Source organism: Halanaerobacter jeridensis (genome assembly GCF_016908315.1).
Taxonomy (GTDB): domain Bacteria; phylum Bacillota; class Halanaerobiia; order Halobacteroidales; family Halobacteroidaceae; genus Halanaerobacter; species Halanaerobacter jeridensis.
The window spans coordinates 1-47,367 of record NZ_JAFBDQ010000019.1 but is presented as its reverse complement, the minus strand read 5'-3'; the positions used below and the strand labels follow the sequence as shown (position 1 = coordinate 47,367).

The window sequence follows — 47,367 nt, the reverse complement described above, 5'->3', positions numbered from 1 at the left end:
ATATTTATATCTTTTATTTTATTTAAAGCTAAGCTTAATTTATTTAATTTTTTTAAATTTACTATAGGATTTATATTTGTTATTTCATTCCCATTAATTAATAATTTTTTTAAATTATTTAATTTTTTTACCTTATTCCCTCCAATATCTAAATAAATTAAAGTTACTAAAGATTCTAAAGAATCTATTTCATTTAATCTATTACTAGATAGTTCTAATCTTTTTAAATTATTTAAACCTGATAAAGAAGTTATATCTCTTATTTCATTTTGATTAAGATTAAGTCTTTCTAACTTTTTTAATTCTGATAACACAGTTATATCCTTGATTTCATTTCCTTCCAATTCTAAACTCCTCAAATCTTTCAAATATTGAATCCCATTCAAGAACTCTATATCTCCTATTTCTTCTTTTTCCTTTAATTCCTCAATTCCTCTTAAATCACTTTTCATAAGTGATCCAGATTCTTTACCTATCTTATTCCGAATTAATTTCTCTAAAACTATATCTTTAAAGACGATTTCTTTATCTACTGCTGGATCTTTTTCTTTAAATACAGCTCTGAGCTTTTTACTGCTGCCTTCTTTTATTTGTAACTTAACCGGATTGCCTTTTTTAGATTTTGTTCCTTCCCAATGGTCAAAATACCAACCCTTCCGGGGCTCTGCTTTACACTTAATAGTCTGATCCCCTTGATAGCTTATATCTATATCTCCTTGACCTTCATCAATAACTAACTCAAACTTTTTATCTATCCAATAATCTTCATAATCTACTTCTACTCCTCTACTCTGTAATTGATTGATTACTAAGCTTAATTTGAATTGATTTCCTTTCTCAAGATTATTACGATACATTTTTACTGAATTTAAATTCTTCAAATTAGCTAAAGGAGTTATATCTTTTATTTGATTATCTTTCATACTTAGACCATATAGATTCTTTAATTCACCTAAAGAATCTATATTTTTAATTTGATTTTTATTAATATTTAAATATTTTAATGAAGATAATTTAGATAATGGGCTTATATCTTTTATTTCATTATCTAAAATAGATAAAAACGTTAAATTAACTAAGTTTGATAATGGATTTGTATTTTTTATATTATTCCCCCCTAAATATAACTCTTCTAAATTATTTAACTTAGCTAAAGGGGTTATATCTTTTATTTCATTATTTCCCAATATCAACTCTTCTAAACTAGTAATCTGAGGTAAAGATTCTAAATCCTCAATCTCATTTCCCGTAAGAGCTAAATCTTTTAAATTAGGTAAATTTTTTAAAGAACTTATATCTTTTATTTCATTACTCATCAAAATTATTTCCTTCAATTTTTTTAATCCATGTAGCCCACTTATATTCTCTACATCTGATCTAACAATATATAAAATCTCTAAATTCTTGAAATGCTCAATCCCATCTAAACTTTTAATCTTACCTATCCGCTTCCATCTCGCTCCTGTATCTACTGCATCACCTTGAACATGAATTTCTTTTATTTGAGCTACATCACTTTTGCTTATTGAACCAAATGGTTTATCTATAATCGTTCTGACTGCCTTTTCAAAACTATCATCTTTTATTTCTACTGTTTCTCCATTAAGTGGATTAAAACTCATTCCAACAGCAATTATAATGACTCCTAATAGCAATAATGAAATTAATAATTTCCTATATCTTTTCATTGGCTTCAGCTCCTACTTTTTAATAATTATTATTCTCTCCTAAAACCGATAACTAATTCCTATTTTAGCAGCAAGCGGGTTTAACACATATTCTCGATCATAGTCTAATCTAACTAGCTTATCTTTGTTATGATCATAACCTTGGTCAATCATAATATTTAACAGACTATAGTTGACTTCTCCGGTTAATGATAAATTATCTGTTACAGGTAATTTCATTCCTGCTCCTACATTAAGCCCTACACCAGATCCTTCTTCTACTACTTCCGAAAAATTTTCTGCTGCTATTTTATCTTCTTCGCTAAATGAACAATATGTAAGCCCTGCATTAAATCTAAAATATTGATTGGCTTGATAATTATACTTTCCATAAATTTCTATGAATTCATTTGTCTTTTCAGTTGCTTTACCGTCGATAGTTCCTGAAAATGAACTTCCCAAAGAACTTACTCCTATCTCAATTCCTTTATTGTTAGTCACCCAATAAATACCACCTAAATAAACTCCTGTCGGCTTACTTAAATTATCTATAACTGCTTCACTTTGCTTAGACCAATCTACTTCGTTACCATTAATTTTGAGTGCATAATCTAATTTTGCCACTTTAGCCCCTCCAACAATTTCAATACTTCCACCTTTTCCTTTAGCTTCTACCACTACTGAACTGACTACAATCATCATTAATACTAATAAAATCATTTTCTTCATTTTCATTCCCCCTATTTATAGAGCTATGCAAAAAATAAAAAAACTGTAATCTTTGTTAAGACTACAGGTGGGTTTGCCATTCACTCCATATAACTGAGGCAACCACATATAAGTTATATTTCACAGCTCTATTTAAAAATAATTTATTTACATAATAAGTTTAATATAGTATAATTATGTAAATAAATTTATGGATTATAACCTCACAAAAAATAAAAAAATCAGCTGCAAGTTTTTAACTCACAGCTGAAAATCTATAAATACATTCCTATCTGTTTCAACCCTGGTGTCTCATCCCAACCAGCCATTAAATTCAAATTTTGAATTGCTTGACCAGCGGAACCTTTAATCAAATTGTCAATTGCTGAAATAATAATAACTTGATTTCGCTCTTGATCTACTTTTACTCCAATATCACAATAATTAGAACCTACTACATACTTTAACTGTGGTAATTTATTATCTAAAATTCGCACAAAATTAGCTCCATCATAAAATTCATGATAATAATGAATTAATTCTTCGGTAGACTTATCACAAGCCAAGTCTGCATAAATAGTAGCTAAAATACCTCTTTTAGCCGGCAACAAATGAGGAGTAAAAGTAAGCTGCACATCATCAGTTTGGGCCAAAGATAATTTTTCTTCTATTTCTGATCTATGACGATGATTGGCTACTTTATAAGCTTTAAAATTACCTTCGGTCTCCGAAAAATGCGTTCCCCGGGATAATTTTCTTCCTGCACCAGTAGTACCTGATTTAGCATCAACTATAATCCCTTCTTTTTCAACTAAAGAATTTTCTACTAAAGGCATTAAAGCCAATAAAGATGCAGTAGGATAACAACCTGGATTAGCTACTAAACTACTATCTTTAATTTTTAAGCTATTATATTCTGCTAAACCATAAGTCCCCTTTGCTAATAGCTCAGGACTACTGTGTTCTTTATACCACGCTTGATAAGTATCTAAATCTTGATAGCGATAATCACCACTTAAATCAATCACTTTTAAACCTCGCTCTACTAATTGCGGTACAATATCCATTGACACGCCATGGGGTAAAGCCGTAAAGGCAACTTCAGTTTTTTCAGCAATCTCTTCTACATTTAATTCTTTACACTTCATATCTATAATTCCTGTTAAATTGGGATAAATATCTGAAATTTTTTTCCCTACAAAACTATTAGAAGTAATAATTTCTACCTCAACTTGAGGATGTTGAGTTAATAAGCGAATTAATTCAGCTCCAGTATAACCTGTTGCTCCTATAATACTTACTTTCATTGAAAATCCCTCCTGATAAAAATAATCAAGTTGTTAATAATTATACATAACAAAGTATAAAAATACAAGAGTTTTCTTTTTAAATAATGCATAATTAAATTAAATCATAGTCAAACTAAAGTTGCAACAATTATTAACTATATTCTAAACTGGGGGTTTTATGTTTTAATGAATAATAAAGCTGAACTAAAAAAAGAAATTGAAAAATTAAGAGACAAATTAAATCAAGCCAGTCAAAATAATGAAGCTCTGAGCAAGGAAGAAATGATTAAAATTAGCCGTAAATTAGATGAATTAATTAACAAATTTTATGATTAAATAATAATTTATAAAAGCAGAGCCTAATTAGGCCCTGCTTTTTTGTGCTCAAAATATTAATGAAGATATTTTTCCCTTAATTGCCCTAAATCAGCTCGATAATCAATATCAGTTAATTGATTGGAACAGCTTAATAGCTCATCATTTTCTAATTGCTTTTCATTTAGCAATAACTGCAGTTGATCCCCCGTTACCGTCTCAAACAAGTCTACTTTTTCAAATAATAAAGCTAATATTCTTTCTTCTATAGTTTCAGTAGTAATCAAATTATAAACTACAACATCATTAGTTTGTCCTAAGCGATCTACTCTACCAATCCGCTGTTCCAATTTCATAGGATTCCAAGGTAAATCATAATTAATAATTGTATTACAAAATTGCAAATTAATCCCTTGCCCCCCTGCTTCAGTACTAATTAAAATATCTCCCTCATTTTCAAATCTAGCTTTAGCCCATTCCTTTTGACTATCTGATAAATCACCACTAAAAAATATGGGATTATATCCCTGATGGTATAAATTATATCCTAAATATTGTTGGGTAGCTTTATATTCTGTAAAGATAATCACTTTTGTATCAGTTTTAGCCATAATTTTTTTTACTACTGTTAACTTTTGATTATTAGTAATTTCAGTAGCTAACTTTAATATATCTTTAAGCTCAGTCCAAATTGATTGGTATTGAGATTTTTCTAGCATCCTCTGCAAAGACTTAGCTACAGCAAAAGAACTACTACACACTTCACGTTGTAGGGTTAATAATTGAAATGAGCTATTACTACTCTGACTTTTATATTTTTGCTGTACTAATTTAGTTATCATCTCATATAATTTTCTTTCCTCCGTTGTTAATTCTACCGGAAGTAATTCTAACTCTCTATTATTATCAGTTGCTAATTTAAAATCTTCTCGTTTATTTCTAATCATAACCTGTGATAATTGTTCTTGTAGCATTGATAAATTTTGTATTTGTCTTTTGCCATCAACATGCCTTGCTTTAAAATCATTATAATCTTGATATAATTCAGGCCGCAGTAAATTAATTAAATTATATAACTCTTTCAAATCATTTTGCAAAGGCGTTGCAGTCAATAATAATAAATATTTTTTAGGAATGTTATTTACAAATTTCCAGTTCATTGTTGCTTCATTTTTAAGCCTGTGTGCTTCATCTACTATAACCAAATCAAAACCTCTTTTGTAAATTGCACTCCGATGTGGTTCACGCTTAGCTCTATCTAAAGAAGAAATTATTACATTGAAATAATGCCACCCCTTGCCCTTGCGATTATTATATAGATTTATTTTAAATTTATCATTTAATTCACGCCACCATTGAAAACCTAAAGAAACAGGAGTTAAAATCAAACATGTCTCTACTAACCCTCTTAGTAAATATTCTTTTAAAATCATTCCTGCTTCAATTGTCTTCCCTAATCCTACTTCATCAGCTAATAAAGCGCGCCCATCTAATTGCTTAATAACTTTAGTAACTGTTCGGTATTGATGGGGTAATAATTTAAAGTCTTGTTGCTGCCAATATTCATTTAATTCTTGCATAGCTAATAAATCATCTTTTTGATTTACTGTCATTAGATTCACCCCATAGATGGTTGATTTAGATTTTATGAAGAATAAACAATATTTTTTTCTGTATTCAAATATAGATAAGCAGCTAATATACTATGAATTATAAAAGCTAAAATAAAAGTTAAATAGACATTCCAATTAATATATTGTCTATAATCTAATATGACAAAACTATATTCAACTATTGTAGTACCTAAAGAAAAAATAATAATATAAATTAACTGTTTCAATTTCGAATCTGCTTCTTGCCAAAAATAAGCAAAAATCATTACTGCAGGTACCCAACTCAATGACACTCCTACTGGAGCATTTAAAACATCTACTAAAGCATAGTTGAATTTCCACCATCTGAAAATATTAACAGCAAAGTACTGTAAAATAAAGGCTAATCCAAACCCTGCTATAAAGCCAAAAGGCAATAATTTCATGACTTGTTTTCTAGGAACTATTAAGAATAGTAATATTGTTAATCCAGCAAATAAATAAATCCAAATTAGACTAATACTCACAAATTGACCCTCCTCGGAATTAATTCAACTTACTTATAGTATATCCTCAGCTATAAATTACATACAAAAAAAGCACCTAGTTAGGTGCTAAATATTTAAAACTTTCTTTTAAATTTTCCATTCTCCCCTAAAATAAACTTTACTTTCTGTTCTTCTTCCTTAGAAATCCCTTTAATAATGTCATCTAAATTTTTTAAAACTCGATGTAGGGTCTGTAAATCATTATGCTCTACTTCTACAATAAATTGAACTCCTTCATAATTAAAGTTTAGTTTCATATTAGGTTTAGGGCGACAAATATTACTTTCACTGACTACTTTTTTTAAATTAGACCATATTTCTTCTCCAATCTGTTTTAAAAAACCTGTTGTAATTGTTCCTAAAATAAAAGTAATTGTAGGAATCACAAAAAACTCATCAATTAATTCTGCTTTAGTCTTCTCTTTTAGCGAAGACTGCCACCGAATAAAAGCTTTTGCTACTAACTCAGATATTCTCTCCCAAGAATCTTCATCATCAAATTTTATTTCGATCTTCTTTTTTTCAATCATGACCACCCACTTTCTAATTTGGAGCCAAACTATTAATAATTAATTTATTAAAAAAGAATCATAAACTAATAACGACTAAACCATATTAATTCCAATAATCCCTCCTAAAGCAGAAATCAAACACACAGTTAGTATTTTTAATAATAAACTACCTGAAAAAACTAAAGTAGTCATAAAACTACCCAAAATAATTAGAATTACTATATAAATTAAACCTACTAATCCTCCATTAAGCCAACCTTTATTTTTAGAAGTATATGCAGCTATTAATCCACCTATAAAAACTACACTATAATTAATTATAGACATAATTTTATCAGTAGTTAAACTACTAATATTAACAAAATTAATTATAAAAGAAACTATAACTAATCCTAGCAATAACAATAAAATACTAATACTTAAACCTAATAGAACTCCAGTTAATTTCATACTAGCTTTATCTTTCTGAATATCAAACATAAAAAATCTCCTCCATGATAGTTTATTATAAATTATTTCATAGAGGAGAAATTTATTACTATATATTCCATTTTTTTAGTTCTTCTAAGTGATCATGAGAAGTCAAATTAAGTTTAATGGGAGTAATAGAAATAAAATTATTTTTAGCTGCAGTAACATCAGTACCTTCTGCTGTTCCTTCTTCAACTAGTTCTCCAGCCAACCAATAATACTTTTGCTCACGAGGATCGAGTCTTTCCTCAAAACTATTAGTATAACCTCTATCTCCTAATTCAGTTACTTTAGTTCCCTCCTTATAATCAATTGGAATATTAATATTTAATAGTACGTCCTTTTTTAAATCCTGCTGCTGATATTCTTTTACGAATTTTCTCATATATTTAGCACTATCTTTAAAATCCCAATGGTCATCAGCAACTAAAGATACAGCAATTGATGGTAACCCTAACAACAAGCCTTCAATCGCTGCCGATACTGTACCAGAGTATAAAACATCTCTCCCTAAATTAGGACCAATATTAATTCCGGATATTAATAAATCTATTTTTTCATCAATTAAAGCCTCATAAGCAATTTTAACACAATCTGCTGGAGTACCATCGACTGCAATACATTTAGAATTAATCCCATCAAACTCCATCTCTTTAACACGCAGCGGATAATGAATAGTAATTGCATGCCCAGCTGCACTTCTTTCTCTATCTGGGGCTACAACAGTTACATCATGGTCTTTTTCTAATTCTTTGCATAAAGCTCTAATTCCTGGAGCAAAAATTCCATCATCATTTGTTAGTAATATTTTCAATTTTATCTCTCCTTTATTCTATTTCTAAATATTGATAAACAGTTTGAGCACGACCAATTAAAAACCCCACTATACTACCTAAAACAATCGCCAAACTAAGATTTACACCAAATATTTCTGAAATTAAAATTATAGTGGCTAATGGCACATTAGCTACAGAAGCTAAAATTGCCGACATACCTGTAACAACTAATAAGTTCAAGGGTAATGGAATTACAAAGTGTAATAAATTCCCCAATAAACCACCAGTTACTACAGCAGTATCTACCATTGCTACACTTCCTCCACTACTAATCACTATCACTGTAATTAAAATCTTAAATATTAATAATGAAATTAAAACTTTAGCAGATAAACCAGTAAAAATAATTTGTTCTATTTTTACTTTATTAATAACTTCATTAATATTAAATATTCTAATTAATAACATCACAATAATTCCAGCTATTAATGGTTTAAAAATTAAATTAATAGACAAACCATCAAACCACTGGTCTACACCATCATAAATCCAAATTATACCCTGACCTACAAATCCAGCAATTAAAGCTACTACAATTACTAATAAAATATTATGAGGGGTTAAATTAGGTAAATAAATATTATAGTCTAAACTCGAGGTTTGATAAAATAAATTATAGAAAAAATAGCCAAAACTACTAGATAGTATGGCTGGAAATAGATCATTATAATTTAAAGAAGATTGATATAATACCTCACTGACAAAAATACCACTTCCTATTGGAGCACCTAGCAATGGTCCTAAAGTTGCTGCAGCACCACAAACATTTAGGACTCGATATTCGTTTTCTTCAGTTAATAATTCTATTTGTAATTTTTCTGCTAATTGTTCTATAAATGAAGCCAGGCTACTACCTAACAATAAGATTGGCCCTACTAATCCTTCTACTCCCATCAATCCTAAGGTTATACTACTATTAATAAACTTAGTAACTAATAATTTTCCCGCTCCACTAATCGGTCGATCTCGCTTAGCATATTCAATATAACGATTAGTTCCTAAACCACTGGACCTATCATCAAAATAATAAATAATTAATCCAACTAAAGCTCCTCCAATAAGAGGAGTAAAAAAAGTAGTATAATCTAATAAATTACGTAAACTATCAATTCCTAATTGCAAAGTTAAAACTAAATTAGCTCCTAAGAATCCTAATAAAAAACTCAATACTAACCATTTTAATATGTATATTACAATGGATTCATAAAAATTACTTCTCATAATTATCACCTAATTAAATTTGGCATACAATCAACCTACTCCCCATAAAATATAAAGCAAAACAATAATTATCCCATTCCAAGTCCCATGAGCAATCATCGCAGGATATAGCGAGTCGGTTTGTTCATAAATCCAAGCTAAAATAATTCCTCCACTAAAAGTAGGTAAGAAAATCCAAAAGTTAAAATGAGCTAATCCAAATACTAACGCACTGATGATTATTCCCCATTTAATCCCCACTTTATTCTTACAGTAAAGATAAATAAAACCTCTAAAAAATATTTCTTCTGTAATAGGGGCAATAATTACAATTAATAAACTATGAACTAGAAATAAAAATAAATTTTCCGAGCTCAATAAACTTTTCACTGCAGCTTGTGTAGCTGGTCTACATTGAAAAAATTCAGTAGTAACTACATAAATGCAATTATTAATCAAAGTAATCAATAGCCAAATAAATATGCCACCAAGTAGTCCATAATTTATATTTTTTACAGGTTTTATCTTCTTTAATCCAAAAAAAGTTAATGAATGATTGTATTTAAAAACAACAAAGCTTAAAGTTAAACAGACTAATAACAACGATTGTATTAAGTGTACAATAAAATTCAAAATCAATAAAGAACTAGAAGAAAAAATAATTTTAGTAATCTGATAAATAGGAATTCGTCCCCCAAAGACAATAATTGAAATTAATAAAATATCTCCTAAATTCCATAAATCATCTTTAATTTTAAACAGGTCTATCATTAAGTTACCGCCTTCCTACCGCCAACTAAGTTGATAAACATTATTATTTTAATTGTTATTCATTTTATCCCTACTTAATCAGACTTTATTGAATATTCTTTAACAACTACTTCTCCTGCCTTACCAAATGGGCCAAGTTCTTGACCATTTTTAACAATTTTTATTCCTGCACCATTACCGATTTTTAGTTTTATATTTTTTCCTTTAAAACTTTTAGTAGTTCCTTTTTTTAGTGTACCTTTAAATACTGAATCGCCATTTATCTCAACCACACACCAACTATTAGCTATAGCTTTAACTGTTAAATTTATTTGCTCTTCTTTTACTTCTTCCTTCATTTTTTGGTCATTATTTAAGTTTTGTACTTCACTTTCTTTACTATTTTTCACTTCTTGTGGCTGATTATTATCTTTATTTACTTTACTTTCTTCCTGTTCTGGCTTAGATTGATTTTCTGTAACTAAATTATCATTATCATTTTCAGTTGTTGAATCTATTTCTGTTTGCGAAGAATTATTGTCTTGATTTTCCATATCTATTTTATTGATATAACTCTCAAAATTCGATAACCAGTTTATACTCCCCGAACCTGAACTAAATGAATTATAAATCATAGTTCCCAAAAATAAAACTGCTACAATAATTAGCAGAATAATCCCCGTCATAAAAGCATATAAAAATTTATTTTGATGTTCATCAATAACTTCTTTAATTCTTTCTCCAATTGTTTTTTTATTCTTATCTTCTGCTAACTGCTCTTCGGGTTGATTTTCTTGCTCTTTTATCTTTTTATATTCTCTATATTCTTGCAATATTTTACGCTCATCTAAGCCTAGATAGTTAGCATACACCTTTAAGAACCCTTTTAAATAAACTTCTCGTTCTACTTCCTCAAAATTGCCCTCTTCAATTGCTTTTAAATAAGTCATTCTAATCTTAGTTTCATTTCTTGCTTGAGCTAATGGAATATCTAATTTTTCCCTTTTTTCTTTAAACTTAATACCTAGCTCTTTCAAATTTTTCCCTCCTCCCCAATAAAAAAAAACACTTATGATTATTATTTCCACACTAGTTACTATAATTCCTTTATATTTATACAAAAAAATAAACCAGGATATCCTGGTTTATTTTTTACTATCTATATGAGATTTTAACGTTAATTATTTCATATTATTTTAAAATTTTATCTTTCTCCTTTTTTGAATGGTTTACCACTAGCCTGGGGAGGAGTTGCTTTTCCTATTACTCCAGCTAAAGCAATCACTGTAAAGATATAAGGAATCATTTGAATAAACTCTCCTGGAATCGGGAGTACTCCCTGTAATCTAATCTGTAATGCTTGGAAAAATCCAAACAATAAACTAGCTCCTAATGCTCCTACAGGATGCCACTTACCAAAAATCATGGCAGCTAAGGCAATAAAACCTCGTCCAGCAGTCATACCTTCTCTAAATACATCTAAGGTTCCTACGGACATATGTGCTCCACCTAATCCAGCTAACATCCCACTAGTAACTACACAAATATATCTAATCTTTTTAACACTAATTCCTAACGAATCAGCTGCATGAGGATGTTCTCCAACTGATCTAACCCGTAGCCCAAAAGATGTATAAAATAAAATATAATAAGTAATTCCTACTGCTACTAAAGCCAAATAAACGGTTGGTTTAAAATTTCCCCAATAGGATAAAGAATTGACTGAAGGAGAAGTTCCAGAAGTATTAAATAAAATGTTCAATAAAAATACTGTTCCCCCGGCCGCTAACATGTTTAAAGCCACACCACTAACTACCTGTTTAGCATGATATTCAATACTTACTACTGCATGAATCAAAGCAAATAAACCACTGAATATTACTGCTCCTACTACACCTAGCCATGGGCTAGCCGTAAAATGACTAACTACTACCGCCACAAACGCTCCTGCTAACATCATACCCTCTAAAGCAATATTAATTACTCCAGAACGTTCGGAAAAAATTCCTCCTAAGGCGGCCAAAATTAATGGAGTAGCCATCCGTAGTGTAGAACTAAATGTCTGTAAATTAAAAATTTGTTTTAACACCTCTAATATCTCCATTATTAATTCTGCCCCCCTTCAGATTTATAATTCAACATTCTTCTAAATAATAGATCTGAAGCTACAAATAAGATTATAATCGCTTGCAAAATATTAACTAAATCTACTGGCACACCAGCTAACATATTCATATAATTACGTCCATTAGTTAAAGCTCCAAACAAAATGGCTGCTAAAACTACTCCCACTGGATGATTACGACCTAATAAAGCTACTGCTATGCCTGTAAAGCCGTAACCAGGAGAAAAACCATTTCTAAAGTTATGATATAAACCCATTGTTCTCTCAGCGCCTCCTAGACCAGCTAAAGCTCCACTAATCAACATAGCTACTAAAATCATTTTGGTAGAATCAATACCGCCATATTCAGCTGCATCTGCATTACTACCTACAGCTCTAATTTCATAACCAATTGTGGTTTTCCACAATAAATAATAAATAAACCCAGCTACTAATAAAGCCAAAATGAAACCTAAATTTAAATAAGAATGCATTTCTATCCAATTAGACAAACGCCATAAATAAGCACTAGACTTAATATCAGGCGTTTGAATTTGCCCAGGCTTAGCTAAAACTTTCAAATTAAAATAAGCCGTAAAACTAAAAGCAATATAATTGAACATAATTGTTGTAATTACTTCATGAACTCCTAACTTTGCTTTTAAAAAGGCAGGAATAAAAATCCATAATGCTCCTGCTAATGCAGCTGCAATAAGAGTTAAAGGAATATGAATAACTAATGGTAGTCCAGTCCACGTTCCAACCCAAGCTGCTGCTAAACCAGCTACTATTATCTGTCCTTCAGCACCAATATTAAACAGCCCACAACGAAAAGCAAAAGCAACTGCTAATCCAGTGAAAATTAAAGGAGTAGAGGCTAATAAAGTATCTGAAATATTGTTTAATCCTCCAAAAGCTCCTTTTAATAGAGCACTATAAGTTTCAACTGGAGGATATCCAGTTGCTAACAAAACAATTGTCCCAATTATGAAAGATGAAACAATAGCTAATAAAGGAATGGATAATTCTTTCATTATTTTCTTCCACTCAATATTCTCAAACATTACTGACCCTCCTAGCATCCTAAATTTGTCCACCAGCCATTAATAAGCCTAATTTTTCTTCTGTTGCTTCTTCAACTTCTAAAATATCTACTATTTCTCCTTCATACATGACAGCAATTCTATCACTTAAAGACATAATTTCTGATAACTCAGCTGACACTAATAATACAGCCTTACCTTCATCACGCTGATTAATAATCTGTTGATGAATAAATTCAATCGCACCAATATCTACTCCTCGGGTTGGTTGAGAAGCAATTAAAAATTCAGGATCCATTGCAAATTCACGAGCTACAATCACTTTTTGTTGATTTCCACCTGATAAAGACCGGGCCAATGCATCTTTATCTCTCGGTCTAATATCATACTCAGAAATCAATTCTTCAGCATGCTTTTCTAATTCAGCAAAATTAAAGTTAATTCCTTGGGCAAAAGGTTGTTGATGATGATAGCCTAAAATTAAATTATCTTCAATTGTATAATCAAGTACTAAACCATGCTTATGCCTATCTTCGGGCACATGAGCTACTTTAGATCCTTTAATATCTCTAGCCGAATGATTTAATAATTCATTTCCTTTTAATTCAAACTCTCCTGTTGTCGCTTCCCTTAAACCAGTTAAGACCTCAACTAATTCAGTTTGTCCATTTCCTTCTACTCCAGCCACACCTAAAATTTCTCCTTCTTTAATTGAGAAAGAAACATCATTTAACGCTTTCACACCCCGATTATTTTGAGCTGATAAATTATTAACTTCTACTGCTAGTTCTCCAGGCTCAGCTGGTTTTTTATCTACTTCTAACAATACTTCTCGACCAACCATCATTTCTGCCAATTCTGGTTCAGATGTCGCTTCAGTTTTTACAGTCCCAATTGACTTCCCATCTCTCAAAACCGTAACCCGATCTGATACCGCTAGAACTTCCTGTAATTTATGAGTAATAAAGATTATTGATTTTCCTTGTTCTGCTAAAAAATCCATAATTTTATATAATTCTTTGACCTCTTGTGGTGTTAAAACAGCAGTTGGCTCATCTAAAATCAACACTTCCGCTTCCCGATACAAAGCTTTAAGTATTTCTACTCGCTGTTCCATGCCCACCGGAATATCTTTTATCTTAGCTTGAGGGTCTACATCTAAACCATATTTATCAGATAATTCTGCAACTTCTTTAGTCGCTTGCTTAATGTCTAAATGACCTAAACCCGTTGTGATTTCATCACCTAAAATAATGTTTTCAGCTACAGTCAAGGTAGGGACTAGCATAAAATGCTGGTGCACCATCCCAATTCCTAAATCAATAGCATCTTCAGGACCATCAATATCTAATTCTTGACCTTTATAGAAAACCTCTCCTTCTTCCTGTTGATAAATTCCAAAGAGAACATTCATTAAGGTAGATTTCCCTGCTCCATTTTCTCCTACTAAAGCATGGATCTCTCCTTTTTTCAAATCAAAATTAACCTGGTCATTAGCTAATACCCCAGGAAACTTTTTAGTAATATTTTTCAGCTCTAAAATAGAATCCATGAAAATCCTCCTTCCTAATTCTCATAACAATAAGCTAGGCAGGGCTTGGCCCTGCCTAGTATTTTTAGTTTATCTAAGGAAAATTTCTGCTCCGTGTAGCCCTAATCACTTTAATTAGAGCTTATCTAAATACGCAATCAATATTTAGCGATTTATCTTTATTACTAGTTGTTCTGCTCTAAATAATTTGGTACATCAATTTCTCCAGCAATAATTTTATCTCTAATTTTCTTAATCTTATCTTTGATTTCACTTGGAATCATTTCTTTCATTTCTCTAATCTTGTCAGCCTGTTCTTCAGTAATATCCCCAGATTCTAAAGCAGCTTTAGTCATTGGAGCTAAACCACTTAAAGAAACTTTAATTCCTTCTTTTTCTAAACCATACTCTTTAACTCCTGCAGTAAAGTTATCATTCTTAAGACTTTGCACTACATCATAAACAGCATTATCTACTCTTTTCTGCATTGTTGTCAAAATAAAGCCTGGTGCAATATAATCTTGGTCTGAATCTACCCCGATAGCAAAATGGTTTTCCTTTTGAGCTGCATTAAATAATCCGCCACCAGTTCCACCAGAAGCATGATAAATAATATCTGCTCCAGCATTATATTGAGCTAACGCAATTTCTTTACCTTTAGCAGGGTCATTAAAGGCATCAGGAGAACTACCGGCATAAGCAACTTTAGCTTTTACATTAGTTCCTTCGGTTTTATTAATATATTCTACTCCCGAAGTATAACCTAATTCAAACTTATGAATTAAAGGCATATCCATGCCGCCTAAGAAGCCAACTACTTGTTGCTCATTAATTCCTTCAATTTCATCACGATTAGTCATTAAAGCTGCAAAAGCTCCAGTTAAAAATGAACCATGATGTTCTTTAAATGTAATTGAAGCAACATTATCATTTTCAACTACTTCATCAACAATAGCAAAATTAGTATCAGGAAATTCCTTTGATACCTTAGTTAATGCATCTTTTTGCATAAAGCCAACTCCAATTACTAAATCATAACCATTCTCCGCTAAAAATCTCAAATTCTTTTCTACCACTGAAACCTGCTTTGGTTCTAAGTACTTATAATTAGAAATCAAACCTTCTTCTTCAGCTCGACTCAAACCTCTCAATGCTGAATCATTAAATGACTTATCTCCTTTTCCACCACTAGATAAGACAATACCTACTTTCAACTCTTCTTCTTGCTGCTGTGCTTGTTCAGATGATTGTTCATTCGTTGCTTCTTGCCCTCCAGAACACCCAGCTACTAAAGCCATAACTAATAAAACTGTGACTACAAGTAATGATTTTTTTCTCATTCTTTTCCCTCCTATAATTTTAAGGTTGAGTATAAGCTTAAGTTTGAATCTAAGTTTAAATCTGAGTTTAAATCTGAGTTTGAGCTTAAGTCTAAGTGTAAATGAATTGCTACAAGAACTATAATCAACCTACTTCACCTTAATTTTAACTCTTAGACTTTTACTTAACCTTATTTCTTATCCTTAAGCTTATTCTCAATTCCTATTTCTAACTACATGAAATTCAAACTTATCACTTCTGAAATAATTTTTGGAATATAATAATGGATTATCACGATCATCATAATGCATCTGTTTTAATAATAATAATGCTGTCCCTTCTTCCACTCCTAACTGTTTTGCTAAAAATTTATCTGCTGCAACAGGAAGAATATCAGCTACAGCATAAGTAATATAAATACCACAACTTTGCTGTAAGAAATCAAATAATGATTCTTCTAAATCTGTCTCAGTAACATCATCTGGTAAATAAAATTGAGGTACATAATCTTTACAATAAGCTACAGCTTCATCATTAGCTGTTCTAGTACGATTAATAACTGCTAATTCTCTATCAGAACTAATTTCAAACTCTTGAGCTAAAGTCTCATCTAATACTCCTAACTCTAAATTTAAATTATTAGTACCTGCCTCTAATCCCATAGATTCAATTGTTTCTGTGATACTATTCAATTCTCCAATACCACTTTTAAACAGCGCTACTTTCTCAGTAATAAAGGTTCCAACTCCTTGGCGACGATTAACTTTACCTTCCTTTTCTAAAATTCGCAGGGCCTCGCGTAAAGTCGCCCGGCTAACTCCTAACTCCTCAGATAATTTAGCTTCAGAAGGCAGTTGTTCCCCTGGCTGATAAGTCCCATCAGCTATTTGTTCATCAATCTTTTCTTTTACTAAAATATAAAGCGGTCTAGAATCTGGTCTTATTCTACTCATAAAATCCTCCTTTAGTAAATACTAGACGTCTGACAAATGTTTGCAAATATAAAAGAGACTATTTGCATCAGTCTCTTTTATATATACTTCATGATTAATTTAAAATTTCCTCTAAATCATCTTCATTAATTAAAACTTCTCGTGCTTTACTACCACGATGAGGGCCAACAATATTTTCTTCCTCCATAGTATCAATCATTCGTGCTGCTCGATTATAACCAATTCTTAATTTTCGCTGGAGTAAAGATATAGAAGCTCGCTCCTTTGCTACAATCTTAACTGCTTCTTTATATAAATCATCTTTCTCATCATTTAAATTTATTTCAACATCATCATCCTTAATTCCTGCAATTTTTTCATCAAAATTAGGATCATCTTGTTGTTTAATAAACTGCACTACATCTTTTAATTCACTATCTGAAACAAAAGCCCCCTGTAAACGCAACGGCTGATTAGCATCAACTGGAGAAAATAACATATCTCCTTGTCCTAATAATTTTTCTGCTCCACCTTCATCTAAAATAGTTCTAGAATCAGCTTGCGAAGAAAGAGAAAATGATAATCGCGTCGGAATATTAGCTTTAATCAAACCAGTCACTACATCTACTGAAGGACGTTGTGTTGCTAAAATAAGATGAATCCCAGCCGCTCTGGCCTTTTGAGCCAATCTACAAATAGCATCTTCAACTTCATTAGCAGCAACCATCATTAAATCCGCTAACTCATCAATTACTACTACTATATAAGGCAGTGGATCTTTCCCTTCTGATTTTAACTGTTGATTATAACTATCTAAACCGCGTGCATTACTACCTGCAAATAGTTCATATCTATTTTCCATCTCTTCTACAACCCAACGCAGGGCAGTAGCAGCTTTTTTAGGATCTGTTACTACTGGTGCTACTAAGTGAGGTAAACCTTTATAAATAGTTAACTCCACCATTTTCGGATCAACTAATAAAAATTTAACTTCTTCTGGTTTAGCCTTATAAAGCATACTATTAATGACCCCATTAATAAATACACTTTTCCCTGAACCAGTAGCTCCTGCTACTAGCATATGAGGCATTTCAGCTAAATCAGCAATAGCAGCTTGTCCATCAATATCTTTCCCTAAAGCCATTGTTAGCTTTGAATCTGCATTTTGAAATTTATCTGATTCTAAAATTTCTCGCAATGTAACTAATTTTCTTGTATCATTTGGAACTTCAATTCCCACTGCTGCTTTACCAGGAATTGGAGCTTCAATTCGCACATCGGAAGCTGCTAAAGAAAGAGCAATATCATCACCTAAATTAACAATTTTACTAACTTTAACTCCCGGCGCAGGTTCAATTTCATATCTTGTAATTGTAGGGCCAAAATTAACTTCTGTTACTTGGGCATCAATCCCAAAATTATCTAAAGTTTTAGTTAATGCCTCTCGTTTATCCCTATAACTAGCCTCAGAATCGCCACCTGGCTGTAGCAATTCTAACGGCGGTAAATGATACCCATCTTCATTATCTAATTGAATTTGAATCTGAGAATTACTTTTTCGTTCTTTTTTTATCTGATTCCCTTGTTGATTAAAACTAACTTCAGAATCATTAGTATCAACATTGCTTTCAGTTTTAGTCTTTCCTTTAGGCCGTTTTTCTTTACTTTCTTCTTTAGACTTTTCTTTACTTTCTTTTGATACAGCTACTTGACTCTTCATTTTAGATTGAGAAGATACGTTTTTAGACTTTTCTTTTTCTACTTCACTTTTATCAGTTTTTTTACTTTTAAATTTCTTTTTCACTTTTGCTGTACTTTCAGCAAATTTTGTTCCTACATTTTTTACTGCTTCTATTATTTTTACTATTATTCCTTTTATATTTTGATAGCTCCCTGTGACTAAACTAACAATTAAATTCTTCATGTCTTCTAAAATAGTAGCCAAAGCTACATCTAACAATAATAATATCCCAATTATAATCCCAGTTCCTAAAACTATGTAAGAACCTGTAGTAGCCACTACTTTCCGCAGCACATATAATATAGTTGCACCAATAACTCCCCCACCTTCACCTCTTAAACCAACTACAAATTCTTTAGTGGGGTGGCTATCTACATGTAAAAAAGCAAAAATCATTAATAAAATAATACCTAACCCTATACCCCGAGAATTAACAATAAATTTAACTTCACTACGATAAATCATTCCTACGCCCCAAATAAATAATAAAATAGTGATAGTAATTCTCCCATTACCTACTAGCAATCGTAAAAACTCTCCAAATGCTTCACCTAACACCCCAGTAGTAGATTGAGAAAACTTATTAATTATATCTAAAACACTAATAGTGATTAATAATAAACCACCAAATTCAAATTTGCGCTTTTCCCAAATATTCTTTAAAGTTTCTTTCATCGCTTCTTCACCTCACATAAAACATTCTGTCTGAAATAGGCAAATTCCTGCTTAGAGATTAAAAAAACAGAATAATAATTAATGCTAAACTCCAACAATAATATGCAAATACACTCAATTTTTCTTGATTAACTAGTTTTACTAATAATTTGATGGCAAAATAACCAGAAATAGCAGCAGCTATAGTTCCACTAATTAATTCTATAGGACCAAAAGCACCGAATCCCTCTTGTACCAAATCAAAAACCTGCAATAAGGTAGCTCCTCCAATGACTGGTATTGATAATAAAAAGGAATATTTAGCAGCTAACTTGCGATCTAATCCTTTAAATAATCCTGCTACAATAGTCGAACCTGAACGAGAAACTCCAGGTAAAATAGCAAAAGCTTGAGCAAATCCAATCACTATAGAATCAATTACATTCATCTCTTCCATAGCTCGAGATTGATTATTTACCCTATCTGAGAGCCACAATAATATTCCCGTTATAATTAACATAAACCCTACCATCTTAACGGAATTAAATGCATGTTCAATTTCGTCTTTATATAAGACTCCTATTACTCCTGCTGGAACAGAACCTAACAAAATATAATAACTAAACTTTCTATACCGAGGCTTCAAAGTAATAATCTCTACTACATCTTCCCAATAAGCAATTACTACTGCTATTAAAGTACCAAAATGCAAAAAAACATCTAATGTTAAAGCTTCAGTAATATTAAAAAAATGTTGAAAAATAACTAAATGTCCTGAACTACTAACAGGTAAAAATTCAGTTAATCCTTGTACCAAACCTAAAACAATAACTTTTAACAATTCCGACATTTTAATTTCTCCTTTCTTCCTTCTTGACTATGTAATTTATAAACTAAAGCTATAAACTTATTCCGAAATACAAATATCACTACAGCAGTTAACAAATTAAATAAGGTATGGGCATTAGCAATTTGTCGACTTAAATCCAAACTAAAAGATTGAATCAAATGAGTAAAATAAGGTAATAAGGGCAAAAATATGATGACCCCTACTAGATTAAAATAAAGATGGGCCCAAGCTGATAATTTAGCATCGCGACTTCCTCCAACCCCTGCTAAAAAAGCAGTAACACAAGTTCCTATATTACTTCCTAATGCTATAGCTATAGCTGCCTCCAAAATTATTAATCTTTGTTTAGCTAAAGCTACTACTAAAGCAGTTACTGCACTACTACTTTGTACTATAGAAGTTGTTATTAATCCTACTATTAAACCTAATAAAGGCCAAGTAGCTAAAGATACGATTAAATTTATAAATAATAGATTTTCTTCTAAACCAACTAAACTACCGCTTAGCAATTCTAAACCTAAGAGTAAGATACTAAAGGAACTAAGACCTTGACCAAAATATTTAGCACATCGTAAATCAGTCACATAATATAACACATAAAAAAATAACCCACTCCCTAAAAAAATTCCTAAGTGATTAGTTAAATTAAAAGAGATTAACTGCACAGTAACTGTAGTACCTACATTAACTCCAGCGATTAGCCCTACAGCCTGATTAAAATCTAATAATTTCAAATTAACTAAGCTAATTATAATTATAATTGCTGCACTACTACTCTGAATTAACATTGTAATTAATAAACCTGTAATCATTGCTACTCCAAAATTAAGCGTTAAAATAGATACTACTTCTTTTGCCTTTGAGCTTACAACTGATTGGAAATTTGTCTTTATTTTTTGGAGGCCCCATAAAAAAAGAGCCAATCCTCCACAACACTGCATTAGGGCTTTTAGCATTCCTATCGCTCCTTAGAGTTAGGTTCAAGTATTAAACTCTAACTCAGATTATATTACACTATATGCCCTAATTTTTAATTATAACATAAATAGCTAATAAAAAAAGATTTTTTAATTTTATTATGCAAAAAAATACTTATAATAGTCATTTATTTTATAACTACTAACTTCACCCCATTTGGGGTGAAGTTATAATAAGTCTAATTGATTTGAGGTATGAAATCAATTTTTAGTCCTGGCTGATATAATAAATAAGCTTCAGGATTAGAACTAATTATCCGCGTTAATTTTCCTGTATTAAGATCAACTTCCATAACCAATCCTTTAATTTCTATTTCTATCTTATTATTAAAATCTGAATCATCACTTTCAGGTACTAACATTTCTTCTGGCAGTATTGAATAGTTCAATGTTGTTCACCTTCTACAACTTCAATTGACATCTTAGAACTTTGTTTTTGCTGTGGACTTTCAATAATATCTCGTAATTTTTTAATTGCTTGCCCTAAACCACCAGTCTGATTAATTAAATTATACTCTACTGCTTCTGAACCAATTAATACTGTTCCTACATCCCTAACTAATTCTCCACGTTTAAACATCAAATGTTTAAATTTTTCTTCACTAATTTGAGAATGTTGAGCTACAAATTTAACAATTCTTTCCTGCATCTTTTCCAAATACTCATAAGTTTGTGGAACTCCTAAAACCATTCCCGTCAATCTCACTGGATGAATTGTCATTGTTGCAGTTTCAGCAATTAAAGAATAATCCGTAGATACAGCTATAGGAACTCCAATACTGTGTCCTCCACCTAACACTAAAGAAACAGTCGGCTTTGATAAACTACTTACCATCTCTGAAATCGCTAATCCCGCTTCTATATCTCCTCCAACTGTATTTAAAACTACTACTACTCCTTTAATTTTAGGATTTTCTTCTATAGCAATCAATTGCGGTAGCAAATGTTCATACTTAGTAGTCTTTATTTTAGGAGACAAAACTTTATGCCCTTCAATTTGACCAACTATCGTCAAAGCATGTATATCACTATCTATAGCAGGTACCTTAGTTTGTCCTAATTGCTTTAAAGCTGCTAAAGTCCTTTGTTCTTTATTATTTTCTTCCTCCTCATCTTCATGTTCAGGGCCAAACTGTGAGTTTAATAACTTAGAGCCTATTTTGTTCTCTTTCATTTCTTCAACCCCTTTCTTTGCTCTATCATTACTTATTATTAATTATTCGAAAAAATATATACAAAAAAATAAAAAAAGTCATCCCTATCAGGATGACTTTTTTTAACCTTTACATTCTATTTAGTTTAATAAACACTTACATCAACATTCTGTCCCTTATAAGGATGATTAGCTTGATTTACTTTAGTAGAATCTAACAGTTTCATTATATCCTTTCCTGTTTGTTCCATTTGACCTTTAGCCATATTGGCCACTTTCAAATTTGCTTGATACAATGTTTCTTGATGTTTCATGGCTGAGGAAGTAGCAGCTGCATCCATAATATCTCCTCCTTCATAAGTATTTAACTACAATCCGAATTCAAAAAAATCAATCATTTAAGCACTTGTTTATATTATAATATATTTTTCGGGATATTTCTACTTTTATCCGTATTTTTATCTTTAATTTACACAATAAATTTATCTTCAGTAGAATGTTTAATCTGAATATCATCGCGCAAGCTGTTAAATTCTTGATAATTATTAACAACTATATTAACTAATTCTCGATCTAATTTATCATCTGCAGCCATTGATTCTAAGACCGAAATTGCTTTCTTTTTCTTCATCCCCGAACGATAAGGCCGATTTTCAGTAATAGCAGTAAATACATCTGCCACAGCCATAATTCTGCTTCCCGTTGATAATTCCCCTATTTTAAATGGATATCCAGTCCCATCAAGTCGCTCATGATGAAAAGCTGCCCAATTTCTAATTTCAGTTAAACCTAACATATCTAAAGAATGATAAGTATGAAAAGTATGACTTTGGATAATTTTATATTCCTCTGCAGTTAACTTCCCAGGCTTATCCAAGATTTCTTTTGGAGTAGTTAATTTCCCTAAATCATGTAAATACCCTGCAATTTTAATTTTTTTAACTTCCCTCTCTGACCAAGATAATTTCTCAGCTAATTTACTAGATACTGCTGCAACTCCTTGCGAATGAACAAAAGTAAACCGACTACGCAGATCGATAATTTGACTAAAAAACTTACTAACTTCTAATAACTGTTCTATATCTAATTTCACATTTAGATCAACTTTTCTATTCTTTTTTAACTTCTTTTCAATAATTTTTGGAGTATCTAAAGTTAACCAAAAACTTTCTCTTTCTGCAAATCTTTCTAATATTTCAACTAACCTAGGAGCAAAAATAGACCCTGAGTTACTCTTAATTTTATTCATAATCTCGTCTTTCTGATTTAAAACATAATTATCACCTTTAGTTAAAATTGCTACTCTATCAGCCAAATGTAAGATATGGCTACCAAAGCGATCTTTTCGTCCCTGATATGTGTTACTTTCTCCATTATCCCAATGAGCATGATGATATTGAACTAAATTTTCCATTCCTTCAAACCCAAACAATTCTTGAAATTTATTTATTAAAACTGCTCCTACTTTAGCATGCTCGACTATTTTTTCTTCACCATTTAATTCTACTTCTTCAATCACATCTATTTTCTTATGCTCTAAATTAAGGATGCCAATATCATGTAATGCTGCAGCCATAATTAGTGTCTTTTTTTCTTGCTCTGTATAATTTAATTCAGATACAATTTCATAAGTTATATAAGCAACCTTCTCATGATGCCATTCTAAATCTTGATAGATTAAATCTAAATTATGAGAAATACTTAAAATTAAATCAAACAGAGATATCTCTAACCTATCTGTTTCATCAGTCATTTTTAACACCTCTCTCAAAACTCTAACTTTACAAATTGATTTTTTTCAACATTGACTTATAAATTATCATCAAATTATAAAAACTAGAGTTAATATTATCATATCAGATAATGATTGATTTTTAAATTAAATTCATAAATATTTTGTTGAAAATAATATTATTATAGCAAAAAAAGATTTTTTTGCAGGAAAGATTATTGATAAAAAGAAATAATTAAATAAGATAGTTAATTTTTATAAAATATATTAAAGAAAGGAGGCAGGTTTTATGGGGTTAGATTTTAATCTTAAACCATCACAAGATGAAGAAACTGAATATAAAACTGTTGATTTAGATCCTGAAATGACCTATGATGTATTAATTATTGGTGGTGGCCCAGCGGGATTAACTGCTGCAGTATATTGTATGCGCAAAGGAGTTAGTACTGCTTTAATCACAGATGAAATTGGCGGCCAAGTCACTTCTACTACAGAAATTGAAAATTATATGGGATATATGTATGTCGAAGGTGAAGAATTAGTTGATAAATTTGAAGATCAAGTTAAACAATTTGAAATTGCTTATCAAGAAGGCAAAAGAGTTAAATCTATTACTGATGACCAGATCAATCAAGTTACATTAGAAGATGGAACAACTTATCAAGCTAAATCCATTATTGTTGCTGCTGGAAAATCATCCCGCAAAATTAACTGTCCAGGAGAAGAAAGATTAACTGGTAAGGGCGTTGCTTACTGTGCAATTTGTGATGCTCCGCTCTACGCTGATAAAGAAGTGGTTATTGTCGGAGGAGGAAATTCAGCTATAGAAGCAGCAATTGATTTAGCCAAAATAGCTAAAGAAGTAACCATTGTTCAGCTATTAGATCATTTAACTGCTGATGAAATCTTAATTGAAAGACTAGAAGAATATGATAATGTAAATATCCTATATGAATCTGAAGTAGCCGAAATTGAAGGAGAAAATAAAGTAGAAAACATAGTGGTTCAAGATACTCAACAGAATAATAAACAAGATATTGCTGCTGATGGCATCTTTATTGAGATAGGCTGGATTCCTAATACAAGCTTTGTCGAAGGAGTCCTGCAATTAAATGATTACAATGAAATAATGGTTGATTGTAAATGTCGTACTAACAAAGAAGGTATTTTTGCTGCTGGTGATATTACTAATGTACCATTTAAACAGATTATTATTGCTAGCGGCGAGGGAGCTAAAGCAGCCTTATCTGCCTGCGATTATGTCTTAAAATCTTAACCATATCTAAAAGGAGGCCTATTATGCCATTAATTGATGATGAAGTAGCAGAACAATTGGAAGAACAACTAACTGTTCTTGAAAATGAAGTTAATCTTGCTTTTTTTACCCAAGAATTTGAATGTGAAAGCTGCCAAACTGCTCGCCAGTTTTTAGAAGAATTCTCTAAACTATCTAATAAAATCAATTTAGAAATTTATGATTTGAAAGAAGATAGCGATAAAGCAGAAGAATATAATGTTGATAAAATACCTGCAGCTGTATTATTAGACAAGGAGAAAAAATATTCTGGTCTTCGCTTTTTTGGTATTCCAGCCGGTTATGAAATTAATTCTTTCGTCAATGCACTAAAGCTAGTTTCCGGGGGAGAATCTGAATTAGATGATGAAATTAAAGATACTGCCGCCAAAGTAGAAAAAGATGTTCATTTCCAAGTATTTGTAACTTTACAATGTCCTTATTGTCCTAAAGCTGTAGAAGCAACACAACAATTAGCCTATGAAAATGATAATATCACTGCTGATATGCTTGATAGCTCTATTTTCAACCACCTAGCAGTTAAATATGATGTTAGTGGAGTACCTAAAACAATAGTTAATGAAACAGAAGAATTAGTTGGAGCTCAACCACCGGAAGAATTTTTAAATGCAATTAAAAATTTATAATTCTCAATCCAATTCAAATTAATAAAACCCTGAGTCCCACATTAAAGTGGACACTCAGGGTTTTAAAGGTTAATTAAGTTAGTTAAAAATCTATTTAAATAACACCTTGGTCTAACATAGCATCAGCAACTTTGATAAATCCAGCAATATTAGCTCCTACTACAAAATTACCTTCTTTATCATATTCTTTAGCAGTTTCGCTAATGTTTTCATAGATATTAGTCATGATACCTTTTAACTCTTTATCTACTTTATCAAAGCTCCAAGAATCATACATACCATTTTGTGTCATTTCCAGAGCAGAAGTAGCAACTCCACCTGCATTAGCAGCTTTCCCAGGCGCATATAAAATATCATTGTTCAAGAACACTTCAATCGCTTCTGGAGTAGAAGGCATATTAGCTCCTTCTCCCACTGCTATTACATTATTATCTACAAGTGCTTGAGCAGATTTACCATCTAATTCATTCTGGGTAGCACATGGTAAAGCTACATCACAATCTAATTTCCAAATATCAAAACTTTCTTCATTATACTCAGCTTCAGGATATTCTTCTAAGTATTCTTTAATTCTTCCTTCTCTTACTTCTTTAATTTCCTTAACTAGATCTAAATCCATTCCTCTAGGGTCATGCACAAAGCCACTTGAATCACTTAAAGCAATCACATTTCCACCTAACTCCTGTACTTTCTCAGTAGCATAAATTGCTACATTTCCAGAACCGGAAATAACAACATCTTTCCCTTCTATATCTTGACCATAATCTTGCATCATTTCTTGTACTAAGTATACTAATCCATAACCAGTAGCTTCTGTTCTAACAAGACTTCCACCCCAGTCTAAACCTTTTCCAGTCAAAACGCCAGCTTCAAAAGCATTAGCTAATTTTTTATATTGACCGAACAGGTAACCAATTTCTCGCCCGCCAACACCAATATCACCAGCAGGCACATCTGTATTAGCACCTATATGACGGTATAATTCACTCATAAAGCTCTGGCAAAAGCGCATGATTTCACCATCAGATTTTCCTTTAGGATTAAAGTCACTACCACCCTTGCCGCCTCCAATAGGTCGACCAGTTAAAGAATTTTTGAAAATCTGCTCAAAACCTAAGAATTTAATAATTCCTAAATTAACTGAAGGGTGAAAACGAAGACCACCTTTATATGGTCCTAGAGCACTATTAAACTGCACTCGATAACCGCGGTTAACTCTTGTATTACCTTCATCATCAACCCACGGAACCCGAAACACAATTTGCCGCTCAGGTTCAATAATACGTTCAATAACTCCTTCTTCTTTATACTCTGGATGCTTTTCTAAAACCAAAGATAAAGATTCTAAAACTTCCTCTGCTGCTTGATGAAACTCAGGTTGTTCAGGATCTCTTGACTTAATTTTTTCCATTACTTCTTCCACATAACTACTCACTAACACCACTCCTCATGTGATTTTAGATTATTTAAACTTTCCACCAAATATATTTCTATATGAAATTTTAAATACCTTGTTTTAATTTTTATTTATTAAATTAATTATCATCTTTACTTTGAATATATTCATCTATAGCTTCTGCAGCATCTTTGCCAGCACCCATTGCTTCAATTACAGTTGCTGCTCCAGTAACAATATCTCCCCCAGCAAAAACACCTTCTTTAGTGGTCTGTCCTACTTCATCAGTCTTAATAGTTCCCCAATCAGTTGTTTCTATTTCTGGTGAATCATCTAATAAAATTGGATTGGGATTCTGACCAATAGCCATAATTACCATATCAGCATCCATCTCAAATTCAGACCCTTCAATTGCAATTGGACGTCTTCTTCCTGAATCATCTGGTTCGCCCAATTCCATCTTAATACATTCTAAGCCAGTTACAAAACCATCTTCATTCCCTAATATTTTAGTTGGATTTCGCAATAATTGAAATTGAATTCCCTCTTCTTCAGCATGTTCAATTTCTTCTTCTCGAGCCGGCATTTGTTCACGTGAACGACGGTAAACAATCATTGACTCTTCCGCTCCTAAACGAAGAGCAGTTCGCGCAGCATCCATAGCTACATTTCCTCCACCAATTACTGCTACTTTATTTCCTACATAAACTGGAGTTTTATATTCAGGAAATTTATAGGCCTTCATTAAATTAACTCGAGTTAAAAATTCATTGGCTGAATAAACTCCATTTAAATTTTCACCCTCTAAACCTAAAAACTTAGGTAAGCCAGCTCCTGTACCAACAAAGACAGCCTGATAACCTTCTTGTTCCATTAATTCATCAACACTCTTAATTTTTCCAACCACTTTGTTTAACTGAATTTCGACTCCTAATTTTTTTATCTGATCAATCTCTTCCTGTACAACTTCTTTAGGCAATCGAAACTCTGGAATACCATACTTCAATACTCCACCTGCTTCATGAAAAGATTCAAACACAGTTACTTTATAACCCATTTTAGCTAAATCAGCTGCAGCAGTTAAACCAGCTGGTCCTGCTCCCACAACTGCTACCTTTCCTTTGTCTTGCACCGGCTTAGTAACTTCATCCTCTCCATAATTAGCTGCAAATCTCTCTAAGCGACCAATAGCTATTGGCTCTCCTGTTGACTCTAAGACACATTTCAACTCACATTGGTCTTCTTGGGGACAAACCCGTCCACAAATTGCTGGCAAATTATTTTTTTCTTTTATTTTCTCTGCCGCCGCATCAAATTTTTCTTCAGCAATCAATTCAATAAAATCTGGAATATCAATTTGCACCGGACAACCTTCCATACACTTAGGGTCTGCACACTGCAAACATCTTTTAGCCTCTTTAACTGCTTGTTCAGGAGTATAACCCTGGGCAACTTCTGCAAAATTATTAACTCTTACTCTAGGGTCTAATTCTTCCATCTCAGTTCTACTTTGCTTGGACACGACAGCCTTCACCTCCAACATGATGTTCCTCTATTTCTTCTTCGTGTTCTTCATAAAATTTCTTACGACGTCTCTGTTCTTCAAAGTCCACTTCATGACCATCAAAAGCAGGACCATCAACACATGCAAATTTGGTTTCTTCTCCTACAGTAACTCGGCATCCACCGCACATTCCTGTGCCATCAACCATTAATGTATTTAAACTAACTATCGTTTTCAAGTCATATTCTGCAGTTAAATCTGATACTGCCTGCATCATAATCATTGGCCCAATAGCAATTACTGCATCATAATCGTTATCTTCAGATAATAACTCTTCTAATACATTTGTTACAAATCCTTCAGTCCCTCGTGAACCATCATCAGTTGCTATATATAAGTCTTCACTTAAATCTGCAAATCTATCTTCCCAAATCAACTTTTCTGCCCTTTGGGCTCCTAAAATAGTAGTTACCTCTGCTCCATGATCTACTAAAGATTTTACTTTAGGATATAAAGGAGCAGCTCCTAATCCACCTGCCACACAAATTACTCGATCATAATCTTCAGTTTCAATCGGATTCCCTAACGGGGCAACAACATCTAAAAACGCTTCTCCTTCTTCAAAATCACAAATCTGTTGACTACTATAACCTACCTCTTGCACTACAATATCAATCGTACCCTGTTCTCTATCATAGTCAGCAATAGTTAAAGGTATTCTCTCAGCTTTTTCTACTGCTCGCAAAATTAAAAAGTGACCTGCTTGCGCTTTAGCAGCTATTTCTGGTGCTTTAACTTCAAAATGAAAAATTTCTGGTGCTAATTTGTTTTTTTCAACAATCTCGTACACATTATCTCCTCCTCAATACTCTACTCACCTTAGTAATAATTAATATTTTTTAATTTAATTTTTACGATAAACACATTTTGATTATACCACAGAACACCTTAAATTCAAACCATATTCAGGAAATAATAAATTGAAAATAAAGTTCAAATCATCTATATGTCATTTAAATGTTAGGTTTTTTTATTTTTTTCTATCAAACAAGGCAATTACACTTGTTTAAATCCTAATAGTATGATATATTTGATATATAGTTAACATTTACTTTACATGAAATAAATAAACATTCTAAGTCCTGGAGGGATTAATAATGTTACTAATAACTTACTTATTATTAATTGTCAGTTCATTAATCTATTTTGAGCTAAACGTAATTGCTAATCAATGGTTAAGAATTTCACTTTATATTATTTTTACTCTAAGTATTTATTATTTTAATCATCGGTCAATCCAAAATTTGCTTAATAAAACTAAAAAAATTAGTAATGGCAAATATGATACTTCTATTAACCCTAACAATTTTTTTGGACAATTCAAATTATTTGCCAAATATATTCAGCAAGTCAAAAAGCAAGTTGTTAATTTAACTTTTGAAATTCAAGTTGCTTCTTCTCAAGTATCTTCTATTTCAGAACAAGTGCAATTAACAGTAAATGAAAGTACTGCTTTTGCCCAAGAATTATTGACTGAAACTACAACAATGAGAAGTTTAAATGAAAAAAATCAACAAATTATAGATGACTTAGTTGAAAAAGTTGACCAAGTTAAAAAATTAAGTAATACTTCTAAAGAAATCATTAATAACAGTCAAAGCAATATTATGGAAATAGTTCAAACAATCAATGACATTCAATCTAGCACTGACCATACAGTAGCTAATGTTAAAGAATTAGAAAGCAGTTCTAAAAAGATCAATGATATAATCAATACCGTTAATGATATATCTCAACAAACTAATCTATTAGCCTTAAATGCAGCTATTGAAAGTGCTCGAGCAGTTTCTAATACTGATGATAATAGTTCCGGAAGAAGAAGAGCAGGACAAGGCTTTGCAGTAGTAGCAGATGAAATCAGAGAATTAGCAGATGATTCACAGCAAGCAGTAGGTCAAATAAAAGAACTAATTAAAGATGTTCGTTCTAAAGTTACTGATGTAACAGATATTACTAATAAAAATGTAGAAATAGTTGCTACAGGAGTAGAAAAAGCTAATCAAATTGAAACTAGTTTAGAAAAGATGCAGCAAATGATTGCTGAACAATTCTCCTTAATATCAGATATTCACAATCAAGTCTCTAACTTAGATGAAATTAGAGACGAAACTATAAATAGTGTTGAAGAAGTATATCAATCTGTCAACCAACAAACAGATAAAATCGAAAGTATTCAAACCTTAGGCAGCAGATTAAATGATTCAGTTAATAACCTCTCACAACTAGTAGATAATACTGATTTATTTGCAGAAGAAGAAATTAAAGCCGAAGCAGAAGAAAAAGCGGCTGAAGTCAAAAAAATTATAGAAGATAAATTATTAAATAATGAACAATTTAACTCTTTAGATTCTGTAGTTCACCAAAAACTATTAGATGAATTAATCAACAAACATGAGTTTATTGAAGCAATTTGGACTAATAAAACAGATGGTGAATTTATTTATTCTAATCCACCAGCAGGATTAGCTAATGCTAAAGTAAGAGACTGGTTTCAAACTACTATAACCGGAGAGGAATTTCTATCTGAAGTTTATGTTTCTTCAATTACTCATCGCCCCTGTGTTACAGTATCTGTACCCATTTTTAACAAAGGAGAAGTAGTTGGAGTTATCGGAGCAGATATTAAAATAAAAATATAGAATAATAAATTAGGCTAATGTTCATTTACTCATTAAAAAAATTGCTGCCTGTTAACAGGCAGCAATTTTAATTTAAATGTTCAATTTATCTATTTCATCACCATATTCTTCTTTTAACTGTTTTTTTACTTCAGGAGCAATTTCAGTCTCTGAATCAGACTCTTCTCCACTTAACTTGGGATTTGGCCCACCAGAAAACTCAGAGAACATTTCTTTAATCCCTCCTAAAGAACCTAAAACACCAGTAGCTTCATATGGTAAGAACACAACTTTAGAGTTATTCCCTTTAGTTATCTCATCTAATTTATCAATATACTTAGTAGCAATTAAATACTGCGTTGGATCTCCTTTCATTCCTTCTAAAGCTTGCGAAACTTGTTTAATTGCCTTAGCTTCACCTTCAGCAACTTTAATTTTTTCTTGCTGTTCTGCTTCTGCTCGCAAAATTTGAGCTTTTTTCTTACCTTCAGCCCGCTTAACCTCTGATTCTTGATCCCCTTCTGCTTTAAGAATAGCTGACTTTTTCTGACCTTCTGCTTTTAAAATAGAAGCCCGTCTATCTCTTTCTGCCCGCATCTGTTTTTCCATCGCATTCTTAATATCTTGCGGAGGAATAATATCTTGTAACTCAACTCGATTAACCTTAACTCCCCACTTGTCAGTTGCTTCATCTAAGATCTTTCGCAGCTTTTTATTAATTGTATCACGAGAAGAAAGGGTTTCATCCAACTCCATTTCTCCAATTACATTTCTTAAAGTAGTTTGCGTTAAATTTTCAATAGCATTAGGTAAGTCATTGATCTCATAAACTGCTTTTTTAGGATCAGTGATTTGAAAATAAATCATCGCATTAATATCAATTCCTACATTATCCTTGGTAATTACACTTTGCTTAGGAAAATCATATACAGTTTCCCGCAAATCAATTTCTTTAAGTTTAGCTCTTCTTACTATCTTTTGACCATTTCGTTCTTCAGTATATTTCCAGTTGATTCGCCGTGGCTTTTCAATAATAGGATAAATAATATTCAATCCTGAATCCAAAACACGATCAAATTTTCCTAATCTTTCAACCACCATTGTTTCTGATTGATTAACAATTTTAACTGAAGTCACCAATAATACAACAGCTAAAATAAAAAATATTGCTAATAAAATAATTAATCCTGCCATTATTTAATTCCCCTTTCTCTTCACATATAATTTGGCCCCATCCACCTTAGTAATAATCACTTTTTCACCTTCAGGAATTTCTACACCAGTACTTGAAATAGCCATCCAACTATCACCAGTGATTTTTACTCGCCCTTCATTTTTATCAGGAATAATCCTTTCGGTCACTAAAGCTTCCTGGCCTACCAATGCATCAACATTGGTTCTAGTCTCTTTACTATCATTCATTAAATGTTTTTTAGCAAAGGGTCTAAATACAAACAAACTAATAATTGATAAAATTATAAAAGTAAATAACTGCGGTATTAATTCAACATTAAATAAAGAAACAATACTAGTGATAAAAGCACTTACACCAAAAAACACCATAAAAAAAGTAGGACTTAATATCTCAAATACTAAAAATGCCATTCCTACTGCCAACCAAATTTTAAAAGCCAAAAAACCCCCTCCTTACTATATAACTATAATTACTTTGTAAAAAATATAACTAGATTACATTTAATTATTTCTCAAAAACTAATCAATCTCCTTTATTTTTAATTGATATTTTGTAAAATTCATCTGTAATAATTTCTATTTATTGTACTTTTTTACTTACTTTAGTAATCAATTATAGATTTAGTTCATATCTGTAATGTATAAATTATATTAATTTGGATAACAATATATTAAAAGATAAATCAAACAAGAAAGGGATGATATCATTTGGGTACAATTCCTCTTGAATCTAATACGATAACTTTAAATAATGACCAAAATGCTAAAGTACAACTCTTTACTACTACTGATGATATGTGTCGCCAAGAAATAGATGGTTCTTATTTATGTCGGATTGATGTAAATGGTAAAATTTTTGGGAGAGATTTTTTAATTAAAGACTTTAATAAGTATCATTATCAAAATTTTTTAAAGAAATTCGCCCGGGAACCTAATTATAGGGAACAATGGTTTATGGATTATTTCTCCAAAGGTTAATTAGAATATTTTCCTTAATGATTTTGATTGCTAAACGATTTTGCCATTGTTCATCTAAAAACCCCTGGGTTTTTATTAAACCCAGGGGAAAAATAAAAAGACAAAAAACACTCCGTGTCGCCCAAGCCTCTCTACTTCTTGCTAATAAAGTGCGCAATCTGTATGCAGTGCTTTTTGCTTGGTTACCTACCTTCTAATACAGCATAAGCATCATGGGGATGGATAGACTCCTGATGTTGACTATTCACTCTAAACCAATCAATTTTATTATCAGCAGATAACTTTTCAGCTACCAAACGCACCATATCTTCAACAAACCGAGGATTATCATAAGCTTGTTCTGTTACTTTTTTCTCATCAACTCGTTTTAAAACCGAATAAACTTCACAGCTAGCTACTGACTCTACCATTTCAATTAGTTCTTCAACCCTCAACAAACCTTCATAACTAACAGTAACTTCGGTATAACCTCGTTGATTATGAGCCGAATAATCACTAATTTCTTTAGAACAAGGACATAATGAAGTTACTGGCACTTCTACACTCAAGAAAAAATTATATTCATCTTCTTTTAATGAGGATTTTATTTGACACGGATAGCTCATCAATCCTTCCTGGCCAGACACAGGAGCTTCTTTAGACAAAAAATAATCAAACTTTAATTCTAAACAAGCATTATCAGTTTCCATCCGCGACTGCATATCTTTTAAAATATCATAAATATCTGCTTTGAAATCATCCAAAATCCATTCTTCAGCATGCAGTTCTGCTAATAACTGCGGCAAGCGACTCATATGAATCCCTTTTAAATCTTTATCTAAATTAACTCCTAAAGAATAAGTACCCACAGTAGAAATTATATCACCAGAATTTGATTTAACACGTAGTGGATATTTGATATCTTCCACTCCAACTTCATTAATACCAAATTTATAATCACCTTTCATATTTTGCACATCTTTCATTATAATCACCTACTTCCTATTTCTTTTTAAATATTATCTATATAAAGATTAAACTCCTTTTTCATCCGGATCCCAAATCAATTTATGTAATTGCATACTTAATCTTACTTCTAGATTATTTTCCTTGAAATAAGATTGATGTTCTTGCAGAAACTCAACAATTTCCTCAGGCTCAATTCTACTAAATGCCGGAGAAAAATTAATTACTATTCCCTCACGAGCTAAACTTTTCTTATGTTTATCAATCACACGTAAAGCATAATCTAAATCTCTATCATTAGAAACTACAAACTTTAACTCATCTCCGCTCTTTAATTTAGCAAAATTACTAAAATAATTAGACTGAGCCATTCCCGAACTAGGACATTTCACATCCAAAGTATAGTATAATTCTAGCTTTTGTCCCTCGGAATAAGCCTCAATTTCTTCTTTATTATAAACCGGCCAACTACCATTACTTTCAACTCGCACCTCATAACCCTTAGCAGCTAGAAAAAGTGGTAAATATCTTTTAGCAGTTTCTTCTACTAAAGGCTCACCTCCAGTACAAATAACTTTATCCGTACCAAAGCTCTCTAATTTCTCTAAAATTTCTGCTAGAGTTAATAATTCATAATTATCTCCTTGATAGCTATAACGGGTGTCACAGTAACTGCAACGCAAATTACATCCTTCTACTCGCACAAAGGTAACAATTTCTCCTGTCGAAATTCCTTCCCCAGAAATACTATTGAAAACTTCTACTACTTTTAACTTTGTATTTTTAAATTCTGATAATTTCATCTTTACTCTCCTCTAACTTCAGCATAACTTGTTTCAGTTTCCCAAACTCTAATAGCGGCTAGTTTTAATCCTAATTCCTGCAAATCATTCTCTAATAGCTCCCAAAAATGCTGAGCCATATTCTCAGCAGTAGGTCTAAAATCAACTTCAACAACTTTACGATCATTCTCCTGCAGCAATTGAGCAATTTGATGTTCTACATCAGCAGTTGATTTAGACCAATACAAAAAAGCATGATCTAATCGATTAACTATTTTATCTTTAACAATATTTTTTAAATCTTTAAAATCTACTACCATCCCCCGCGCTGGGCCAACCTCCTGCACTTGCCCTGCTTTATTCACAACTTCTACCTCTAATTGATAAGTATGACCATGCAGATTCTTACACTGCCCTTGATGCCCTGCCAACATATGAGACATATCCCAGGAAAAACTTTTAGTGACCGAAATTTGACTCATTTAAATCAACCCCATGATCTGAATTTATAGCTAGCGATAGCTTATTCATATTCTACTGGATCTTCATAACCAGCTTCTTTAAATGCTTTTAAGCGTAGTACACAACTGTCACAATCTCCACATGCAACTTCTCCACCACGATAGCAAGTCCAAGTCAATGAATAATCTACACCTAACTTCATTCCTAACTCAACTTCTTCAGCTTTAGTCATATTAATAAATGGTGTATGTACCTCTATTTCTTTATCTTCTTCTACTGCACAAACTGTACCTTGATTAATTGCATTTTCCATAGCATCAATAAATTCTTGTCTACAGTCTACATAGCCTGAATAATCAACTTCACTAACACCAATAAATACATGCTGAGCTCCTACTGCCTCAGCATAAGAAGCAGCATAAGATAAAAAGATCATATTTCTAGCAGGCACATATGTACTTGGAATTTCATCATTAGAGTCATCTCCTTCAGGAATTTCCATCTCTTCATCAGTTAAAGAAGATCCTCCCCAAGCCGACATATTAGTTTCTACAACAACATGCTCTTCAACCCCTACTTCTTGAGCTACATCTCTAGCAGCTTTTAATTCGCGTCCATGACTTTGACCATAATCAAAAGATAAAGCATAAAGATCATAACCTTTATCTTTTGCTAAATATAAAGCAGTAGTTGAATCTAACCCACCAGATAATAGGACAACAGCTTTTTTATTTTCACTCATTATTATTCCCCCACACAAAATATAATTTGATTTTTATCTTTTTACTGTTTACTCATTACTATTCACTATTCTTACTTTTTCACTGTCTTACTGTTTTTCCTCTTTACTCATCACTGATTACTCGTTACTAATCTTACTGTCTCCTCCGTGTTTTTAAAATCCAAAAAACACTCCGTGCAGCGCCATTCTCTCTACTTTTCTGCTTATTAACTATGCAATCTATATGCAATAATTCTCGCTTGTTTCACTACCAGCTACTGTTTTCCCTCTTTACTCATCACTTATTACTTATTTCTTGTCCATAATAACAACTTCCTATAGCCCCATTATACTGAGGATGATCTAAGGTAATTACTTGCTCATAATCCTGGGCTAAATATTCTATAATTGCCTGATTAAAAGCGACTCCACCTGAAATCACTAATTTATGCCCTTTAAATCCAGTTAATAGAGGCTTTAATCTACGATACATGGAATAATTAACGCCAGCACATAAGCGCTCAATGCTTGCCCCTTCAGCAATTTTTCCAATCAATTCTGATTCAGAGAAAACTGCGCAAGTAGAATTCAAATCTACTGGATCCGTAGAATAAGTTGCTAATTCTTCTAGTGATACTTCTAATACCTTAGCCATATTTTCTAGATATCTACCACAAGAAGCAGCACATTTCTCATTTAACTCAATATCAGTAATTAATCCTTTTTCTACCTGAACTGCTTTAACATCTTGTCCACCTACATCAAGTAAGATAAAATTTTCTAATCCACTTTGATAAATAGCACCATAGGCATGTGCTTTTACTTCATTAATTACCTCAAATTCATTTAAATCAGTATTATTACGACCATATCCCGTGGAAATCTTGACATCAGTTTCTCCGATGTCAAGTTTATCTAAATCAACTACTATTTTTCCTGAAAATGTACAGTAATCACGATAAAAAGACATAGTACTAACTTTAAATTTATTAACTATTTCTCCTTCTTCCAAAACTATAACTTTTACTTCCCGACTTCCTAAATCAATACCTAGTACTCGCATCAATTAACACCTCTCATATCACCCAACATATCTAAAAAGGCTTCTAATCTTAATTTCATTCTAGAATCAAGTTGCCGAGATTTATCACCACGAATTGTTAAAGTAGGCAGTTCTAACTCATCTTTAATTATTATATCTTCAATTTCCCGATGACAAAATGCTTGAGTATAGTGAATAATTCCATCTAAATCCCGTTTAGCAACTTCCTTTTTTATTTCCTTTAATCTAAACTCTAAATCATAAGGATAAGTATAATCTAAATATTGCTGATAAATATTATCAGCTTGTTCATAACGAGGAAAAGTAAATTCCCTCTGTACTTCATTATATACAATATGAGCAGAAAATTCAGTTACATGTTCATAAATATCTGCCGTCATTGGAGGTACTCCAATATATCCTAATCGCAATTCCCTATTTATAGGTTCACGAGTTTTAATTTCAGAAATTTTATTCTTTAACTCCTCTTCATAAGAATCAATATCACCTTTAAAATCACTACAGTTAATTTGATAAAGATGATTTTCAAATCCTGTTGCTTTATTTTCTTGCCAAGTTAAACGGTCTATTTCAGATGCTAAAGCACGTACTTGATTTAAGCGATTTCTCATTGCTTCTACTTCATCTAAGCTGACAGAAAATAATTCTCTAAAATCATCAATTGCTGCTTGAACTGATTCTAAATCATGTTCATAGGGATAAGCAAAAGGATAAGTTTTAATCCCTTTAGCCTGCAAAACTTCATTTAGAGCCTCAGTATCAGAACAATCTCCTTCTACTACACTAACTACTCTATTAATATTATTCTCTAAACAAGCCCCATACATGCCCTTAATCCAAGCACAAGAACTTTTAGGAAACCCATCTTTTTCTGCTAATTCAATATATTGAGCATAATCATCAGCAGTAATAAATAAATTATTTAAATCTTGCGGTTGATGACCTACTGCAAATAATACTTCTACTGGAATAGTAGTAGTAATTCCAACCTTCTCCATCTTTTTTCCTCCATTTGTTGTTATTAAATATTTATAAATTATGAGCAAATGTATTTTTGAATTCACTTCTAACTCACAACTCAAAGCTATATGCATATATATAAAGATGAGCGGCTAAAAAGCCGCTCAACAAAATTAAACTTCCATAATTATAGGTAAAATCATTGGATTTCTCTTAGTTCGATGATAGATATAATCATCTAATGCATCTCTAATATTAGACTTCAATGTAGACCACTCAGTAATTCCTTGTTCTTCACATTCTCTTAATGCTTCTTCAGCTTTTTGAGTAGCATCATTAATTAAATCTCCGGATTCTCTGACATATACAAAACCACGTGTAATAATGTCAGGTCCAGCTAAAATATTGCCATCATTATCGATAGTAACTACTACCATTAAAATTCCATTTTCAGATAGTAATCTTCTATCTCTCAAGACAACATTTCCTACATCTCCTACACCTAAACCATCAACTAAGATTCTTCCCGCACGAACACTATCTTCTATATAAGCGCGGTCCTTACTTAAGTGAACTTTATCACCTAAATCAGGAATAAATGTATTTTCTTGTGGAACACCAACTTCTTGTGCTAATTTAGCATGCAAATGCAAGTGTCTATATTCTCCATGTACTGGGAAAAAGTACTGGGGACGAGTTAAATTTAACATTAATTTTAATTCTTCTTGACTAGCGTGACCAGATACATGAACGCCTGTAATTGCTTCATAAATAACATCTGCACCACGTTCAAATAGCTGATTAATTGTATGACCTACTGCTTTAGCATTACCAGGAATTGCAGTAGCAGAAACTAAAACAGTATCTCCATCTCCTACACTGATATGATAATGATCGCCACGAGCTATACGGGTTAAAGCTGCCATTGGCTCTCCTTGACTACCAGTAGTTAAAAGAACAACTTTATCTGATGGATATTTATCTACATCATTAGTATCAATTAATATTCCTTCTGGAATATCAAGATACCCTAAATCTTTAGCAATATCAACATTATTTAACATACTTCTTCCACTTAAAGCTATTTTACGGTTGAACTGCATTGCTGCATCAATTACTTGCTGAATTCGGTGGAAATTAGAAGCAAAACTAGCAACTATAATCTTCTGTTCCGCATCTTTAAAGGCTTTTTCAATCGTTTCACCTACTTCTTTCTCTGAGCGAGTAAATCCTTCATGTTCAGCATTAGTACTATCAGAGAATAAAGCTAAAACTCCTTCATCTCCTAACTCAGCTAAGCGGTGAATGTCAGCCATCTGACCGTCAACTGGAGTCTGGTCAAACTTAAAGTCACTAGCATATACAATTGGCCCTGATGGAGTATGCACAGCTAAGGCACATGTATCGGATAAACTATGATTAACTCTAATAAATTCTACATCAAAAGAGCCAATCTCTACTGAATGACCAGGATACACATGACGCAAATAAGTGTCAGATAATAAATTGTGTTCTTCTAATTTACCACGCAATAACCCTAAAGTTAATTTAGTTCCATAGATAGGAACATCTCCTAATTTCTTTAATACATAAGGCAGAGCACCAATATGATCCATATGCCCGTGTGTTAACGCAATCCCTTGAATTCGATCGCGATTTTTAAGGAGATAGCTAATATCTGGAATTACATAATCTACTCCATAAAGTTCATCTGTTGGAAATTTAATTCCTGCATCAATAATTAATATTTCATCATCTATCTCAATTACCATCATATTCTTTCCGATTTCTCCGATACCACCTAATGGTAAAATGGATACGGAATCTATTTCATTGTTAAACGACATTTAAACAAAATACACCTCCATATTTTTTTACTAACCCGTCCTCAGATACATAGGCGCTAGTCATCTGAGCAATGCTCAAAACAAAAACAATTCTTATTTTCCCCCGTTCTAAGCACTCTTATATATATTATAAATGAAATTCACTTTAAATACAAGAACTGAATTTTATTTATATATATCACCTCTATTAACATAAACTTTGAATCCTAGGTCATAATATAATACCACAAATAAAAAACTACCCTGTTCAGGGTAGTTTTCACTACTATATTATAATAAACCTTTTTCACTTAAAACATTCTTTAAATCATTTTTTAAATTTTCTTCCAAATCTAATAATGGTGGACGAACTGGGCCAACTCCTCGACCAACCATTTGCAGAGCTGACTTCACTGGAATCGGATTTGTACTAATAAACATAGCATTAAATATTTGCTGTAATGAAGCATTTTTATCTTTAGCTTTTTCTACATTACCAGCTTTATAAGCCTGCACCATCTCTTTAATTTCACTTCCTACTAAATGAGATGCCACACTAATTACTCCTGTACCACCTACAGACAATATTGGCAAGGTTAAGCAATCTTCACCACTATAAATATCAAAACTTTCGTCAGTCAGAGCATTGATCTTTGTAGCCTGACTCACATCCCCACTTGCTTCTTTAACAGCAACAATATTCTCCACTTGAGATAACTTTGCTACTGTTTCTGGATCTAAATTACGTCCAGTCCTACTTGGAACATTATATAAAATAATAGGCAACTCAGTCTCCTGCGCAACCAATCTAAAATGATTGTCTAAAGCTCGTTGCGGAGGTTTATTATAATAAGGGGTTACTAACATAGCTCCATCCACACCAATTTCTTCAGCCTTCTTTGTCATTTCAATACTTTCAGCTGTCGAATAAGATCCAGTTCCTGCTATAATTGTAGCTCGCTCCCCTACTCTATCTACAACTACTTCTAATAATTCCTCTTTTTCAGCAGTAGTCAAGGTTGGTACTTCACCAGTAGTACCCAATACTACCAAACCATCAGAGCCATTATTAACTAAATATTCAGCTAATTCCCCAGCTTGCTTATAATTAACACTCTCATCTTCATTAAATGGAGTTACCATTGCCGTCAATACTTCACCAAAGTTCATAACAACACCCCCAAATATTAATTACCCAACTCAAAATAATCATGTAAAGCACATAAAGCTTCACTTTGTTCTTTTTCTTCTACTAAGCATGAAATCATAGTATGTGAATCAGTAGTTTGATAAATCGATACCCCTGCTTCAGATAGGGCTTCTACTACTCGAGCCATGACACCAGGAAATCCAGTCATACCTGCTCCTACAACAGAAACTTTTACAAAATTATTTAAGATATTATAATGATATCCATCTTCAATTAACAATTCTTCAGCTTCTCCAGCCTGTTCATCTCGAATCATAAATGAAATAAAATCCGAACGCACATTAATAAAATCTACACTAATTCCAGCATCAGCCATCACTCTAAAACATCCTAAAGCAGTTGCTTTCTCTTGTTTATTATGCGGAAAAACTTTTACTAATGCTAAATTATTGCGACTGGTTACTCCTGTTATAATTTTGTCTCCCTTTATTTCTATTTCATCTTGTTTAAAAGCATGAGAAATAACAGTCCCCTCTGCATCACTAAAAGTAGAACGAATAATAACCGGTACTCTTTCTCTTTTAGCAAGCTCTGCTGCTCGAGGATGAATTACCCTTGCCCCTTGATAAGCTAATTCGCAAGCTTCAGTGTATGTAACATGTTTTAAAGTTTTAGCATTAGGAACAACTTTAGGGTCGGCCGTCATAACTCCTTCTACATCAGTATAAATTTCAACCATCTCAGCATGGAGAGCAGCACCTAAAGCACAAGCAGTTGTATCTGAACCTCCGCGCCCTAAAGTTGTTATTTCACCATCATTTGAAATACCTTGAAAACCAGCTACAACAGGAATTTTATTCTCTTCCATAATCTCTTTAACCCGCTGATTATTAATTTCTTTAATTCTGGTATCACCAAAATTATCATCTGTTACAATTCCAGCTTGAGCTCCAGTTAAAGGAGTTCCATCATAACCCCGAGCTTTTAGCGCTTGGGTAATAATCACTGAAGAAATAACCTCACCACAAGACATTAATAAATCTTTAGCACGAGGATTTATTTGATTATGAACATCTTCAGCAAAATTAATCAACGTATCGGTCGCATAAGGGGCTCCTTCTCTACCAATAGCTGAAGTTTATAACCAGAATTAATACAATTAATCACTTTATCAATCACCTGATCACGACGTTCAGGTGTTGCTACTGACGATCCACCAAATTTTTGGATAACTATTTCACGCATTTATCCACCTCACTTCTCTACACTAGCTTTTCTGTAGTAAAGTTTCAGCAATTTGAATCGTATTTAACGCTGCTCCTTTGCGTAAATTATTAGCAACAATCCATAAATCCAATCCATAATCTACAGTCTTATCTTCTCTAATCCGACCGACTAAAACATCATCAGTTTTTTCTGCATTAATCTGCATTGGATATTCATTTTCCTCTGGATTATCAACGACTTGTACGCCTGGAGCTTGGGCCAACAACTCACGTGCTTTATCAGCAGTTAGCTCTTCTTCCATTTCAATATTTACTGCTTCAGCATGGCCAATTGAAACCGGCACCCGTGCTGCAGTAGCAGTTACTTTTATTTTATCATCCCCCATAATCTTTTTAGTCTCATTGACCATCTTCTTTTCTTCTTTAGTATATCCATCATCAAAGAAAACATCAATATGTGGTAATACATTTTGGGAAATCTGATGCGGATAAACTTCAGATTCAACTTCTTCCTCATTAGCTATACTCTTAGTTTGCTCCTCTAATTCATCCATAGCATCCTTACCAGTTCCAGATACAGCTTGATAAGTTGAAACAACTATTCTTTTAATCCCTGCTGCTTTATAAATCGGCTCTAAAGTAGCTACCATTTGAATTGTAGAACAGTTTGGATTAGCAATAATTCCATTGTTTTTAAAAATATCATCTGGATTAACCTCAGGTACTACTAAAGGAACTTCAGGATCCATTCTATAAGCACTACTATTATCAACTACTACTGCCCCACGTTTAACAGCTTCAGGAGCCAAATTCTTACTTGCAGTTGACCCTGCACTAAATAAAGCTATATCAATTCCCTCAAAAGATTCAGGAGTAGTAACTTCAACTTCATACTCTTCACCTTTGCAATTCATAATAGTTCCAGCTGAACGTTCCGTAGCTAATAATTTTAAATCTGCAAAAGGAAAATCTCTCTCCTCTAAAATACTCACCATTTCTCTTCCTACTGCTCCAGTTGCTCCTACTACCGCTACATTTACCTTCTCCATTCTAAAAATACCTCCCAAATTAATTTAAATTTAATAATTAATTATTATCCCACTTTATTTATTCTGTTTATGACTTTATTTACCTTTTATTTTTTTATATTCTCACTGAGACAGGGCATTACCCTGCCTCTAAATTTCTTTATTTTATCTTTTTTACTCATTACTATTACATAATCCACTATTGTTATTTATTCTAATTTATTATTATACAGACTTGGCAGTGCCAAGTCTCTACTTTATACTCTTCACTATTTCACTGTCTCCTCCGAGTCTTAAAAAAACAAGACTCTCCGTGCAGCCCTATTCTCTTTACTTTCCACTTTATTAACTACGCAATCTATATGCAATTACCCCCCCTGATCTCACTACCAGCTACTGCTTTCATATCCCTTTATGCTCAATAATCACAGGCTGTAACTGTCGTCCAGATAACGCATATTCTATTGTATCAGGAATCAAATCCATTCTAGCCACTAAAGAATTTTCTTTATGAATTGGATTATCTTGACCAAATGGAACTAAATATATATTAGGAGCATTAATTAAATGACTAATATTTTTCCCATTATTACCCAAGGCATCATTAGTAGCAATCGCCAAAACCACTGGTCTTTTATTTCTCAAATGTGCTTTAACAGCCATTGTAACTACAGTATCTGTAATAGCATTAGCTAACTTTGCTGCAGTATTACCAGTACATGGAGCTACAACAAGCACATCTAATAATTGTTGCGGTCCAATAGGTTCTACCTCTGGAATTGTCACTAACGGCTGATTACCTGTGATTTCTACTACTTTCGCCCGCCATTCTTCAGCAGTTCCAAAACGAGTATCATAGTTTTGAACATGTTGAGATAAAATAGGATATACATTAGCTCCACTATCTACTAACTGCTCTAAAGCAGGAATTACTTTTGCTAAAGTACAAAAAGAACCAGTTAAGGCAAAACCAATTTCTAAACCGGCTAATTTCAAAGACAAGCACCTCCCTTTAGAAGAACTCTACTTTTCTTCAATAAAGCGAGGGATAATATCACCTAAAATTTCACCAGCACTCTTAGGAGCTACTTTCCCAGGTAAACCTAAGGCTAAATGAGCACTAATACCGAAATCTTTAGCCGCTGCAAAATCTGTACCTCCAGGAGCAGAAGCTACATCAATAATCACTGTTTCAGAATCTAAAACACTTAATATTTCTCTGTCTAAGACTAAAGTAGGTACAGTATTAAAAATAAAATCAGCTTGAACAATTTCCTGCTTTAGATCTTGAAATTCAACAGGTTCTAATCCCATTTCTAGGGCACGAGCTAAATCTTTAGGCTTTCTAGCTACACCAAAAGTATTACTACCCATTCCCTCCAACATTCTAGCTATAGTCATTCCAACCCTACCTAATCCTAAGACAAAAGAATTATTATGATGCAAAGTAATTCGACTATGCTCAATAGCCTTATTAATTGCTCCCTCTGCAGTAGGAATAGCATTTAAAATTGCTAATTCATCCAAAGTGGCTAATTCAATCAAATCTAAATTATATTTTTTACACCACTCCTTAATTTTAGGTTTAGCAAAACCAATAAAGAATTTAGTTCCTGGCTGCAGTCCAGCAAAGAAATCTTCAGTTAATAAAACCTCACCATCAATAAAAGTTTTCTTAATCTTATAGTTCTCATCAACCCCGGTCATTGGAGCAATTACAGCATCAATATTAGCATCAATTTGGGCTAAAGAAGTGATTACCTCCCTTGATAATTTTGAACTATTAAACGGCTGACCAAGAACCTGTACTTGGGCATCACTTTGTTCTAAAGAAGACAATAAAATTTTCTCTCTATCATCTCCTCCTAAAAGTGCAATTTTTTTATCCACTAGGTAATGGCTCATTCTTATCCCCCTTTCCTAACTTAAATTACTCTTCAAATACATTAATATTATATGTAGGGAGAAGTAAAGTAGTGCTTGTCTAAGCTAATTAATTTCTACAATTCAATTAAATTATCTAAACCATAAACAACACCATCAATTTCATCTAACTTATTAATTGCTAACGCTACTCCCGGCATAAAAGAGCGACGATTAATAGAGTCATGTCTTAGCTTTAATGTTTGACCTTCCCCACCAAATAATACCTCCTGATGAGCTACTAAACCAGGCAGGCGCACACTATGAATATTAATTCCATCTTGTTCTGCTCCTCTAGCTCCTTCTAATTTTTCAATTTCTTCTCGCTCATCTTCTTTAGGAGTTAGATTTTCTTGAATTAATTCAGCAGTCTTAATTGCAGTTCCTGATGGTGCATCTAATTTACCATCATGATGTTGCTCAATAATTTCAACATCATCTAAGAATTTAGCTGCTTTTTTAGAAAATTCCATCATTAAAATAGCTCCAATAGCAAAATTAGGCGCAATAATTACTTTATTGTTCTCATCTGCAAATTCTTTTACTTTATTCAAATCAGCTTCTGTAATGCCTGTTGTCCCTACTACTATATCTACTCCAGCTTCACAAACTGTTTTAATATTCCCCATAACAACTTGAGGCGTAGTAAAATCTACTACTGCATCAGCTTCAACTTGCTCTAAAGTCTCACCTAGATCATTAGTGATTTCTGCACTAGCTTGTTCTAGATTCAACACCTCTTTAATATCTTCACCTACTTTAGCTACATCTACTGCTCCAACTAACTTGAAATTATCTGTCCGGTCTACTAATTTAACTACTTCCTGTCCCATCTTACCAAGCGCACCAGATACAACTATATTTTTCATTATCTCACTCCTCTCTCATAAAAATGATAAGCATTAAAATATGAAAAACGATTGGCAAGCTTACCAATCGTTTAAAAACAACGAAAGATAGCTCACCACTAGATATTAACTAGTGACAGTCTTGTACTTGTTCAGCACAAACCCAACTGAGGTTGTGAGCCACACAACTACTCAATTTCGGCAATAATTCCTTTCACTATAGTTTTTTAGCGGCTAACTACTATAGATACTCTTAATTACTGCTCCTCAATCTTTATTTAATTTATTCCATTTTCTTTTATTGTCTAATATTTAAACGAATTTGTCAAGGATTTCTTACTCACTTTTCGACTAATAAATAGATATATTCCCTCCACATGATTTTAATATTTCTGTAGCTTGTTTAAGATTATTTTTTTCTACTGTGACTATCGTATTACCTCTTTTCAATTCAGCTTCAATTTTTTCTGCCACCGCTCTATTAATTCCATGTTCAACCAGCGCTCTTAACATTCGTTTGCTACTTGCTCCTCCTACTTCGTTAGTTAAGGCACCAAAAATCATAGTTGCTTCTAAATCCGGAACACTCATAATTGTCCCTTGCTCAATCAAAGCAGCTAATTCGCCAAATTGACCTTGATCTGGTCTAACCTTATCTACTAAGTTTTCTTTAGTATTAGTAATCATATTAAATTCTTCCGCTGATTTATATCTGCTTAAAGCTAATCAAAATTAACAAATGAGTAGATTACAGCGTTAACACCAAAGTTACAGTGTTCTTATCCACGAACCCTATCTTAAAAAAGACTCGGGTGTG

The 47,367-nt window shown here is 32.3% G+C and carries 47 protein-coding genes and 1 riboswitch; of the genes, 5 read left to right on the top strand and 42 right to left on the bottom strand.

All coding sequences use genetic code 11. The annotated features are described in order from the left end of the window. The 3 genes from JOC47_RS13670 to argC all read right to left on the bottom strand — a co-directional run. Window positions 1–1,688: leucine-rich repeat domain-containing protein (locus JOC47_RS13670; protein ID WP_204702803.1), on the bottom strand; the 1,688-nt coding region annotated here is incomplete at its 3' end. 39 nt (window positions 1,689–1,727) lie between these two features. Further along, the gene (locus tag JOC47_RS13665; protein WP_204702801.1) at window positions 1,728–2,396 is read right to left on the bottom strand and encodes an outer membrane beta-barrel protein; all 669 of its coding nucleotides are present in this window, start codon (window positions 2,394–2,396) and stop codon (window positions 1,728–1,730) included. A 254-nt stretch (window positions 2,397–2,650) separates the two neighbouring features. After that, window positions 2,651–3,682: an N-acetyl-gamma-glutamyl-phosphate reductase gene (gene argC / locus JOC47_RS13660; RefSeq protein ID WP_204702799.1), complete on the bottom strand. Its 1,032-nt coding sequence runs from the start codon at window positions 3,680–3,682 to the stop codon at window positions 2,651–2,653. Between the two features lie 168 nt (window positions 3,683–3,850). On the opposite strand from argC, the gene JOC47_RS13655 reads away from it, so the two are divergent. Next, the gene (locus JOC47_RS13655) at window positions 3,851–4,000 is read left to right on the top strand and encodes an aspartyl-phosphate phosphatase Spo0E family protein (protein WP_204702797.1); all 150 of its coding nucleotides are present in this window, start codon (window positions 3,851–3,853) and stop codon (window positions 3,998–4,000) included. 56 nt (window positions 4,001–4,056) lie between these two features. On the opposite strand, the gene JOC47_RS13650 is transcribed toward JOC47_RS13655, so the two are convergent. The 20 genes from JOC47_RS13650 to JOC47_RS13555 all read right to left on the bottom strand — a co-directional run bounded on the left by JOC47_RS13650 (window position 4,057) and on the right by JOC47_RS13555 (window position 23,946). Continuing rightward, complete coding sequence (locus tag JOC47_RS13650; RefSeq protein WP_204702795.1) at window positions 4,057–5,592, bottom strand: DEAD/DEAH box helicase; 1,536 nt, start codon at window positions 5,590–5,592, stop codon at window positions 4,057–4,059. Window positions 5,593–5,624: 32 nt separating this feature from the next. Beyond that, a complete protein-coding gene (locus tag JOC47_RS13645; RefSeq protein WP_204702794.1) occupies window positions 5,625–6,098 on the bottom strand; it encodes a CBO0543 family protein in 474 nt (157 codons plus the stop codon). A 95-nt stretch (window positions 6,099–6,193) separates the two neighbouring features. Beyond that, on the bottom strand, window positions 6,194–6,649 hold the full coding sequence (locus JOC47_RS13640; RefSeq protein WP_204702792.1) for a hypothetical protein: 456 nt from the start codon (window positions 6,647–6,649) through the stop codon (window positions 6,194–6,196). Window positions 6,650–6,724: 75 nt separating this feature from the next. Then, window positions 6,725–7,111 (bottom strand): TIGR04086 family membrane protein, encoded by a 387-nt coding sequence (locus JOC47_RS13635; RefSeq protein ID WP_204702790.1) that lies wholly within the window; start codon window positions 7,109–7,111, stop codon window positions 6,725–6,727. 58 nt (window positions 7,112–7,169) lie between these two features. Next, entirely contained in the window at window positions 7,170–7,916 is a 747-nt protein-coding gene (gene surE, locus JOC47_RS13630) for a 5'/3'-nucleotidase SurE (RefSeq protein WP_204702788.1), read from the bottom strand. 13 nt (window positions 7,917–7,929) lie between these two features. Beyond that, a complete protein-coding gene (locus JOC47_RS13625; RefSeq protein WP_204702786.1) occupies window positions 7,930–9,159 on the bottom strand; it encodes a chloride channel protein in 1,230 nt (409 codons plus the stop codon). 30 nt (window positions 9,160–9,189) lie between these two features. Next, window positions 9,190–9,909, bottom strand: coding sequence for a CPBP family intramembrane glutamic endopeptidase (locus JOC47_RS13620; RefSeq protein WP_204702784.1), 720 nt, complete (start codon window positions 9,907–9,909; stop codon window positions 9,190–9,192). Window positions 9,910–9,983: 74 nt separating this feature from the next. Then, entirely contained in the window at window positions 9,984–10,925 is a 942-nt protein-coding gene (locus tag JOC47_RS13615; RefSeq protein ID WP_204702782.1) for a helix-turn-helix domain-containing protein, read from the bottom strand. 167 nt (window positions 10,926–11,092) lie between these two features. Beyond that, window positions 11,093–11,992 (bottom strand): ABC transporter permease, encoded by a 900-nt coding sequence (locus tag JOC47_RS13610; RefSeq protein ID WP_204702780.1) that lies wholly within the window; start codon window positions 11,990–11,992, stop codon window positions 11,093–11,095. 2 nt (window positions 11,993–11,994) lie between these two features. After that, window positions 11,995–13,056, bottom strand: a complete 1,062-nt coding sequence (locus JOC47_RS13605) for an ABC transporter permease (RefSeq protein ID WP_204702778.1) — start codon at window positions 13,054–13,056, stop codon at window positions 11,995–11,997. Window positions 13,057–13,075: 19 nt separating this feature from the next. Then, window positions 13,076–14,587: an ABC transporter ATP-binding protein gene (locus JOC47_RS13600; protein WP_204702776.1), complete on the bottom strand. Its 1,512-nt coding sequence runs from the start codon at window positions 14,585–14,587 to the stop codon at window positions 13,076–13,078. A gap of 164 nt (window positions 14,588–14,751) precedes the next feature. Beyond that, window positions 14,752–15,906 (bottom strand): BMP family lipoprotein, encoded by a 1,155-nt coding sequence (locus JOC47_RS13595; RefSeq protein WP_204702774.1) that lies wholly within the window; start codon window positions 15,904–15,906, stop codon window positions 14,752–14,754. A 195-nt stretch (window positions 15,907–16,101) separates the two neighbouring features. Beyond that, the gene (locus tag JOC47_RS13590; RefSeq protein WP_204702772.1) at window positions 16,102–16,839 is read right to left on the bottom strand and encodes a GntR family transcriptional regulator; all 738 of its coding nucleotides are present in this window, start codon (window positions 16,837–16,839) and stop codon (window positions 16,102–16,104) included. 94 nt (window positions 16,840–16,933) lie between these two features. Beyond that, the gene (locus tag JOC47_RS13585) at window positions 16,934–19,234 is read right to left on the bottom strand and encodes an FtsK/SpoIIIE family DNA translocase (protein WP_204702770.1); all 2,301 of its coding nucleotides are present in this window, start codon (window positions 19,232–19,234) and stop codon (window positions 16,934–16,936) included. A gap of 58 nt (window positions 19,235–19,292) precedes the next feature. Next, entirely contained in the window at window positions 19,293–20,063 is a 771-nt protein-coding gene (locus JOC47_RS13580) for an undecaprenyl-diphosphate phosphatase (RefSeq protein WP_204702768.1), read from the bottom strand. Further along, window positions 20,048–21,019, bottom strand: a complete 972-nt coding sequence (locus tag JOC47_RS13575) for a Na/Pi cotransporter family protein (RefSeq protein ID WP_204702766.1) — start codon at window positions 21,017–21,019, stop codon at window positions 20,048–20,050. The genes JOC47_RS13580 and JOC47_RS13575 overlap by 16 nt, the downstream gene beginning before the upstream one ends. 200 nt (window positions 21,020–21,219) lie before the next feature. Further along, the gene (locus tag JOC47_RS13570; RefSeq protein ID WP_204702764.1) at window positions 21,220–21,429 is read right to left on the bottom strand and encodes a YlzJ-like family protein; all 210 of its coding nucleotides are present in this window, start codon (window positions 21,427–21,429) and stop codon (window positions 21,220–21,222) included. Continuing rightward, window positions 21,426–22,214 (bottom strand): ATP-dependent Clp protease proteolytic subunit, encoded by a 789-nt coding sequence (locus JOC47_RS13565; protein ID WP_204702762.1) that lies wholly within the window; start codon window positions 22,212–22,214, stop codon window positions 21,426–21,428. Before JOC47_RS13565 ends, JOC47_RS13570 begins: the two co-directional genes overlap by 4 nt. A 125-nt stretch (window positions 22,215–22,339) precedes the next feature. Next, window positions 22,340–22,534, bottom strand: coding sequence for a YjfB family protein (locus JOC47_RS13560; RefSeq protein WP_204702760.1), 195 nt, complete (start codon window positions 22,532–22,534; stop codon window positions 22,340–22,342). A 128-nt stretch (window positions 22,535–22,662) separates the two neighbouring features. Then, window positions 22,663–23,946, bottom strand: coding sequence for an HD-GYP domain-containing protein (locus tag JOC47_RS13555; protein ID WP_204702758.1), 1,284 nt, complete (start codon window positions 23,944–23,946; stop codon window positions 22,663–22,665). Window positions 23,947–24,214: 268 nt separating this feature from the next. Here JOC47_RS13555 and JOC47_RS13550 point away from each other — a divergent pair, with 268 nt between their 5' ends. Together JOC47_RS13550 and pdo are read left to right on the top strand one after the other, a co-directional pair. Continuing rightward, on the top strand, window positions 24,215–25,201 hold the full coding sequence (locus tag JOC47_RS13550) for an FAD-dependent oxidoreductase (RefSeq protein ID WP_204702756.1): 987 nt from the start codon (window positions 24,215–24,217) through the stop codon (window positions 25,199–25,201). Between the two features lie 23 nt (window positions 25,202–25,224). Continuing rightward, window positions 25,225–25,866 carry a protein disulfide oxidoreductase gene (gene pdo / locus JOC47_RS13545; protein WP_204702754.1) on the top strand — a complete coding sequence of 214 codons (642 nt, stop codon included), beginning with the start codon at window positions 25,225–25,227 and terminating at the stop codon, window positions 25,864–25,866. Between the two features lie 94 nt (window positions 25,867–25,960). Here pdo and gdhA read toward each other — a convergent pair whose 3' ends face one another. The 3 genes from gdhA to JOC47_RS13530 form a co-directional block, all read right to left on the bottom strand. Further along, window positions 25,961–27,307: an NADP-specific glutamate dehydrogenase gene (gene gdhA, locus JOC47_RS13540; RefSeq protein ID WP_369127972.1), complete on the bottom strand. Its 1,347-nt coding sequence runs from the start codon at window positions 27,305–27,307 to the stop codon at window positions 25,961–25,963. Window positions 27,308–27,401: 94 nt separating this feature from the next. After that, complete coding sequence (gene gltA, locus JOC47_RS13535) at window positions 27,402–28,760, bottom strand: NADPH-dependent glutamate synthase (RefSeq protein WP_239551258.1); 1,359 nt, start codon at window positions 28,758–28,760, stop codon at window positions 27,402–27,404. 7 nt (window positions 28,761–28,767) lie between these two features. Beyond that, window positions 28,768–29,616, bottom strand: a complete 849-nt coding sequence (locus JOC47_RS13530; protein WP_204702748.1) for a sulfide/dihydroorotate dehydrogenase-like FAD/NAD-binding protein — start codon at window positions 29,614–29,616, stop codon at window positions 28,768–28,770. Between the two features lie 307 nt (window positions 29,617–29,923). Between JOC47_RS13530 and JOC47_RS13525 the strand changes: the two genes are divergently transcribed. Further along, on the top strand, window positions 29,924–31,465 hold the full coding sequence (locus JOC47_RS13525; RefSeq protein WP_204702746.1) for a methyl-accepting chemotaxis protein: 1,542 nt from the start codon (window positions 29,924–29,926) through the stop codon (window positions 31,463–31,465). A gap of 72 nt (window positions 31,466–31,537) precedes the next feature. On the opposite strand, the gene JOC47_RS13520 is transcribed toward JOC47_RS13525, so the two are convergent. Together JOC47_RS13520 and JOC47_RS13515 are read right to left on the bottom strand one after the other, a co-directional pair. After that, complete coding sequence (locus JOC47_RS13520; protein ID WP_204702744.1) at window positions 31,538–32,638, bottom strand: SPFH domain-containing protein; 1,101 nt, start codon at window positions 32,636–32,638, stop codon at window positions 31,538–31,540. 3 nt (window positions 32,639–32,641) lie between these two features. Beyond that, window positions 32,642–33,079: an NfeD family protein gene (locus tag JOC47_RS13515; protein WP_204702742.1), complete on the bottom strand. Its 438-nt coding sequence runs from the start codon at window positions 33,077–33,079 to the stop codon at window positions 32,642–32,644. 267 nt (window positions 33,080–33,346) lie between these two features. Between JOC47_RS13515 and JOC47_RS13510 the strand changes: the two genes are divergently transcribed. Continuing rightward, window positions 33,347–33,616, top strand: coding sequence for a hypothetical protein (locus JOC47_RS13510; RefSeq protein ID WP_204702740.1), 270 nt, complete (start codon window positions 33,347–33,349; stop codon window positions 33,614–33,616). Between the two features lie 182 nt (window positions 33,617–33,798). Here JOC47_RS13510 and folE2 read toward each other — a convergent pair whose 3' ends face one another. From folE2 to JOC47_RS13440, 14 genes are all read right to left on the bottom strand, one after another. Beyond that, window positions 33,799–34,581: a GTP cyclohydrolase FolE2 gene (gene folE2 / locus JOC47_RS13505; protein ID WP_204702738.1), complete on the bottom strand. Its 783-nt coding sequence runs from the start codon at window positions 34,579–34,581 to the stop codon at window positions 33,799–33,801. Window positions 34,582–34,629: 48 nt separating this feature from the next. After that, entirely contained in the window at window positions 34,630–35,364 is a 735-nt protein-coding gene (locus JOC47_RS13500; RefSeq protein ID WP_204702736.1) for a radical SAM protein, read from the bottom strand. Between the two features lie 2 nt (window positions 35,365–35,366). Next, window positions 35,367–35,825: a 6-carboxytetrahydropterin synthase QueD gene (gene queD / locus JOC47_RS13495; RefSeq protein ID WP_204702734.1), complete on the bottom strand. Its 459-nt coding sequence runs from the start codon at window positions 35,823–35,825 to the stop codon at window positions 35,367–35,369. Window positions 35,826–35,866: 41 nt separating this feature from the next. Further along, window positions 35,867–36,547: a 7-cyano-7-deazaguanine synthase QueC gene (gene queC, locus JOC47_RS13490; protein WP_204702732.1), complete on the bottom strand. Its 681-nt coding sequence runs from the start codon at window positions 36,545–36,547 to the stop codon at window positions 35,867–35,869. Between the two features lie 277 nt (window positions 36,548–36,824). Beyond that, a complete protein-coding gene (locus tag JOC47_RS13485; RefSeq protein WP_204702805.1) occupies window positions 36,825–37,589 on the bottom strand; it encodes an acyl-CoA dehydratase activase in 765 nt (254 codons plus the stop codon). After that, window positions 37,589–38,587, bottom strand: a complete 999-nt coding sequence (locus JOC47_RS13480) for a 2-hydroxyacyl-CoA dehydratase family protein (RefSeq protein WP_204702730.1) — start codon at window positions 38,585–38,587, stop codon at window positions 37,589–37,591. The genes JOC47_RS13485 and JOC47_RS13480 overlap by 1 nt, the downstream gene beginning before the upstream one ends. Before the next feature lie 135 nt (window positions 38,588–38,722). Further along, complete coding sequence (locus JOC47_RS13475) at window positions 38,723–40,396, bottom strand: ribonuclease J (protein ID WP_204702728.1); 1,674 nt, start codon at window positions 40,394–40,396, stop codon at window positions 38,723–38,725. A gap of 270 nt (window positions 40,397–40,666) precedes the next feature. Further along, on the bottom strand, window positions 40,667–41,545 hold the full coding sequence (gene dapA, locus JOC47_RS13470; RefSeq protein ID WP_204702726.1) for a 4-hydroxy-tetrahydrodipicolinate synthase: 879 nt from the start codon (window positions 41,543–41,545) through the stop codon (window positions 40,667–40,669). Window positions 41,546–41,562: 17 nt separating this feature from the next. After that, window positions 41,563–42,618 (bottom strand): aspartate kinase, encoded by a 1,056-nt coding sequence (locus tag JOC47_RS13465; protein ID WP_239551256.1) that lies wholly within the window; start codon window positions 42,616–42,618, stop codon window positions 41,563–41,565. 174 nt (window positions 42,619–42,792) lie between these two features. After that, the gene (locus tag JOC47_RS13460) at window positions 42,793–43,800 is read right to left on the bottom strand and encodes an aspartate-semialdehyde dehydrogenase (RefSeq protein WP_204702724.1); all 1,008 of its coding nucleotides are present in this window, start codon (window positions 43,798–43,800) and stop codon (window positions 42,793–42,795) included. A gap of 381 nt (window positions 43,801–44,181) precedes the next feature. Next, entirely contained in the window at window positions 44,182–44,775 is a 594-nt protein-coding gene (locus JOC47_RS13455; RefSeq protein ID WP_204702722.1) for a dipicolinate synthase subunit B, read from the bottom strand. Window positions 44,776–44,802: 27 nt separating this feature from the next. After that, on the bottom strand, window positions 44,803–45,684 hold the full coding sequence (gene dpsA / locus JOC47_RS13450; RefSeq protein ID WP_204702720.1) for a dipicolinate synthase subunit DpsA: 882 nt from the start codon (window positions 45,682–45,684) through the stop codon (window positions 44,803–44,805). 95 nt (window positions 45,685–45,779) lie between these two features. Continuing rightward, entirely contained in the window at window positions 45,780–46,571 is a 792-nt protein-coding gene (dapB, locus tag JOC47_RS13445; RefSeq protein WP_204702718.1) for a 4-hydroxy-tetrahydrodipicolinate reductase, read from the bottom strand. Between the two features lie 80 nt (window positions 46,572–46,651). Next, window positions 46,652–46,829, bottom strand: a riboswitch (Lysine riboswitch). Window positions 46,830–46,901: 72 nt separating this feature from the next. Further along, window positions 46,902–47,237 (bottom strand): hypothetical protein, encoded by a 336-nt coding sequence (locus tag JOC47_RS13440; RefSeq protein WP_204702716.1) that lies wholly within the window; start codon window positions 47,235–47,237, stop codon window positions 46,902–46,904. Window positions 47,238–47,367: the final 130 nt, after the last annotated feature.

Coding starts and splice junctions, on each gene's coding strand:
- JOC47_RS13665 (WP_204702801.1), bottom strand. CDS start 2,396: ATGAAGAAAATGATTTTATTAGTATTAATGATGATTGTAGTCAGTTCA.
- argC (WP_204702799.1), bottom strand. CDS start 3,682: ATGAAAGTAAGTATTATAGGAGCAACAGGTTATACTGGAGCTGAATTA.
- JOC47_RS13655 (WP_204702797.1), top strand. CDS start 3,851: ATGAATAATAAAGCTGAACTAAAAAAAGAAATTGAAAAATTAAGAGAC.
- JOC47_RS13650 (WP_204702795.1), bottom strand. CDS start 5,592: ATGACAGTAAATCAAAAAGATGATTTATTAGCTATGCAAGAATTAAAT.
- JOC47_RS13640 (WP_204702792.1), bottom strand. CDS start 6,649: ATGATTGAAAAAAAGAAGATCGAAATAAAATTTGATGATGAAGATTCT.
- JOC47_RS13635 (WP_204702790.1), bottom strand. CDS start 7,111: ATGTTTGATATTCAGAAAGATAAAGCTAGTATGAAATTAACTGGAGTT.
- JOC47_RS13625 (WP_204702786.1), bottom strand. CDS start 9,159: ATGAGAAGTAATTTTTATGAATCCATTGTAATATACATATTAAAATGG.
- JOC47_RS13620 (WP_204702784.1), bottom strand. CDS start 9,909: ATGATAGACCTGTTTAAAATTAAAGATGATTTATGGAATTTAGGAGAT.
- JOC47_RS13610 (WP_204702780.1), bottom strand. CDS start 11,992: ATGGAGATATTAGAGGTGTTAAAACAAATTTTTAATTTACAGACATTT.
- JOC47_RS13605 (WP_204702778.1), bottom strand. CDS start 13,056: ATGTTTGAGAATATTGAGTGGAAGAAAATAATGAAAGAATTATCCATT.
- JOC47_RS13600 (WP_204702776.1), bottom strand. CDS start 14,587: ATGGATTCTATTTTAGAGCTGAAAAATATTACTAAAAAGTTTCCTGGG.
- JOC47_RS13595 (WP_204702774.1), bottom strand. CDS start 15,906: ATGAGAAAAAAATCATTACTTGTAGTCACAGTTTTATTAGTTATGGCT.
- JOC47_RS13590 (WP_204702772.1), bottom strand. CDS start 16,839: ATGAGTAGAATAAGACCAGATTCTAGACCGCTTTATATTTTAGTAAAA.
- JOC47_RS13585 (WP_204702770.1), bottom strand. CDS start 19,234: ATGAAAGAAACTTTAAAGAATATTTGGGAAAAGCGCAAATTTGAATTT.
- JOC47_RS13580 (WP_204702768.1), bottom strand. CDS start 20,063: ATGTCGGAATTGTTAAAAGTTATTGTTTTAGGTTTGGTACAAGGATTA.
- JOC47_RS13575 (WP_204702766.1), bottom strand. CDS start 21,019: ATGCTAAAAGCCCTAATGCAGTGTTGTGGAGGATTGGCTCTTTTTTTA.
- JOC47_RS13565 (WP_204702762.1), bottom strand. CDS start 22,214: ATGAAAGAGAACAAAATAGGCTCTAAGTTATTAAACTCACAGTTTGGC.
- JOC47_RS13560 (WP_204702760.1), bottom strand. CDS start 22,534: ATGGATGCAGCTGCTACTTCCTCAGCCATGAAACATCAAGAAACATTG.
- JOC47_RS13555 (WP_204702758.1), bottom strand. CDS start 23,946: ATGACTGATGAAACAGATAGGTTAGAGATATCTCTGTTTGATTTAATT.
- JOC47_RS13550 (WP_204702756.1), top strand. CDS start 24,215: ATGGGGTTAGATTTTAATCTTAAACCATCACAAGATGAAGAAACTGAA.
- pdo (WP_204702754.1), top strand. CDS start 25,225: ATGCCATTAATTGATGATGAAGTAGCAGAACAATTGGAAGAACAACTA.
- gltA (WP_239551258.1), bottom strand. CDS start 28,760: ATGGAAGAATTAGACCCTAGAGTAAGAGTTAATAATTTTGCAGAAGTT.
- JOC47_RS13525 (WP_204702746.1), top strand. CDS start 29,924: ATGTTACTAATAACTTACTTATTATTAATTGTCAGTTCATTAATCTAT.
- JOC47_RS13520 (WP_204702744.1), bottom strand. CDS start 32,638: ATGGCAGGATTAATTATTTTATTAGCAATATTTTTTATTTTAGCTGTT.
- folE2 (WP_204702738.1), bottom strand. CDS start 34,581: ATGAAAGATGTGCAAAATATGAAAGGTGATTATAAATTTGGTATTAAT.
- JOC47_RS13500 (WP_204702736.1), bottom strand. CDS start 35,364: ATGAAATTATCAGAATTTAAAAATACAAAGTTAAAAGTAGTAGAAGTT.
- queD (WP_204702734.1), bottom strand. CDS start 35,825: ATGAGTCAAATTTCGGTCACTAAAAGTTTTTCCTGGGATATGTCTCAT.
- queC (WP_204702732.1), bottom strand. CDS start 36,547: ATGAGTGAAAATAAAAAAGCTGTTGTCCTATTATCTGGTGGGTTAGAT.
- JOC47_RS13485 (WP_204702805.1), bottom strand. CDS start 37,589: ATGCGAGTACTAGGTATTGATTTAGGAAGTCGGGAAGTAAAAGTTATA.
- JOC47_RS13480 (WP_204702730.1), bottom strand. CDS start 38,587: ATGGAGAAGGTTGGAATTACTACTACTATTCCAGTAGAAGTATTATTT.
- JOC47_RS13475 (WP_204702728.1), bottom strand. CDS start 40,396: ATGTCGTTTAACAATGAAATAGATTCCGTATCCATTTTACCATTAGGT.
- dapA (WP_204702726.1), bottom strand. CDS start 41,545: ATGAACTTTGGTGAAGTATTGACGGCAATGGTAACTCCATTTAATGAA.
- JOC47_RS13460 (WP_204702724.1), bottom strand. CDS start 43,800: ATGGAGAAGGTAAATGTAGCGGTAGTAGGAGCAACTGGAGCAGTAGGA.
- dpsA (WP_204702720.1), bottom strand. CDS start 45,684: ATGAGCCATTACCTAGTGGATAAAAAAATTGCACTTTTAGGAGGAGAT.
- dapB (WP_204702718.1), bottom strand. CDS start 46,571: ATGAAAAATATAGTTGTATCTGGTGCGCTTGGTAAGATGGGACAGGAA.
- JOC47_RS13440 (WP_204702716.1), bottom strand. CDS start 47,237: ATGATTACTAATACTAAAGAAAACTTAGTAGATAAGGTTAGACCAGAT.